A 57,671-nucleotide genomic window follows, 5' to 3' on the forward strand; every position below is an offset into this window, starting at 1 on the left:
CACGATGAGGTCCACCCGGGCGGTCTGGCCCAGCCGTACCAGGTGGTCGCCGTCGCGGCGGAACCGCAGCGGGCGTACCGCCCCGGCCAGCACCAGATCGGCGAGCACCAGCCCGGCCAGCAGCAACAGCCCCCCGGCCAGGGCGAGCGCGGGGCGGGGCGCGACCAGGACGACCACCGCCAGCAGTACGGCGAGCAGCCCGGCCCGCCCGGTCAGCGCCACGGCGTGCCCCCCTCGGAGGAAGTGTTCATCGCGGAACGGGGACCGAGGCGAGGATGCCGTCGAGCAGGCCGTCGGCGGTGGCGCCCTCCAGCTCGGCCTCCGGGCGGAGCTGGACGCGGTGCCGCAGGGTGGGCCGGGCCAGCGCCTTGACGTCGTCGGGCGTGACGTACGCCCGGCCGGACAGCCAGGCCCAGGCTCGCGCGGCCGACAGCAGGGCGGTCGCGCCGCGCGGCGAGACGCCGAGCTGGAGCGAGGGGGACTGCCGGGTGGCCCGGGCCAGGTCCACCACGTACGCGAGGACTTCCGGGGCCACGTGCACCTGGGACACCGCCGCGCGTCCGGCCGCCAGGTCCGCGGCCGAGGCGACCGGCTTGATGTCGCTCAGGTCGCGCGGGTCGAAGCCCCGCGCGTGGCGTTCCAGCACCGCGATCTCCTGGTCGCGGGGCGGGAGCGGCACGGTCAGCTTGAGCAGGAACCGGTCGAGCTGGGCCTCGGGAAGCTGGTAGGTGCCCTCGTACTCCACCGGGTTCTGGGTCGCGCACACCACGAAGGGGTCGGGCAGGGCCAGCCCCTGGCCGTCCACGCTGACCTGCCGTTCCTCCATCGCCTCCAGCAGAGCCGCCTGTGTCTTGGGCGGGGTGCGGTTGATCTCGTCGGCGAGCAGCAGGTTGGTGAACACCGGTCCCTGGCGGAACTCGAAGGCGGCCGTGCGCGCGTCATAGACCAGCGACCCCGTGACGTCGCCCGGCATCAGGTCGGGGGTGAACTGCACGCGCTTGAAGTCGAGCGACAGCGCCGCCGACAGCGCGCGTACCAGCAGCGTCTTGGCCACCCCCGGCACGCCTTCGAGGAGCACGTGCCCCCGGCAGAGCAGCGCGATGACCAGGCCGGTGACCACCGCGTCCTGGCCGACCACGGCCTTGGCCACCTCCGCGCGCAGCGCTGCGAGCGCCGACAGCGCGCCTTCCGCGGCGGTGTCTGGTGTGCTCACGTATCTCGAACCTGCCTCTCCAGAGTGTCCAGGTATGCGGCGAGTGCGACGAGCCCCGCGTCGTCGGCGGGCGGCGGCCCGTACAGGGCGCTTCTCACCTGATGGGCATCCTGCCCGGTCCGCCCGGCCAGCGCGGCCGCGATGACCTCGGGGCCCGCGTCGGCGGTGAGCCCGAGCCGGGCGACCAGCCGGTGCAGCGTGCCCGCGCGCAGCGCCGCCGACGCCCTGTCACGCGCCCTGCGAGCCCTGTAGAGGCGGCCACGGCCCTCAACGGTCTCGGCGGCCCGTATGGCCACGGGCAGCCGCTCGACGACCACGGGGCCGATCCTGCGCGCCCGCCAGGCCGCGACCAGCGCGACCGCGATGACCAGTTGCAGCAGCGCCCAGTACACCCCGGCGGGCACGAGTTCGTAGATGGTCCTGCCGCCCGCCCACACGAGCGCTTCGCGTTCGTCGGGGTCGTCGGGCGGGACCATCCAGATGAGCGTGCGGTGCGATCCGGCCAGGTTCATCGCGAGCGCGGCGTTGCCGTCCTCGCCGAGCCGCAGGTTGGTCATGAACCCGCCGTCGCCGGCGACCGTGATCGTGCGTCCGGCGGAGGTGTAGGAGACGAGCGTGTGCCCGCCGCCGGCGGGGTAGCAGCCGGTCGCCCCGGCGGGCGCGGTCATCGCGAAGCCACCGGTGTAGGCGCTGCCCGCCCGGGCCGCCGCGGCCAGCGCGCAGTGCGGGTCGCGGGAGCGGGTCCGCGCGTCGGCGGTCCACCGCACGCCGGGGGCCAGCGCGGACCGGGTGTAGGTCGCGGGGGCGATCAGCAGCCGGTCGGACGGCAGCGCCGCCAGCCGTTCGAACTGCCCGGGGGGCAGCCTGACCGTGTGCGGCACCAGGAGCAGGGAGTCGTCGTCGGCGACGGCCTCGGCGGCGGTCGCGTCGGAGACGCGTACCACCTCGACGCCCGCCTCGCGCAGCAGCTCGGCCAGCCCCTTCGAGCCGGTCAGCGTGGTGTCGCCGGGGTCGAGTTCGCGGCCCTGGCGGGACTCTCCCGAGATCAGCAGCGCGATCGCGGCGGTCCCGGCGATCAGCAGCGCCACGACCAGCACGCCGCGCCAGCGTCGCCACAGGGCGGCGGGAGACGGGGAGGTGGTCGACGTGCCGGTCACCGGGGCGGCTCCAGCGAGCCGGAGGCCGAGGCCATCGCCGCGGGCCTGGCCTTGCCGATGCGTTCGTCGAGGTCGCGCAGGCCGGCGTAGCCCTCAGCGGTGCCGGGGAGCTGCCCGTACGTCACGTCGTCGAAGACGCGGGCGGCGGAACGCAGGCCGGTGGCGAAGGCGGGCAGCGCGCGCCCGGCCTCCTCCGCCAGCTCGGCCGCCGTACGGCCGGGCCCCGGGTCGAGCACCGCCCGCTCCTCCAGGTCCCTGGCGATGGCCCGCAGGCGCTCGCGGACGGCTTCGGCGTAGCGGCCGTCGGCGGCGTGCCGTTCGGCCGCCGCGCGGTGCTCGGCCGCGGTCAGCACCCGCTCGCCGAAGATGCCCTCAGGGGCCGCGGCGGCCCGCGCCCGCGTCGCCCGCCTGGAACTCCACACCAGCAGCCCGGCCAGCGCGGCCAGGATCAGGACCAGGCCGATCGCGGACAGCGGGACGGTGTCGCCGTCGCCGCCCAGCGAGTCGGCCAGGTCGCCGAGGAACTGCCGGACGTGCCGCACGATCATGTCGATGAACGGCTCGCGCTGGTATCCGTCGGAGACCAGCTCGCGCGCAGCGCGCTCGGCGGCCTCCTCGCGGGCGACGTCGACGGGGCTCACGGCTGCCCGTAAGAAGGCGGCCCGCCCGCCGGCCCGTTCCCGCGCCCGTCCTGTCCGTAGCCGGGGACCCACAGGTCGTCCGCCGAGGCGGGCACCTGGCCCTGGCGCTGCTGTTCGATGGCCGCCGTCTGAAGCACCAGGTCGAACGCCTCGGTGCGCATCCGCCGGTCGGCGTACAGGAGGCCCGCGACGCCCGCCTGGATCGGATAGGAGATCATCGCGGCGATCGTGCCGCCGATGGTGAAGAGCAGGGTGGCGAGGAGGATCGATCCGGATGACCCCCCGCCGGTGGAGCCGACGATGGCACCGATGGTGGCGAAGGGGATGTTCAGGACATAGCTGATGATCAGCACGATGAGGTACGCGAGCAGCAGGATGCCGAGCGTCCGCCAGAACCCGCCGCTGACCAGCCGCCACGAGCGCCGCATGGAGTCGACCGGGCCGCGCCGTTCGAGCACGACCGCCGGTGCGGCGAACGCGAGACGCACGTAGATGAAGATCGCCCACACGATGTACAGCAGCATGAAGAGCACCATGGCCAGCAGGAACGTCGCGTAGTCGCTGGTCCCCCCGGCCATCGCGAACATCAGCGGCACGATGAGGACGAGCGGCGCGAGCATGATCAGGCCGGAGAGGACGGTCATGCCGAACAGCGCGGGCAGCCGCGGGAGGACCGACCGCCACGCCTCACCCGCCGTGATCTTCCCGCCGAAGACCGCGCGGCCGAGGATGCGCGTCAGGATGCCGGTGAGCACGGTGGTCACGACGAACGAGATGACCGTGGCCAGCAGGGTCGCGCCGTACTGTCCGAGGATGCCGCCCGTCTGCGCCGCCGTGCCCGTGTTCAGCAGCGTTTCGAGGCCGCGGGCGAAGAACGCCTGGCCGATGGCCGCGGGGATGCTGGCGATCGCGGCGGCGATCGCCGACAGGCCCAGCACCGCCTTGGGGTTGGAGCGGACCAGCTTGATCGTGCCGTCCAGGATCTCGCCGAGGCCGAGCGGGCGCAGCGGGATGATCCCTGGCCGGGGCGCGTAGGTCTGCTGGTAGCCGTAGGGACCCGGAGGGTACGGCGGCGGCGGGGCGCCGTGACCAGGGGGCGGGCCCGGCATGCCGGGCGGCGGCGGGGGAGGTTGGGGTGCACCCGGGACGGTCCAGGGCGTCGCGCCTGGCCCGCGGTAAGGGGCGGGCTGATCCGCCGCCCAGTTGGGTGGCGGCTCGGGCGGGTTACCGTGACCGTCAGACATATCCCAATCCTGGCACGGTGACCCACGTCATGTGATGATCGTGGAGTGATCGCGCGTGAGGGATGGCCGAAAGGCGCTTTCTTAACGCAGACTGGGTGTGGCAAGGGCCGTCCGGCCCCCACTGGGCGGCTTCAAGGGCGCTCGGGGGCGGAATCCAGGCACGTTCACGTCGCATGCGCCTAAAATTCGGCTTCCGGTGGCTATGGCTTCCGACCCTGTACCGCTGGGCCGCTGGACAAGGGTACCCTTCGACGGATCGTCGGGGTTCGCCCGAATACTCCCAAACTGCGTAGAACAAAGAGGGGCCATGAAAGGACGCGTGCTGGTCGTCGATGACGACGCCGCTCTTGCCGAGATGCTCGGCATCGTGTTGCGCGGAGAGGGGTTCGAGCCTTCTTTCGTCTCTGACGGGGACAAGGCGCTTGACGCCTTCCGCGACACCCGGCCCGATCTGGTCCTGCTCGATCTGATGCTGCCGGGCGCCGACGGCATCGACGTTTGCAGGCGGATCCGCGCCGAGTCCGGTGTCCCGATCGTGATGCTCACCGCCAAGAGCGACACCATCGACGTCGTGCTCGGGCTGGAGTCCGGCGCCGACGACTACATCGTCAAGCCGTTCAAGCCGAAGGAACTGGTCGCGCGGGTGCGGGCCAGGCTCCGGCGTACCGACGAGCCGACGCCGGAGATCCTGCAGATCGGCGACATCACGATCGACGTGGCCGGGCACTCCGTGAAGCGGGGCGAGGAGACCATCAACCTCACGCCGCTGGAGTTCGACCTGCTGGTCGCGCTGGCCCGTAAGCCGCGTCAGGTGTTCACCCGCGAGGTGCTGCTCGAACAGGTCTGGGGCTACCGGCACGCCGCCGACACCCGGCTGGTCAATGTGCACGTCCAGCGGCTACGCGCGAAAATCGAGAAAGACCCCGAGCACCCTGAGATCGTGGTGACGGTGCGCGGGGTGGGTTACAAGGCCGGACCGGCCTGACGGCCGCCCCGCCGACCGCTTGCAACGTTCCCCCGACGACGGATCCGAGATGCCCCCGCGGAAAGGTAAGCCCAAGCGCAGGACACTGATGCAGATCCTGCGCGGCGTGCGCAGGAGGGCGCGTCGCCTCGCAGGGCGGGTCCGCCGCGCCCAGCAGCGGTCGCTGCAGCTCCGGGTGGTCACCAGCACCCTCGTCATCTCGGTGACGGTGGTGGCGGTCCTCGGGTTCTTCCTGATGCAGCAGTTCACCACCACGGTGGTGCAGGGCCGGGTCGCCGCGGCGGGCAAGGACGCCCTCGCCGACCGCACCGCGATCGTCGGCCAGCTCAACGAGCAGATCTCGGACCCCGACGAACAGGGCGCGGGCGGTTCCGGAGACCCGCCGCAGAGCGCCGACGACCCTCCCATCGACCGGGCGGCCCTCGCGCTGGCCAACCGCGCGGGCGAGTCCAGCCGGTACACGGTGATCATCCGGAACCTCACCATTCCGGGCGCCTACCGCGCGACGAACGAGATCGATCCGCGCAGCATCCCCGCCAAGCTCGAACACGACCTGCGCGACGCCGAGCCCAACGAGCCGATCCCGCAGCTCACGTCCTCGCTGTACCACATCGGCGACCCAGAGCCCCAGCCCGGACTGGTGATCGGCGTCCGGGTGGACAACGGCTACGAGATCTTCCACTTCTTCCCGCTGACGGAGGAGGCCGAGCTGCTGTCGTCGGTGCGGCAGGCGCTCGTCGTGGTCGGCATCGCCCTCGTGCTGCTGCTCGCCGCCATCGCCTCCCTGGTCACCCGCCAGGTCGTCACCCCCGTCCGGCTGGCCCGCCAGGCCGCCGAACGCCTGGCCGCCGGACGCCTGGAAGAACGCCTCCAGGTCCGCGGCGAGGACGACCTGGCCCGGCTGGCCACCTCGTTCAACGAGATGGCCGCCAACCTGGCGCTCAAGATCCACCAACTGGAGGAGCTGTCGCAGGTCCAGCGGCAGTTCGTCTCCGACGTCTCGCACGAGCTGCGCACCCCGCTCACCACCGTGCGGATGGCGGCCGACCTGCTCTACGAGGCCCGCGAGGGCTTCGACGCCTCCGCCGCGCGGGCCGCCGAGCTGATGCAGGCCCAGCTCGAACGCTTCGAGTCTATGCTCGCCGACCTGCTGGAGATCAGCAGGTACGACGCGGGGGCGGCCACCCTGGACATCGACTCGGTGGACGTACGCAACGTGGTGCTGCGTGCCGTCGCCGACTCCGAGGCGCTGGGGGAGAAGCAGGGCACCCGGTTCGACCTGCGGCTGCCCAGCGAGCCGTGCATGGCCGAGATCGACAGCCGCCGGGTCGAACGCATCCTGCGCAACCTGCTGTTCAACGCCATCGAGCACGGCGAGGGCAAGGAGATCGTGGTCACCGTGGGGGCCGACCGCGACGCGGTGGCGGTGGCCGTCCGCGACCATGGCGTGGGGCTGCGTCCGGGGGAGGAGAACATGGTGTTCGACCGGTTCTGGCGGGCCGACCCCTCACGGGCGCGGACCATCGGCGGCACCGGGCTCGGGCTCGCCATCTCGCGCGAGGACGCCATGCTGCACGGCGGCTGGCTCCAGGCGTGGGGCTCGCCGGGGGAGGGGTCGCAGTTCCGGCTGTCGCTGCCCCGGGCGGCCGGCAGCGAGCTGAAGGGCTCGCCGTTGTCGCTGGTCCCGCCCGAGATCGAGATGCGGCGCACCTGGCGCGGCCACGTCACCCCGGCGCTCACCGCCGGTCCCGGCGATCGGGTCCTGGACGGGGGAGTGTCGTGACGGGCGGATGGCGCAGGAGGGTCATCGCGGGCTGCGTCGCGCTGCTGGCCGTGGCTTCCGGGGCGGGCTGCGCGACGATCCCGACCGGCAGCCCGGCGGAGTTCGAGGAGGGCGTGCTGGGCGACCCGCTGCGCAAGCCGTACGTGCGCATGATCGCCATGCCGCCGCGCCCCGAGTGGGGGCCCGGCCACGTGCTGGAGGGGTTCCTGGCGGCGATGGCCGCGGTGGACGATCCCGGCTGGAGCGTGGCCAGGCAGTACCTGACCGGCGAGGCCGCACGGGCCTGGCGGCCCGACGTCCGCGTGACCGTCTACGACAAGGGCCAGATCAAGCCGCCCGGGCACCTCCCGGAGAACGCCACGGAGGCCCGGGTCACCCTGCAGGGCACGCGGGTGGGCGCGATCAACGACGAGGGCAAGTACAGCGCGGAGCTGGAGCCGCAGAACGGGCCGATCCAGGAGTTCAAGCTGGTCAAGGAGCCCGCGGGGTGGCGGATCAGCGAAGTGCCGCACGGGCTGCTGCTCACCGAGGCCGACATCCGCCGCAGCTACCGCAAGGTCAAGCTCTACTACCTGGACAGCACCAAGCGCGGCCTGGTGGTCGACGAGGTGCGCATCCCGCTGGACCCGAAGATCGACTTCGCGGAGAGCATCGTCAAGCGGCTGCTGAAGGGGCCGACCGCGACGCTGCGCGAGGCCGTGCGCAACGCACTGCCCGCCGGCACCCGGCTGCGTGACGTGTGGACCGAGGACGACACGGTCATCGTCGATCTCAACGAGGCGGCGGCCAACGCGATCTCCTCGGGCGGCGGCGACGACGTGGACGCCATGGCGGCGCAGATCGGCTGGACGCTGAACCAGCTCACCGAGCGCTGGGAGGTCGAGATCCGGGTCAACGGCGATTCCTTCTACGCGGGTTCCGGTACACCGCTGCGCGTGGGCTATGACCGTTATGGGCACTTCGACCCGTGGCTGATCGGCGGAGCCCGTGACACCTACGTCATGGCGGACGGCGCGCTCCAGACGGTGGGGGCCGAGGGCAAGCTCACGCCCGTGGCCGGCCAGGCGGGCCAGCCCGGCGAGGCGCACATCGACCCGGCCGTCGCCGCCCAGGGCCGCACGGTCGCCGCGCTCAACGAGGGCAGCGACGCGATCGAGGTGGCCCCGCTGGTCCAGGGCGGCCAGTGGCGGCGCTGGATCACCGGAAAGAACCTCACCGCCCCGTCGTGGGACCGCTACGACACGGTCTGGACCGTGGACCGCGTCGGCGAGCGCTCCTCCCGGGTGTACCGGCACGACGGCACCCAGCAGACCCGCGTGGCCGCGGCGGGCCTGGAGACCGTCGGCGTGCAGAACCTGCGGGTGGCCAGGGACGGCGTGCGCGTCGCCGCGGTGGTCGAGGACCAGGCGGGCGTCCATGTCAAGGTCGGCATCATCATGGTGCAGGCCAGCGGCACCCAGATCGTCAACCTCCAGACGCTCGCCACCGCCGCGGACGGCCAGAAGATCGTGGACATCGCCTGGCGGGACGCGACCACGCTGCTCGTCCTGACCAGCAGCAAGTCGGGGCAGGAGATCATCGCGGTGTCGGTCACGGACGGCACAAGCGAGCCGTTCAAGGCCGACGCGCGGATCGACTCCATCACCGCCTTCGAGGACCGCATCATCGCGGGCGTGATGGACCCGGAGGAGGGCAAGAGCGAGGTCCTGTACTGGGACAGCAAGGGTGCCTGGGTGCCCCTCCTGAAGAACCCGGCGACCGCGCCCGCTCTGCCTCTCGGCTGACCCTCTCACCGAGAGTGCCCGAGCGAAAACTGTCGGTGGCGGCTGCCATTGTGGCGGCATGCTCAGAAAAACTCTCGAACTCCTGTCTCCCTCCCACTGCGCCGGCTGCGCCACCCCTGCGACCACCGGGGCGTCGGGCACTGGGGCGTCGGGCACCGGGTGGCCGTGGCCCGCGGGCGTGTGCGCGGCCGGTGGCGGAGGTGATGGGGCGGCGTGGGCCCAGGGCGTGCTGTGCGGGCGGTGTGCCGTGCTGGTGCGTGGGCGGGCGCGGCGGCGGATGCCGTCGCCGGTGCCGTCCGGGCTGCCGGAGTGCTGGTCGGCGGCCGACTACGCCGGGCCGGTGCGGCAGGCGGTCATCGCTTACAAGGAGCGCGGCCGGACGGCGCTCGCCCGGCCGCTGGCCGCCGTCGCGGCGCAGGTGCTCGGCGCGGGCCTCGACGCGGTGATCGGGCCAGGCCCGCCGGTGGTGGGCGTCGTCCCGGTGCCCAGCCTGCGGGCGGCTCGCAGGCGGCGCGGCCATGATCCGGTGGGCCGGCTGGCCGCGCTCACCGTCCGGGCTCTGGCCCGTGCGGGCCGCCGGGCCGTCCTGTCCCCACTGGTCGAGCATCGCGGCCGGGTGGCCGACCAGGCAGGGCTGAGCGCGTCCCTGCGGGCCGCCAACCTGTCGGAGGCCTTTCGCGTACATCGGGCGCGCGGCGGCGCCGTGCCCCGTGCCTGGCCGCCCTCCGGGGTCGCGGTGCTCCTCGACGACGTGGTGACCACCGGCGCCACGCTGGCCGAGGCCGCGCTCACCCTCCGGGCCGCCGGTCTGCGCGTCCCCCTCGCGGTGACCCTCGCCGCCACCCCGAGAAGGCACCCCTTACCCCGGGCCGAGGATTTCGGCCCGTCCGCAAGCCACTCGACCCACAGGAGCCCCAGGTGACGACGCCAAGCCGACACGCCGGAGAGACCGAAATTCCATGGTCACTTAGCGTGAGAAGCATCACATGCTACGCCCCTTACCTTTTAGCCACATCTCCCTATCCCCATCGCCTCACCCGCGCTGCTCAACGGATGCGAGAGGGTTTCGCGTCGCCGGGCCCGCCCACGAACATGGGCGCCTCCCGGCGTGCCCCACCCTCCCGAAACTCACGCGCAGTGATCAACCGGTAGATCCCGCGGCTGACATTCGGGCAGGTTCCGGATAGCGTTCGGAACATGGCACCCGTTCGGGTCCGTGGTTGCGCAGAGCCGGGGCTCCCGGCTCCGCTAGCCGATGCCAGCCGCAGGCTAAACGGTCCACGTAAGACGACTTTTCGTCGATCGATCACGGTGCGGCTTAGAGGTAAGTCCTGCCCTCCCGGGGGGTCCGATGCCCCCCGTCAGAGGAGAAGGGCAGTAGTGGCATGGAGCTGCGAGACCCTCAGCAGGCGGATGTGGGGACGAAGACCAGGTCGGCCGGACGGGTGCCGACCAAAATTCCGGTTAACAGGCGCGCTGCCAGGCAATGAAGCGACTGTGACGACTCCAAGGCGAGGTGAAGGAGGAGTCATCTGCGTGTCCGCCGAAAGACCACCCGGCGTTCGTCCGGGTTCGCTGTCGAGAGACGAAGGGGGGCTGTTGCATGGACGTCATCGTCAAGGGACGGCACACCGGAGTGAGTGACCGTTTCCGCGACCATGCGACCGTCAAGCTGGCCAAGATCGAGCGTTTGGACAGCAAGCTCATCCGAGTCGATGTAGAGGTGTCGAAAGAGCGCAATCCGCGCCTCAGCGACCAACGGGAGCGTGTGGAGCTCACGATCCATTCGCGCGGCCCGGCGGTGCGTGCCGAGGCGTCGGCCGACGACCGGTTCGCGGCCCTCGATCTGGCGCTCGACAAGCTGGAGAACAGGTTGCGGCGGATCGCCGACCGGCGAAAGGTCCATCACGGCAACCGAGTCCCCCCGTCCATCGCGGAGATCACCTCCGGCGCCCCGGCCTACCCGGGCGCGCCCGACCTCGCGGCCGAAATGACGCAGGCCGCACCGGCCGCGCAGGAGGCGACGGCCGCGCGACCCGGGCCGGAAGCGGCGGCGAGCACGTCCACGACCACAGCCGGCGGCTATGAGGAGCCCATCGTGCCGATCGAGATGGATGGTGACGGACCGCTGGTGGTCAGGGAGAAGTTCCACCGCGCCGATCCGATCACCATCGACCAGGCGCTGCTGGAGATGGAGCTCGTCGGGCACGACTTCTATCTGTTCCGCGACAAGGAGAGCGGCCACCCGAGCGTCGTCTACCGCCGCCGCGGATACGACTACGGCGTCCTCCGCCTGGTGGAGGCATGACAGCGGGCCGATGAAGATCCTTTCGACCATCCCGATGACCGGAACCCGTGTAATCATGGCGGATCAGAGGCTCTAACCCCACGGCGAGGAGGAGTTGTGAGCGAGCGAGCCACGAGGTGCGGCGTCCCGTGCCAGGAGAGGGACGCCGAGTGCGCGAGGCCGGTGAAGGAGGTCCTGTGACAGGGCCTGAGAGCGGGCCTGAGAGCGGGTCCGGTGAGACGGGCCGGCGTGGCGGCGGCGACGAGCCCATCCGCGTGCTGATCGTCGACGATCACGCGCTGATCCGCCGCAGCCTGGAGCTGGCCCTTTCCGCCGAGGCGGACATCGAGGTGGTCGGAGAGGCGAGCGACGGGCAGGAGGCGGTCGAGCTCGCCGACCGCCTCATGCCCGACGTGGCCCTGATGGACGTCCGGATGCCGAAGCTGAGCGGCATCGAGGCGACCAGGGGCATCAAGGAGTCGGTGCCGAGCACGCGCATCATCATGCTGACGGTGAGCGACGAGGAGGAAGACCTCTTCGAGGCCATCAAGGCGGGCGCGACCGGCTACCTGCTCAAGGACGTCCAGCTCGACGAGGTGCCCGACGCGGTGCGCGGCGTGCACGAAGGACAGTCATTGATCAACCCGGCCATGGCCGCGAAACTGATCAGCGAGTTCGCGAGCATGAGCCGCAAGGAGGCCGAACGCCCGCCCCAGCTCCCGGTGCCGAGACTCACCGACCGGGAGATGGAGGTGCTCCGGCTGGTGGCCAAGGGCATGAACAACCGGGAGATCGCCAAGCAGTTGTTCATCTCAGAGAACACGGTGAAGAACCACGTCCGCAACATCCTGGACAAGCTCCAGCTCCACTCCAGGATGGAAGCGGTGGTGTACGCCGTGCGAGAGCGCATGTTAGAGATCACCTGACCACTTCCCCACGGGAACTCACCGGTACCCCACGGAAGAACCCCAGACCGGGGCGGACGCTCCACCGTCCGCCCCGCCGCCGGTGGCAGGGCGCCGGCGTGCCTGATCCGCTGCGCACTGCCGCCGTAGTACGGATCACGCACCGCCACCGCCAAGTCCCAGTCCCTGCTTCAGAGGGGCGGCGGCCGGGAATTCGGTGGTGATCCACTACAACGCGCAAGCGGGCTACACGCCCTGCCTCCGGGCCTTGGCCGATCTCCGGCGGCGAGACGGCGTGACCGATGGTGGTCACGATCCCGGCCCGATGGGTGCGGAGCCCACCGGCCTTGCGTGGCTCGACCGAGTCGCGGGTGTGCTCGGCCTCGGCGTCACGATCCCGGCCCGAGGGGTGCGGAGCCCACCGGCTTTGTGTGGTCTGACCGGGTCGCGGGTGTGCTCGGCCTCGGTGGGACAGCGCCGAAGCGGGGGTCGGTGAGCACGGGGGATCGCGTCCCGCGGAGCGGTGGGACCGCCCCGCACCCGTAGTGGCCGACCTGTGCGATTTCCGGTTTGAACGTTCCCGTTCACGTCATTCGGCGGGATGCCATCAGCAGACGTTCGCGCAGCTCCGGCACTCGCCCGTACTCCGCCCCGCAAGGCCTACTATGGCTCCCCACTGAGCGGCGGCGGTCCCCACGGGCTCCACCTGGACTGCGTCCCGTCAGATGACCACTGAACCTTTTTCAACCTCAGGCTCCCAGGTCAGAGGCGGTATGCGAGATGCCGTATCCGCTTGACCAGGCGTCCTGCCGCGGCATCAGGCCCGGCCCGAGCCCGATGGAGACGTCCCTGACCTGGTCCAAGTGACCGGTTGAAGAAGGTTCACCTGTCTGGACACCGCCCGGGGGGCAGGGGAAGCGGATGGTGGAAGGGGTGATGCGTTCGATGTGGACGTTGGTGCAGCCGACCCATTCGGCCGCTGAGTGCAGGGCGTCCATCATGGCGTCGAGGTGGGGGCGGGCCGTGGTGGCGGGCTCGAAGGAGACGTGGCGGGCGACCAGGGTGGAGCCTTCGCGGGCGGGGTCGACGCGGCCGATGAGGCGGCCTCCGGCCAGGACCGGCATCGTGAAGTAGCCGTGCACCCGCTTGTCCTTGGGGACGTACGCCTCAAGGCGGTGGTTGAAGCCGAAGACCCGCTCGGTGCGGGCGCGGTCCCAGATCAGGGAGTCGAAGGGCGACAGCAACGTGGTGCGGTGACGCCCGCGTGGCTCGGACGCAAGGGCGGTGGGATCGGCCCAGGCGTTGGGTGCCGCTTGTCCCGTGGAGGCGGTTTGTCCCGGGGAGGCGGTGCGGCGGGCGCGGGTGGCGGGCCAGCCCGCGACGTGGACCGGGACCAGGTTGGTGGCGCCGTTGTGCAGCGCCTCGTCCAGGATGGCCGCGTGCGGGCCCCTGAGGCGCAGGAAGTCGATCAGGTCGGCGCGGGTCGCGATGCCGAGGGCCGCGCCCGCCGTACGAGCCAGTCGCGCGATGCACTCCTCGTCGGTCGGCTCGGTGGCCAGCAGCGGGGCGGGCACCGCGCGCTCGGCGACATCGTAGACCCTGCGCCAGCCCACGCGCCGGGTGCACACGACCTCGCCGATGTCCAGCAGCCACTCCACCGCGATCTTGACGTCCGACCAGTCCCACCACGGGCCGCCGTTCTTCGCGCCGCCGAGGTCGGTGGTGGTCAGCGGGCCGTCCGCGCGGACCCGGTCGAGGACCTTGTCCACGCCGGACGGCACCTTGTGCCAGCGGAACTCGCGCTCCCGGAAGGCCCGGCGGCGGAACGCGTAGAGCGGCCACTGGTCGAGGGGCAGGATGCACGCCGCGTGGCACCAGTACTCGAACGCGTCGCCGCCCCAGTAGGCCGCCTCGACCTTCTCCCTGGCGACCGGCCCGAGCCGGGCGTAGGCGATCAGCTCGTGCGAGCGGGCCAGCACCGAGATCGTGTCGAGCTGGACGGCGCCGAGCCTGCGCAGCACGGCGGGCACTCCACCGCGTCGCGCCCCGGCTCCGAGCAGCCCCTGCGCGCGGAGAATGACCCGGCGTGCCTCATCGGGGGTCAGGGAGGTCAGCATGCGGGCGATGCTAGCGCCGGCCACCGACAAAACCACTACGCCGGTGTCGGGTGCGACGTCCCGGCCGAGGGCGGTACAGGGCTATTGGCGTTCGAAGGGGGAGTGGTGTTCGGCGGCGGAGATGACGCGGGGGGCGTCGACGATCACGTCGGAGAAGATGTCGAAGGCCAGGGCCAGGATGCCGCCGACGGCGATGAGGCCCGCGCCGATCCAGAAGAAGAGCCAGTTCGGGCCGACGCACAGGGCGATGCCGCCGGTCAGGAAGCCGAGCAGCATCACCGAGACCGCCGCCCAGGACGAGGCGCGGCCGGCGTGGCTGCCGTGCTCCAGGGCCTCGGTGACCGTTCCCTCGGTGCCGTGGGTCTCGGGTACGTGGATATCGGGCTTTTGGTGTCCGGAGCGTGCCATGGTTCCCCTTCCTCGTGCTGTCCCCCCGGGCCGGTACGGCGGGCGGCGCATGGCGCGGCGGTGCGCCGTCCGCCGTACCGGATGCCGTATCCTCGCCACGAGGACACCGTGAGCGACACGATGGCCGACACATTGAAGCCGGCACGATGAGCCCGACGATGCGCGCGGAAAATGCCTTCGCTCGGAAAGCGCCCGCCGCGCGACCCCGTGGCGAAGCGCGGTCCACTTCGGCATACCCGAAGGCGCGGCCCATACGCATGGGGCGGTCCGCGCCGGATCGGGTCACCGCGCTTACGTGCCCATTCACCTGGCACGCCGGGCCGCGGAACTTTCCCGGCACACGGGGCGTTTTCGCCGTTGGCTGTGTCCAGTGGCCGAAGCGCCTACGATGGCAACGGGGAAGTATGACTCGTCAGCCCGGCCGGGGTAGACCTGCGAGGAGCTTTACACAAAGTGGCTGCTATTCTCGACAAGATCCTTCGCGCTGGCGAAGGCAAGACCCTGCGCAAGCTGAAGCGGCTCGCCGACCAGGTCAACTCGATCGAGGACGACTTCAGAAACCTGTCGGACGCCGAGCTTCGCGCGCTGACCGATGAGTACAAGCAGCGATACGCCGGCGGTGAGTCGCTCGACGACCTGCTGCCCGAGGCGTTCGCCACGGTCCGTGAGGCCGCCCGGAGGGTGCTGAGCCAGCGGCACTTCGACGTCCAGTTGATGGGCGGCGGCGCGCTGCACATGGGCAACATCTCCGAGATGCGCACCGGTGAGGGCAAGACCCTGACCTGTACGCTGCCCGCCTACCTCAACGCGCTGACCGGCGAGGGCGTGCACGTCGTCACCGTCAACGACTACCTGGCCAAGCGCGACGCCGACACCATGGGCCGGGTGCACCGCTTCCTCGGCCTCGAAGTCGGCGTGATCCTGGCGAACATGCCCCCCGACGAGCGCCGCAAGCAGTACAACGCGGACATCACCTACGGCACCAACAACGAGTTCGGCTTCGACTACCTGCGCGACAACATGGCGTGGTCGCTGGAGGAGTGCGTCCAGCGCGGCCACCACTTCGCCATCGTCGACGAGGTCGACTCCATCCTGATCGACGAGGCCCGGACCCCGCTGATCATCTCCGGCCCCGGCGAGCAGTCCGGCAAGTGGTACCAGGAGTTCGCCAAGATCGCCCCGCGGCTGCGCCGCGGCACCGAGGGCAAGGACGGCCAGGAGCAGACCGGCGACTACGTCGTCGACGAGAAGAAGCGCACGGTCGGCATCTTCGAGTCCGGCGTGGAGAAGGTCGAGGACTGGCTCGGCATCGACAACCTCTACAAGCCCGAGCACACCCACCTGGTCGGCTTCCTCAACAACGCGCTCAAGGCCAAGGAGCTGTACAAGCGCGACAAGGACTACATCGTCGTCGAGGGCGAGGTCCTGATCGTCGATGAGTTCACCGGCCGCGTCCTGCACGGCCGGCGCTACAACGAGGGCATGCACCAGGCGATCGAGGCCAAGGAAGGCGTCCGGATCAAGGACGAGAACCAGACCCTCGCCACCGTCACGCTCCAGAACTACTTCCGCCTCTACAAGAAGCTGGCCGGCATGACCGGTACCGCGGCGACCGAGGCCAACGAGTTCCACCAGACCTACAAGCTGGGCGTCGTCACGATCCCGACCAACAAGCCGATGATCCGCAAGGACCAGGCCGACGTGGTCTACAAGACCGAAGACGCCAAGTTCGACGCCGTGGTGGACGACATCAAGGAGCGCTACTCCCAGGGCCAGCCGGTCCTGGTCGGCACCACGTCGGTGGAGAAGTCCGAGCGGCTGTCGAAGGCGCTGCGCCGCCAGGGCGTACCGCACGAGGTCCTGAACGCGAAGAACCACGCCAGGGAAGCGGCGATCATCGCCGAGGCCGGGCGCAAGAGCGCCGTCACCGTGGCGACCAACATGGCCGGCCGCGGCACCGACATCATGCTCGGCGGCAACCCCGAGTTCCGCGCCGAGGAGGCGCTGCGCGACCGCGGCCTGGACCCGGTGGAGACCCGGGAAGAGTACGACAAGGCGTGGCCGGAGGAACTGGAGAAGGCCAAGGAGGCCGTGCGCGCCGAGCACGACGAGGTCACCTCGCTGGGCGGCCTGTACGTCCTCGGCACCGAGCGGCACGAGTCGCGCCGCATCGACAACCAGCTCCGTGGTCGTTCCGGCCGGCAGGGCGACCCCGGCGAGTCCCGGTTCTACCTGTCGCTGGGCGATGACCTGATGCGGCTGTTCAACGCCGCCAGGGTCGAGACGATCATGACCCGGCTCAACATCCCGGACGACGTGCCGATCGAGTCCGGCATGGTCTCCAAGGCCATCGCCTCGGCCCAGAACCAGGTCGAGCAGCAGAACTTCGAGACCCGCAAGAACGTCCTCAAGTACGACGAGGTCATGAACCGCCAGCGCAAGGTGATCTACGCCGAGCGCCGCCGGGTCCTTGAGGGCGCCGACCTGCACACGCAGGTGCACGAGTTCATCGGCGCCGTCATCGACGACTACGTCACGGCCGCCACCGGCGAGGGCTTCGCCGAGGAATGGGACCTCGACAAGCTCTGGAAGGCGTTCGGCGAGCTGTACCCGGTGTCGGTGACCATCGACTCGCTGGTCGAGGCGGCCGGCAGCCGCGAGGAGCTGACCGCCGACGACCTCAGCAAGCGGATCAAGGAAGACGCGCTGGCCGCCTACCAGCGGCGCGAGGACGAGCTGGGCTCGGAGGCCATGCGCGAGCTGGAGCGCCGGGTCGTCCTTTCGGTGCTCGACCGCAAGTGGCGCGAGCACCTCTACGAGATGGACTACCTCCAGGAGGGCATCGGCCTGCGTGCGATGGCGCAGCGCGACCCGCTGGTCGAGTACCAGCGCGAGGGCTTCGACATGTTCGCCGCGATGCTCGACGGCATCAAGGAGGAGTCGGTCGGCTACCTGTTCAACCTTGAGGTCGAGGTCCAGACCAACCCGATCGTCGAGGAGGAGCAGGACGCGGAGGAGGACGCCGCGATCAGCGAGACCCGTTCGATCATCGCCCGCGGGCTGCGCGGCCCGGACCGGCCGGCCCAGCTGGAGTACACCGCGCCGGGCGAGACCGGCGAGGTGGAGCACACCCGGGTCACCACCACGCCGGAGGAGCGCGCCGCCTACGGCGACGTCAACCGCAACGCGCCCTGCCCGTGCGGCTCGGGCAAGAAGTACAAGCGCTGCCACGGCGACCCCAAGCACGCGGACAACACGACCGTCTGACCTGTCGCTCTGAGATCCCGGTCCCCGCTTCGCGCGGGGCCGGGATCTCGCTGTTTCCTGGCGTCAGGGGGTGGTCTCGAACTCGGTGCAGCGCCAGTGGGCGCCGCGGCGTTCCAGGCGCATGGCGAGCACGCGGGAGCGGCTGCCGCAGTGCACGAGCAGGCATATCTCCAGTACCGAGGCGTTCGTGCGGGAGACGTGCGGGATCGACACGCGGACCGGGCCGTCGGCCTCGATGATCTTTCCGGCGCGGACGAGTTCGGCGTACGCCCGGTCGGTGGCGTGCTGGGCGACCGTCTTCGGTGGCCGCTGCCCGGCCAGTACCTCGGCGAACGCCAGTCCCAGCGCCCGGATGCGCTGCTCGTCGGGGTTGGCGGGCACCGGGCGGACGTACGAGTCGCGCATCGGCACCTGCCGCGCGGCGGGTTCGGGAGCCGGTGCGGGTACGGGTGCGGGTTCGGGGTCGGGAGCCGCGCTCGCGGTGGCGTCGTAAGGCGGGTCGGGCACCGGCGAGGGACTGAACGTGGGCAGGAAGGGGGCATGGATAAGGCGCTGCATAACGGACTCCGCAGGACTCTGAATCTGCGTGATGACGGGGGAGGGAAACACCGGCGGCTGCTGCGCACGAGAAGAGTTTTTGGTCGGAGCTCCAGATACCGCGGTCACCGGATATTCCATCCCGTGGCCCCTTGTGCCCGCCTTTTGCGGCAAAAGTGCAGCGAAGTTGGATCGGTGGTCAAGCGGGCTGCGCGCTGTTTCGGTGCCTCTGAGTGGCCTTATCGGTCATCCGGAACGGACTCGGGTTCCCGGCCCGGCGTGGGAATGTTCAGCTTTTTGATCAGTACGCTGAAAAGCGCGTAATAGAGCACGAAGTACACCAGTCCGGCGATCAGGATCACTCCCAGATTGCGCGTATTGGACTTGGTGGCGTTGAGCAGCATGTCGATCGCGCCCGCGGAGAAGTTGAACCCGAGCCGGGCGTCCAGGGCCGACATCAGCGCCATCGACGACCCCAGCAGCAGCGCGTGGACCACGAACAGCACCGGGGCCACGAAGATGAACGCGAACTCGATCGGCTCGGTGATCCCGGTAACGAAGGACGTGAGGCCCGCGCCCGCCATGATCCCGCCGACCGCGGCCCGGCGGCCGGGCGGGGCGGCCCGCCACATCGCCAGCGCGGCCGCGGGCAGCCCGAACATCATGATCGGGAAGAAGCCGGTCATGAAGATCCCGGCGCCCTCCTGACCGGCGAAGTAGCAGTTCAGGTCGCCTGCCGCGGTACGTGTCGCGCCCTCGACACCGGCCGTGCACTCGGGGATCGTGAACCACACGATCGTGTTCAGGAAGTGGTGCATGCCGAGCGGGATGAGCAGCCGGTTGGCGACGCCGTAGATCCCGGTGCCCTCGGTACCGTGCTCGGCGAGCCAGTCGCCCGCGCGGGTCAGGCCGTCGCCGATGGGCGGCCACAGCACGCCGAAGAGCACGCCGAGCAGGAGCGCCGCCACGGCGGTCACGATCGGCACGAACCGCCGCCCGCCGAAGAACGCCAGCCAGGCGGGCAGCTTGATCCGGTGGTAGCGCTGCCAGAGCAGGGCGGCGATGATCCCGATGAGGATCCCGCCGAGGACCCCGGTCGGGTTCTGCACGCCGAGATCGAGCCGGGCCTCGGGGTATCCGCCGGGGCCGAGCGCGTTGACCGCGACCTTGCGATAGACGGCGGTGGTGGGCGCGGCGGAGAAGAACATCACCTTGGTCACCCGGTCGAAGACCAGGTAGCCGACCAGGGCGGCGAGCGCGGTCGATCCGTCGGCGCGCCGGGCGAACCCGATCGCCACACCGATCGCGAACAGCACGGGCAGGTTGTCGAACAGCGCCCCGCCGGCCGCCGCGAAGATCGCCGCGATCCGGTCGAGCAGCGCGTTGCCGGTCCGGCCCAGCATGTCGTCCTGCCCGAACCGGAGCAGCAGCCCGGCCGCGGGCAGCACCGCGATCGGCAGCATCAACGACCGGCCGATCCGCTGCAACACCCCGAACACACCCGGCCAGCCCGAACCCCCGCGCTCCGCGACCGCCTGGCTCATCTCCACCCCCGCTCACAGACCACCACGGGGGATGCTCGCTACCTACCCGTTCTACTCCCGCACTCCCGCCCCGCCCGCCCGGCGGTGGAGGAGTTTGCGGGTGAGCCAGAAGGCGGTGGCGAGGGCGAGGAGGGCGGCGGCGATCGGGGCGGCGCGTCTGAGGAGGGGGGTGCCGGCGATTTCGAGGAGGTCGAGTTCTTCCTCCTCGGGGGTGCGGGAGGTGCGGGCCGTGCCCGTCGGGCGGATGTCGGCAGGGCGTTCGGGGACCGGGACCTCCGCCTGTGGTTCGGGCTCGGCGAGCAGGGCGGCGAGGTTGGTGGCGAAGCGGTCGATCAGTTTGGCGCCCACGTCGTTCATCACACCGCGCCCGAACTGCGCCGGGCGCCCCGTGACGTTGAACGTGGACTCCACCGCGACCGTCGTGGCGCCGTCGCCGGGAGTCAGCCGGGCGACCACCGTGGCGCTCGCCGTACCGGCCCCCTGGGACTCCTTGCCGGACGCGCGGACCGTGACCGTGCGGGAGTCCTTGTCGACCTCCGCTAGCACCGCCGTGCCCTTGTAGGCCACCGTGATCGGCCCGACCTTCACCCGCATCCGCCCGGCGAGCTCGTCGCCCTCCACCGAGTCCAGGGACGCGCCGGGCAGGCAGGTGGCCGCCCGGCGTACGTCGAGGAGCGTCTCCCAGGCGCGCTCGACCGGCACCGGAACCGTGAACTCGTGCTCGAACCGCATCGCCATCGACCCGCTCCTCGCTCTCTCCCTTCCGACACTACGGCCGGGCGCCTGCCGCGGCCAGCACCGCCCGGCGGGTGAGGACCCTGGCCAGGTGCCTGCGGTAGTCGGGCCGGGCGTGCAGGTCGGCCGGGGGAGAGGTGCCCGCGTCGGCCTCCGCGCAGGCCCCTGCCACCGCCTCGGCGTCGGCCGGTACGCCGCGCAGCGCCGCCTCCACCGCCGCCGCCCGCAGCGGCGTCGCGCCCATGTTGGTCAGCGCGATCCGCGCCTCCGCCACGCCGCCGTCCGCCCGGCGTACCGCGGCGGCCACGCCCACGATCGCCCACGCCTGCGCGGTCCGGTGGAACTTCTCGTAGTGGAAGCCCCACCCGGACCCCAGCTTGGGCACCTTGACGCCCACCAGGATCTCGTCGGGCGCGAGCGCGGTCTCCAGGTAGTCCTGGAAGAACGCGGAGGCGGGCACGGTCCGCTCGCCGCGCGCCGAGACGATCACGAACTCGCAGTCCAGGGCCAGGGCCACGGCGGGCAGGTCGCCCGCCGGGTCGGCGTGCGCGAGGGAGCCGCCGAAGGTGCCGCGGTGGCGTACCGCGGGGTCGGCGACCGTACGCGCGGCCAGCGCCACCAGCGGGACCTCCGCGTTGACCACCGCCGAGCGCACGACCTCGTCGAGCGTGGCCGTCGCGCCGACGAACACGTGGTCGTCCTCGTCGCGGATCGCCCGCGACTCGGGCAGCCTGCCGATGTCCACGAGCACGGTCGGGTAGGACAGCCGCAGCCGCAGCAGCGGGATCAGCGACTGCCCGCCGGAAAGGACCTTGGCGTCCTCACCGGCCTCGGCGAGCGCCCGGCACGCCTGCCCGAGCGAGGCCGGACGCACGTAGTCGAAAGCGGGCGGGATCACGAGGCACCTCCGTTCAGCGCGCGCCAGACGCGCTCCGGCGAGCACGGCATCCGCACGTCATCGACGCCGTACGGGCGCAGCGCGTCCACGATCGCGTTGACCACGGCGGGCGTGCTGGCGATGGTCCCGGCCTCGCCGACGCCCTTGACGCCGAGCGGGTTGCTCACGGCCGGGGTCTCGGTCCGGTCGGTGACGAAGTCGGGCAGGTCGGCCGCCGACGGCACCAGGTAGTCGGCCAGCGTCGTGGTCAGCAGGTTGCCGTCCGCGTCGTACACGGCCTCCTCGAACAGCGCCTGGCCGATGCCCTGGGCCAGCCCGCCGTGCACCTGACCTTCGACGATCAGCGGGTTGACCACCTTGCCCACGTCGTCCACGGCCACGTACGACCGGATGCGGGTCATCCCGGTCTCGGTGTCCACCTCCACCGCGCACAGGTGGGTGCCGTGCGGGAAGGAGAAGTTCTCCGGGTCGAAGGTGGCCTGGGCGTCGAGCCGCGGTTCGACGCCGTCTGGCAGGTCGTGGGCGGTGAACGCGGCCAGCGCGATCTCCTGGATGGTCCGGCCCGCGTCCGTGCCCCGTACGCGCACCGAGCCGCCGGTGTACTCCACGTCCTCGGCCGACGCCTCCAGCAGGTGCGCGGCGATCCGCCGGGCCTTGTCCTTGACCTTCTCGCAGGCCCGCAGCACGGCCATGCCGCCGATGGCCAGCGACCGCGACCCGTAGGTGTCCATGCCCTTGGGCGCGACGGCGGTGTCGCCGTGCAGTACCGAGACGTCCTCGAACGGCACGCCCAGCGAGTCGGCCACGATCTGGCTCCACGCCGTCTCGTGGCCCTGCCCGTGCGCTGAGGACCCCGTGACGACCTCCACCTTGCCCGTGGGCAGCATGCGGACCTCGGCGTGCTCCCAACCACCCGCGCCGTATCTGAGGCTGCCCAGGACGCGGCTGGGGGCCAGCCCGCACATCTCGGTGTAGGTCGAGACGCCGATGCCGAGCTGCACCGGGTCGCGGCTCTGGCGGCGGCGGGCCTGTTCCGCGCGCAGGTCCGCGTAGCCGAACAGGGCGGTCGCGCGGTCGGTGGCGGCCTCGTAATGGCCGGAGTCGTAGGTCAGCCCGGCGATCGTGGTGTAGGGGAACTCCTCGTGCGCGATCCAGTTGCGCCTGCGCACCTCGATCGGGTCGATGTCCAGCTCGGCGGCCAGTTCGTCCATCACCCGCTCGATGGCGTACGTGGCCTCCGGCCTGCCCGCGCCCCGGTAGGCGTCGGTGGGCATCTTGGTGGTGAACACGCCCGTGCAGCGGAAGTCGTAGGCGTCCATCTTGTAGATGCCGTTGTACATGAACGCGCCGAGCAGCGGGACGCCCGGCGTGACCAGCATCAGGTACGCGCCCATGTCGGCGAGCAGGTCCACCGCGAGGCCGCGGATCCGGCCGTCGCGGTCGGCGGCCAGCCTGACGTGCTGGATCTGGTCGCGGCCGTGGTGGACGGTGAGGTTGCCCTCCGAGCGGGATTCGGTCCACTTGACCGGCCGGCCGAGCCTGCGGGTCATCAGCAGGACCAGGACCTCCTCGGCGGTCACCTGGAGCTTGGAGCCGAAGCCGCCGCCGACGTCGGGGGCGATCACCCGCAGCCGGTGCTCGGGGATGCCGGTGGTCAGCGCCAGCATGACCCGCAGGATGTGCGGGATCTGGGTGGCGGAGTAGAGGGTGCAGGTGTCGCCGTCGGTGGTGGCCACGACGGCGCGGGGCTCCATGGCGCTCGGGATGAGCCGCTGCTGCACGTAGGTCCGGTCGATGACCACCGGGGCGTCGCGGAACGCCGCGTCGATGTCGCCCCCGGCGAAGGTCCAGGTGAACGCCTTGTTCCCGGCCTCGTGGACCTTGTCGGCCCCGTCGGCGAGCGCGTCGTTCATGTCCAGTACGGCGGGCAGCGGCTCGTAGTCGACCTCGATCGCGGCCAGGGCGTCGGCCGCCTTGTACCGGTCGGTGGCCACCACGCACGCGACCGCCTCCCCGACGTACCGGACCTCGCTCACCGCCATCGGCGGGTGGTCGGGCACCACCAGGTCGTCGCTGACCGGCCAGGCGCACGGCAGGCTGCCCTGCTCGCCGGCGAAGTCGGCGCCGCTGTAGACGGCGACCACGCCGGGCAGGCCGCGGGCCGGGGCGGTGTCCACCCGCAGGACGCGGGCGTGCGCCAGCGGGCTGCGCAGGAACGCGACGTGCAGCGTGCCGGGGAGCTGGATGTTGTCGGTCCACTGGGTGCGCCCGGTGACCAGCCGCGCGTCCTCCTTGCGCCGCCTGGCCCTGCCGACCTCTTCGTGCCCGGCCTCCGGCGGGGCCTTCTCGGGGGCGGTGGTCATGCCGGCACCTCCCGCGCGGCGGCCTGCTCACCGTTGACGGACACAGACGCGGACATGGCCGCGGCCGCCCGCCGTACCGCTCTCACGATGTTCTGGTAGCCCGTGCACCTGCACAGATTGCCCTCAAGGCCCTCCCGGATCGCCTCCTCGGAAGGGTGGGGGTCGGTGCGCAGCAGGTCGATGGCGGCCATGATCATTCCAGGTGTGCAGTAGCCGCACTGGAGCGCGTGCTCTTCGTGGAACGCGTCCTGCACCGGATGCCGGCGGCCCCCGTCGGCCAGGCCCTCCACGGTGCCGATGTCGCAGCCGTCGGCCTGCACGGCGAGCACCGCGCAGCTCTTGGCGGTCTTGCCGTCCAGGAGGACGGTGCACGCCCCGCAGTTGGACGTGTCGCACCCGATGGGGGTGCCGGTCCTGCCGAGACGGTCTCTCAGGAGATGGACGAGGAGGAGCCGTGGCTCGACCTCTTCCTCGAAGCGGATTCCGTCCACATTGACGGTGATTCGGGCCATACGTCCTCCCAGCACGCCGATGACGAGCCGACATCTGCGAACGTACGCCCCTGCTCCCGCCGGTCAAGCTCCCTTCGCCGGGCCGATGGCAAAATCCCGCCCGGCGGCCGGGCCTACCTGCGGCGGATCACCCGGGCGATCACGCTGACGAACCCGGCCAGGCCCAGCCCGGCCACCAGCAGCGGGACGGCCACGAACGGGTCCGTCAGCTTCCCGGAGACGAAGCCGATGCCGAGCATCAGGAAGAGCAGGCCGCTCAGCAGCGCCATCCAGTCGGTCCGGTGGCTGCGGCGCGGGCGCGGCTCCTGGCCGCCCACGGCGTCCGGACGCGTCTCAGGCCCCACGGCGCACCTCCACATCGCCCAGACCCGCCCTGATCTCCAGGTACACCGTCGCGGGCTCGCCCTCCGGCTGGATCTCCGGCTCCAGCGTCTTCTCGAACCGCACGTTGGAGCCGCCCTTCAGAGAATGGTCGATCTTGATGTCGCCCAGCTTGGCTCTCGCGTCCACCACCACGCGTACGTCGGGCGGCAGGATCACCCGCAGCTCGCCGACCGACACCTCCAGCGTGAAGCCGGTGCGCGTGCCCGCGGGGAACCGCAGGTCACGCAGGTCGAGCCGGCCCTCGCCGACATCGACCTGATAGACCCGCCCTGCCGTGCCCAGGTCCGTGGGACGCCACTGGCGCGCGCCGAACGAGCTGGGCATGTCCGTGCCGGACCCGGTGACGGCCACGGCCAGCGCCATGACCGTCCCGGCCGCGACCAGCGCCGCCCCCCGGCCGAACCACGTGGCCACCAGCAGCCCCAGGCCGACCGTGATCAGCATCGCGCCGCCGACCACGTGCATGCCGACGTACTCCCCGGGGCCTGAATGGCCCGCCATGATGATCCCCCCAACGAGTACGGACACGAAGACGGTGATGGTGCCGAGGAAGGTCCGCGGGCGGCGCGGCTTGCGCGCCTTGCGGGGGCGTTCCGGCGGCGTGGGCGGCCCCTGCGGGGCCTGGCCGGGGACCGGCGGGTAGAACGTGCCCGGGTGCTCGCCCCGCCGCCGAGGGTCCAGCGGCTGGTAGGGCGGCTGCTGGGCGTAGGGCCCGTGCGGCGCGAAGGGCGCGCCCGCCGACGGATGCGGAGGCATGGACCTGTCCGGCGCGTCCTGCGGCTCGGGCGCGCGCGGCGGCGGTTGCGGGGGCGGCGCGGGGGCCTGCCGCGGCGGGGCCGTGGCCGAGGCGGACCACAGGTAGGAGGTCTGCGGGCGGGAGGGCTCGGTGTAGGGGACGGGCGGGCCGTACACCGGAGGCCGGGCGTACGCGGACGCGTGCCGTACGCCCCGGCGGCCCGCCACCCGCTCAGGCACCGACCGCAGCAGCGCCATGATGTCGATCCCCCCGGCGTGCGCGGCCAGCAGCGCGATGGCGAACAGGGTGCCCACCACGAGCGTGCCCGGACCGATCCCGTCGGCGGCCAGGTTGACCATCAGGCCCAGAGCGAACACGCCGGTGAGCAGCGCCATCACCGTCTCGGCGTCGAAGATCCGGTTGGTCCACTGCTCGACGTATCCGGGCCCGCCGTCCGGGGCGCGCATCAGCAGGAAGGCCGCGATGTAGAGCATGATCCCGATGCCGGAGGCGATCACCAGCGCGGTGACCGCCACCCTGAACAGCACCGGGTCGATGCCCGCGCGGCGGCCCAGGCCCGCGCACACCCCCGTGATGATGCGGCCGTCCTGGCTGCGCGCTACACCGTTCCAGAATCCGTCGTCATCGGAGGACCGCGTCGTGCCCTGCTGCTGGGAACCCCCGCCGGCCGGAGTGTCCTGTTCCGGTGCATGCCGCTGATCACGGGCCTCCTCCGAAGCAGGCTCGCGCGCGTCATTCCCGGTATCGCTCATGACTCCATCGTGGTGGTTCGACGTGGCACGTCACTATCCGGGACACCCCTGAGTCATCCCCGAGGCTCGTGCGTCGCGCGGAACACGCCGATGGCCGCGATCCCCGGCACGCGGCGCTTTGGAGGTCAGGGGCGACCTCAGGGCGATGCCTGATGCGAGATGCCGCGCGACGTGTGACGATGCTGACATATGGCTGACCGAAAAACTCTCCGCGACGCGCCGCCCGTGGCGCCGCCGCCTCCCCCGGGGGAGGCCCCCGAGCACCGGATGACGCGTCCGGTGGACGGGCAGCTCGTCGCGGGCGTGGCCAAGGGCATCGCCCAGCAGCTCAACCTCGATCCGGTGGTCATCCGGCTGGCCTTCGTGCTGCTCACGGTGGTCAACGGCATCGGCATCGTGGCCTACGCCGCGCTGTGGCTGTTCACGCCGCGCCGGCCGTACGAGGGGGTGCCCCCGCAGCGCGACTGGAGCCAGATCGCCGCCTTCACCGCGATCGGCATGGCGCTGATGGCCTTCGGCTGGCTCACCGGCGCGTCCGGCGGCGGGATCGCCACCTGGCCGATCGCCGTGGTCGGGATCGGCGCGCTGATCCTGTGGCAGCAGGCCGACCCCGACCGGCGCAGACGGTGGATGAGCGGCGCGGTCAAGGGCGTGCGCCACAATCACATCCGCAGCCTCATCGGCATGGCCCTGGTGGTGATCGGGGCCAGCGGCTTCCTGTACGTCCAGGGCGAGTTCGCCGAGATGCGGCCCGGCCTGCTGTTCACCGCCGTGGTGGTCGGCGGGCTCGCGGTGATCGCCGCGCCCTGGCTGGCCGGCCTGTGGAAGGAGCTCCAGCTCGAACGCCGCGAGCGGATCAGGCAGGAGGAGCGCGCCGAGTTCGCCGCGCACGTCCACGACTCGGTGCTGCACACCCTGACCCTGATCCAGCGCAACGCGCACGACTCCCGCGAGGTCCAGCGCCTGGCCCGCTCCCAGGAGCGCGAGCTGCGCAACTGGCTCTACCAGCCCAAACAGGACGCCGATGCGACGATCGCCGCCGCCGTCCGCCGGGTCGCGGCCGAGGAGGAGGACGCGCACGGCGTACCGATCGAGATCGTCTGCGTCGGTGACCGCGACCTCGACGCCCGCTTCTCGGCCATGGTCCAGGCCGCCCGGCAGGCTATGGTCAACGCGGCGAAATACTCTGGATCGGCGGTGGTGTCCGTGTACGCCGAGGTGGAGCCGGAAGAGGTGACGATCTTCGTGCGCGACCGGGGCAAGGGCTTCGACATGGACGCGGTGCCCGAGGACCGGATGGGCATCCGGCAGTCGATCATCGGCCGGATGGAGCGCAACGGCGGGTCCGCGCGCATACGCACCGCGCCCGGGGAAGGCACAGAAGTCATGCTGACCATGAAGGTGGAGAACTCGTGAGTACCAGGGTCCTGATCGTGGACGACCACCGGCTCTTCCGGTCGGGGGTACGTGCGGAGCTGGGTGACGGCATCGAGGTCGTCGGAGAGGCCGAGGACGTCGACACCGCGGTGGCCAGGATCGCCGAGCTGGAGCCCGACGTCGTGCTGCTGGACGTCCACATGCCGGGCGGCGGCGGGCAGGAGGTGCTGCGCCGGGTCCTCGGCTCGGGCTCCTCGGTGCGCTTCCTGGCCCTGTCGGTCTCCGACGCGGCCGAAGACGTCATCGGGGTCATCAGGGGCGGCGCGCGCGGCTATGTCACCAAGACCATCAGCGGCCGGGAGCTGACCGACGCCATCAAGCGCGTGGCCGAGGGCGACGCGGTCTTCTCGCCCCGGCTGGCGGGTTTCGTCCTGGACGCGTTCGCCTCCAGCGAGGCCCCCTCGATCGACCCCGAACTCGACTCGCTGACCCAGCGCGAGCGCGAGGTGCTGCGGCTGATCGCGCGCGGCTACGCCTACAAGGAGATCGCCAAGGAGCTGTTCATCTCGGTCAAGACGGTCGAGACGCACGTCTCCTCGGTGCTGCGCAAGCTCCAGCTCTCCAACCGGCACGAGCTGTCCCGCTGGGCCACCGCACGCCGTCTCGTCTGACGGGGCGCGATGGGTCACGATGGGGCCGTGCGAAGCAGACTCCTCCCGGCCGTGGCGGCGCTGGTCGTGTTGATGGCGGGGTGCGGCGGCGGCCCGTCACGCGACCCCGCGGCCGAAGGGACGGACGGGCGCTCGCAGAGCGCCACACCGGCCGCGTCGCAGAGCGACGTGGGCGGCGAGACCTTCGAGAGCGATGTCGAGCTGGCCAGGAGCCTGGGCGAGGACTTCTGGCGGCGGCGGTTCGAGTCCGGCGGCCTGCGCTATGAGCCGCTGCGCGACTTCATCGCCTACCAGCCGCTGAAAGGCCCGGCGTGCGGGGGCGAGCCCGCGCTGCCCAACAACGCCTTCTACTGCCCCCAGGGCCATTTCGTGGCCTTCGACGAGCGGTGGATGCGGGAGATGAACGACCGGCTCGGCGACGCCTCGATCTACCTGATCATCCTGCACGAGATCGGGCACGCCGTTCAGGCCCAGACGATGAACGACTTCCGGCTCAACGTCGAACGCGAGCTACAGGCCGACTGCTACGCCGGCGGCGCGCTCGGCACGCTGGTCTCGGCGGGCGCCCTCAACGCCGAGGAGGGCGACGAGGAGGAACTGCTGATCAACCTGGCCAACGCGGGCGATCCGTCCGACGCCTGGTGGCGTCCCGACGCGCACGGTACGGCGGGGCAGCGCCAGCAGGCGTTCACCGGCGGCTACAACCAGGGTGTCGATTCCTGCTGACCGCGGCCCCCTGCGTACATCCGGACGCTGACACCCGGCTCCGCCTTTCGGGGGATGTGACCCGCCCGCGCGCGGGCCTAGGGTCGAAACGTGACGCTGGAGACATCGGGGAGGCGTTATGCGGGAGGCGTCCGCGGAGATCGGCTGGGCGCGGCGCGGGGCGTGCCGGTCGAGCGACCCTGAGCTGTTCTTCCCACCCGTGCCGTCCCCCGACCAGGAGACGCGGGCCAAGGCGGTGTGCGGACGCTGCCCGGTGATGGCCGAGTGCCGCGCCTATGCGCTGCGCGCGGGTGAGCGCGAGGGCATCTGGGGCGGGATGACGCCGCAGGAACGGCGCCGTTCGCGCTTCCCGGCGAACTGGCGGCGGCCCGCGGCCAGTTGAGCCGTTAGGGGTGTTTGTGCCGTAGCGTGCCACGTGTGACATTGCCAAAGCAGGTCGCCGTCCTGGTGGCCGCCAACGTGCTGAACAACCGGATCGCGCCCCGCCTGGGGCCGCTCACCTCGGCCGCGGCCACCGCCCTGCTCGTCGCTATGGCCAGAAGATCCGGGGCGAGCTGGGAGGATCTGGGCTTTCACCGCGGCAGGCGCGGGGCCGCCGTCGGTGGCGCGCTGGCGGCAGGTGTCGTCGTGGCGTACACGGCGGGGGTGGCCCTGCCCGCGACCCGCAGGTTCTTCCGCGACGACCGGGCGCTCGGCCTGACCAGGGCGCGGGCGCTGGAGGAGGCCCTGCTCCAGGTGCCGGTGGGCACGGTGCTGCTGGAGGAGGTCGGGTTCCGCGGCGTCGTGTACGGCACGCTCGCCCGCACCCGCGGGGCCGCGACCGCCACCGCCGTGTCCTCCGCCCTGTTCGGCCTGTGGCACATCCTGCCCGCGATCGACATGGCCGAGGCCAACCCGGCGCTGGGCCGCCTGGCCTCCGGCGAGGGCATCGAGGAGACGATCGAGGAGATCGTCGAGGAGATCCGCCACCCGGAGGAGGCCCCGCCGCCGCGGCCGTGGAAGAAGCACCTGGACACCGCCCGCGTGGTCGTCGGCAGCGTGGTCGCCACCGGCGTCGCCGGGGTGGTCTACTGCGAGCTGCGCCGCAGGAACGGCCTGCTGGCCCCCTCCCTGTTCCACACCGCCACCAACTCGCTCGGCTACGCCTTCGCCAGGCTGGCCGCCAACCTGCCCGATAACGATTCTCAACCCCGCGGTTGAGGTTCCCCCCTCCGGCAGGGTGGATTCTTGTCACCTGGATCGGCGGCGGGCGCGGGCCGTCCCCGGACCGCCCTCGTTGTCGTTACCTTCTCCGCGTGGAGGCCGGGGGGTGGCAGGGGGAGGGTCGGGAGGTGGGGGTCAACGTGCGTACCGTCATCGACGTGGACAAGGAACTACTGGAGTCGGCGCAGCGCCAGCTCGGCACACGGACCATGAAGGAGACCGTGGAGGCGGCGCTGCGGCTGGTGGCCGAACGCGCCGGCCAGCCGGTGGACGTACGCCGCCGCCCGATCGACGGCAGGCGCCGTCCGGCCGAGCCGGGCACGGCGTGCGCCGGGCGTCAGTCGGTGGAGACCCGCTGGAACGCCTCGGCGTAGGCGCCGGGGCCCAGTCCCGCGCGCTCGGCCGTCTCGGCGAAGCGCTGCCGCACGAAGTCGGCGAAGGTGTCCAGGTGGGAGACCTGGCTCGCGTGCGCCTGAAGGGCGGCGAGCTTGCGGTCGATCGTGGCGGTGATGTCCACGAAGTGGTCGGGGGTGGGCCCCCCGACCAGCCACACCTCGCGGACCGTCCAGGCGGAAAGGCCTTCTTCGGACAGCAGCTCGGGGAATGTGTAGGGGTTGCGCGCGTCCGGGTAGACCGCGTCGAGCGCGGACGAGCCGACCGCCCGGTGGTCGGGGTGGCTGGGCGCGATGGCGACGTAGTTGCGCTCGGGGCTGTGGGTGATGACGAGGTCGGGCCGCACCTGGCGGATCACCCGGGCGATGTCGCGGCGCAGGCCCAGACCGGCCTCGACCGTGCCGTCCGAGTAGCCGAGGAAGCGCAGGTCGGTCACCCCGACGGCCTTGGCCGCGGCGGTCTGCTCGGCCCGGCGCAGCGCCCCCATGCCGCCGTTGTCCAGCTCCCGGTCGAAGCCGCCCGCGTCGCCGTCGGTGGCCAGGCAGTAGATCACCTCGACCCCGCGGTCCACCAGCGTGGCGATCGTCCCTGCCGCGGAGAAGTCGATGTCGTCGGGGTGGGCCATCACGGTGAGCACCCTGGTGATCTCATCGTCGCGCAGCACTGAGCGGCCTCCAGCGGTCGGCTTCCCCCGTTGATCCTCTGCCCGGCGCAACGCCGTGAAAGTGGACGCTATTCCGGCTTCGTGGCCGTACTTGTCGGTGCCCGGTCATAACCTAGGGGGGTGTCCACCCGAGTCTCTGCCGATCACCCGTTGCTCGACGGCCTCAACCCGCAGCAGCGGGAGGCCGTCATCCACCACGGCGCCCCGCTGCTCATCGTGGCCGGCGCCGGCTCGGGGAAGACCAGGGTGCTCACGCACCGCATCGCCTATCTGCTGGCCGAGCGCGACGCCCGGCCGTCGGAGATCCTCGCGATCACCTTCACCAACAAGGCCGCGCGCGAGATGAAGGAGCGGGTCGACAAGCTGGTCGGCCCGCGTTCGGCCGCGATGTGGGTGATGACCTTCCACAGCGCTTGCGTCCGCATCCTGCGCCGCGAGGCCAAGCGGCTCGGCTTCCCCAGCGGCTTTTCCATCTACGACCAGGCCGACTCCCAGCGCCTGATGGCGATGGTCTGCCGGGAGATGGACCTCGATCCCAAGCGCTACCCGCCCCGGTCGTTCTCCGCCCAGGTCAGCAACCTGAAGAACGAGCTGATCGACTATGAGTCGGCCGCCGACCGGGCCGGTTCGCACCTGGAGAAGACCCTCGCCGAGGCGTACCGCGCCTACCAGCGGCGGCTCACCGAGGCCGGCGCGATGGACTTCGACGACCTGATCATGCTGACGGTCAACCTGTTCCAGGCGTTCCCCGACGTCGCCGAGCACTACCGGCGGCGGTTCCGGCACGTCATGGTCGACGAGTACCAGGACACCAACCACGCCCAGTACACGCTGGTCAGGGAGCTGGTCGGGCACACGGCGGTGACGACCGCCGACGGCGAGGTGGTCCGCGAGGGCGACGACCGGTCCGAGCTGTGCGTGGTCGGCGACGCCGACCAGTCGATCTACGCGTTCCGCGGCGCGACCATCCGCAACATCATGGAGTTCGAGCGCGACTACCCCGACGCCCGGACGATCATGCTGGAACAGAACTACCGCTCGACCCAGAACATCCTGACCGCCGCCAACGCCGTCATCTCCCGCAACGAGAGCCGCAAGCCGAAGAACCTCTGGTCCGACCAGGGCGCCGGGCCCAAGATCGTCGGCTATGTCGCCGACAACGAGCACGACGAGGCCATGTTCGTCGCCCAGGAGGTCGACAAGCTGGCCGACGACGAGGGCGTCGCGCCCGGCCAGGTGGCGGTCTTCTACCGCACCAACGCTGCCTCCCGGGTCTTCGAGGAGATCTTCATCCGCACCGGCCTGCCGTACAAGGTGGTCGGCGGGGTGCGCTTCTACGAGCGCAAGGAGGTCCGCGACCTGCTGGCCTATCTGCGGGTGCTGGCCAACCCCGGCGACGTGGTGTCGCTGCGCCGGATCATCAACGTGCCCAAGCGCGGCATCGGCGATCGGGCCGAGGCGATGGTGGAGGCGTTCGCCTCCCGGGAGCGGATCTCGTTCTGGGAGGGGCTGCTGCGGGCCGAGGAGGCCCCTGGCCTCGCCACCCGGTCGCTCAACGCGATCAAGGAGTTCACCGCGCTGCTGACCGAGCTGCAGGAGAAGGCCGAGGGCGTGCCGCCCGCCGCGCTGGCCGAAGACGTGCTGGTCAGCACCGGCTACCGGGCCGAGCTGGAAAACTCAGAAGACCCGCAGGACGAAAGCCGCCTGGAAAACCTGGACGAGCTGATCGCGGTGGCCGCCGAGTTCGAGGAGGCCGACCCGGAGGGCACGCTGGTCCAGTTCCTTGAGCAGGTCTCGCTGGTGGCCGACGCCGACCAGATCCCCGGCGGCGGCGCGGGCGTGGTGCCCCCGGGCGAGCGCGCTCCGGAGTCCGCCTCGGGCGGTGTGGTGACGCTGATGACCCTGCACACGGCCAAGGGGCTGGAGTTCCCCGTGGTCTTCCTGACCGGCCTGGAAGACGGCGTGTTCCCGCACTCCCGCTCGCTCGGCGAGCCCAAGGAGCTGGAGGAGGAGCGCCGGCTGGCCTACGTCGGCATCACCCGCGCCCAGCAGCGGCTCTACCTCACCAGGGCGGCGGTGCGCAGTTCGTGGGGCGCGCCCTCGTTCAACCCGGCCTCGCGGTTCGTGGCCGAGGTGCCGCGCGACCTGATCGACTGGCGTACCGACCCGGAGAAGTCCGCCTGGTCGGCGGCGACCACCCGGCGCGAGCCCGCGGCCCGCTCCCGCGACACCGGCGGCCGGCCGGTCGCCAGTTACGCGCCCGGCGATCGGGTCACCCACGACAAGTTCGGCCTGGGCACGGTGGTCTCGGTGGACGGCATGGCGGAGAAGGCCAAGGTCAAGGTGGACTTCGGGGCCTCGGGCGAAAAGACGCTGATGGCGGCCTACGCCCCGATGGAAAAGCTCTGAGCTACGCGAAACACCCCGGACCGGGCCACGGTCGGCCCTGTCCGGGGTGCGCGGTGCGGTCAGCGGAAGAGACCGGAGAGAAAGTCCGGCAGCCCCTGCAGCTTGACGGCCACCGAGCCGAGGTCGAGCCCCGTCCGGCGCGGCTCGTTCGCGGCCCGCTCGGCGCGCCTGCCCCACTCGGTGAACCGCGAGTCGTTGATCGTCGTGGTCCTGGAGCGCGAGTTGTCCTGCCTGGTCCAGGTGGTGGTGAGCCGCCGGGGCAGGTCGTCCTGGCCGAGCCAGAGCCGCCAGCTCACCGCCGTGTCCGGGTCGTGGTTGGCGTGGGTGCTGCGGAATCCCGGAGAGACCCGGCCCAGCTCGCCCATGCTGATCGTGCCGGACATCACCGTGGTGGGCGTGCCGTCCAGGATCTCTGACGGCTGCCTGCCGGTGTAGGCGCTGAGCAGTACGGCCCGCAGTGTCTCGGGCTCCAGCAGGTGCACCGGCCCCGCGGAGGTGGGGGTCCCGGCGGCCAGGCGCGGCGCGACGGGGCCCGGGTAGGCCGGGTAGGCCGGGTTGCCGGTGTAGCCCGGGTAGTAGGCGTCGTCGGTGATGAGCGGCCAGGCCGACTCCGGTTCCATGCGCACGCTCGCACCCGAGGTGTTCGCGGTGATGGACACCCTCGTCGCGACCGGCCCGGACTCCTCGAAGTCCACGGCGGTGTCGGTGCGCACCCGCGCCACCGGCTCCCCGTTGACCGCGCTGGTGATGACCTCGGCGACGCGTACCCCGCGGCGTTGGTCGAACTGCCTGCGCAGCGCGGCCACCGGGGCCGTGGGATCCACGGCCCAGCCGGGCAGGATGTGATCGCCCGGCGTCACCGTGTCCTTCGCCGTCGCCGGGCCCGCGGCACTCGTCATCGCCGCCGCGGTGGCGGTGCATATCGTGGCTACGGCCAGGGCGGCCTTCCAGCGCACGTTCATCTGATTCCCCCGAACTTCAAGATCTCGGTTCGGTCACGGTATCGACCGGGAGCGCCGGGTTCCGACGAATAAAGTTCGTGTACGAACTAATTTCGGTAAAAGGCAGGGATGCCAGAAGCCGCGGACACGACGAAACGGCCCCGCACTCCCAGGGAGCGCGGGGCCGTCGCGGTACGGCTCAGCTACCGGTCGCGGGTCACTTCCGGCCGACGATGCTGCCCAGCGTGCCGTCCGGGATCAGCTCCAGCGGGCTCTCGCCGCCGAAGTCGAGGTCCTCGGGGTTGGCGATCTGGTCGGCCGGCGGGGCCTTGATCGTCACCTTGGCGCCCCAGGAGGTGTACCGGCTGTCGGTGGCGACGCGGTACGGCGTCTTCATCAGCTCCTGCTCGATGGAGGTGGTCAGCCGCCTCGGCAGGTTCTTGGCGTCCAGCCACAGCTTCCAGTCGATCGCGACCTTGGCCTGCTTGCCCTTGGGCTTGTCCACGACCTGCGCGCGGTAGGCCGGCGAGAGCTTGTACAGCTCGCCCGCGGTGATCGTGCCGCGGTAGACGGTGGTGCTCGCCCCGTCCACTTTGCCGCCGTTGCCCTTGGCTTTGGCGCTCGCCGCGATCGTGGTGAGCGTCTTGGGCTCGAAGACGTTGATCGCCTGCGTGCTGAGATCGGCCGGCTTGACGGCCTCCTTGCCCTTCATCGGCACCCACGTCTTGCCCTGGGGCAGGAAATCGGTGATGGCCGGGTGGGAGAGGTAGGACACCTTGGGCAGGGCGATCACCCGGTACGGCGCGGTCAGCAGCTTGACGAAGTCGATCTCCTGCTCGCCGCTGTAATCGTGCTCGGCGTCCTTTTTGAAGGAGTCGAGCAGTTTCTTGTCCCAGATCTGACGGAACGTGGCGTCGCTGGCGACGATGCCCGAAGCGCCGAACTGATAGGTCGCCTTGGCCTTGGTGCCGATGAGCCGCTTCCCGTCGAGAGTGGTCTGGGAGCTCTCGGTGTAGGAAACGCCCTGGTTGTTCCGGAACTGCTGCTTCAAGGCGTCGCCCGGCGTGGCGGGGGCCGTCGCCGCCTGCGCGCTCGCGGGGGTCGCCATGGCCAGAGCGGGCGCGACGAGCGCTGCGGCCGCGATGGCGATGAGTCGCCTCATAGGGATTCGATCCTCCAGTAAGTCGTCTCTGCGGAATCGCGAGACGGTGCCGGAACATACTGGCAGGCCATGATCACGGAAATGTCACGAATCCCGGAAATGTAGAAGTTAATGATGATGAATGGCGGCGACGAGTATCGGGGACATCGCTTTCCGTAAATCTTGTGTGTTTCTTGTGAAGAAATGCGTCGTTTCCCACTCGTCGTCAAGAGGGGTGTGGTAGGCGGCTCGCCGGGGCGCCGGTTACGCTGCGGGAGACGGCAACGCCCTCTGGGAGGTCTGGATGGAAGTCACCGAACGGATCCGCGTCGTGATCGCCAAGCCCGGGTTGGACGGTCACGACCGGGGCGTCAAGATCGTGGCGCGGGCGCTGCGGGACGCGGGCATGGAGGTCGTCTACATGGGCCTGCACCAGACACCCGAGCAGATCGTGCACGGCGCGATCCAGGAGGACGCCCAGGCGATCGGCCTGTCCATCCTGTCCGGCGCGCACATGACGCTCTTCGCGCGGGTCCTCGAACTCCTCCGCGAACAGGACGCCGCCGACATCAAGGTCTTCGGCGGCGGCATCATCCCTGAAGAGGACATTCCCGAGCTGGACCGCCTGGGTGTGGCCAAGGTCTTCACCCCCGGCGCGACCACTCAGGAGATCGTGGAGTGGGTCCGTAGCGCGATCCCCGCACGCGTTTAGTGGGGTTTGTGGTGCTTTGCCGCTTCTATGGGGTTGTCTGATGGGGCTAAAACCGACCCCGTGACCTGCGCGGGTCTTTCGGGGGGCTAGGCTTCACTGGCGAAAACGCCGGGCAGTCGGCGGATCTTGTAGCGGCCCGATCCGGGCCCCGCATGCCTTCCCGCGCACCCGAAGACAACAAGTAGCAAAGAAGCCGGAAAAGCAAGGACGGACCCTCGTGGACCTGTTCGAACATCAGGCGAAGGACCTCTTCGCGGCCTACGGCATCCCGGTGCCGCGCGGCATCGTCGCGCACACCCCCGAGGAGGCGCGCGGCGCGGCGGAGCAGTTGACCGGCCGGGTCGTCGTGAAAGCCCAGGTGAAGACCGGGGGCCGCGGCAAGGCGGGAGGCGTGAAGCTCGCCGACGACGCCGCCGACGCGGCCAAGAAGGCCACCGAGATCCTTGGCATGGACATCAAGGGCCACACGGTCCACAAGGTCCTCGTCGAGGAGGCCAGCGCGATCGCCGAGGAGTACTACTTCTCCTTCCTCCTCGACCGCGCCAACCGCGACTTCCTGGCCATCTGCTCCGCCTCCGGCGGCATGGACATCGAAGAGGTCGCGCACACCGCGCCGGATAAGGTGGCCAAGGTCGCGATCTCCCCGCTGACGGGCGTGGACCGCGCCAAGGCCAGGGAGATCGCCCAGGCCGGCGGGCTGCCCGAGCGCGCGGTCGAGGGCGCCGCCGAGCTGATCGAGAAGCTCTGGTGCGCCTTCGTGGACGAGGACGCCACCCTCGTCGAGGTCAACCCCATGATCCTGGCCGCCGACGGCCAGGTGAAGGCCCTCGACGGGAAGGTCACCCTCGACGACAACGCCGCCTTCCGCCAGCCCGACCACGAAGCGCTCGCCGACAAGAGCGCCGAGGACCCGCTGGAGGCCGCGGCCAAGGCCCGTGATCTCAACTACGTGAAGCTGGACGGCAGCGTCGGGATCATCGGCAACGGCGCCGGGCTGGTGATGTCCACGCTCGACGTCGTCGCCTACGCCGGAGAGGCGTTCGGCGGGCAGCGTCCGGCCAACTTCCTGGACATCGGCGGCGGCGCGTCCGCCGAGGTGATGGCGGCCGGTCTGGAGATCATCCTGTCCGACCCGTCGGTGCGCTCGATCTTCGTGAACGTGTTCGGCGGCATCACCGCCTGCGACGCGGTGGCCAACGGCGTCGTCGCGGCGTTCCGGCTGCTGGAGGAGCGCGGCGAGGCGGTGTCGCGGCCGCTGGTCGTACGGCTGGACGGCAACAACGCCGCGCTCGGGCGGCAGATCCTGGCCGACGCCGGCCTTGCCGGGGTCGAGCTGGTGGACACCATGGACGATGCGGCTCGGCGCGCGGCCGAACTCGCCGCGGTGGGGGTGAGCTGAAGATGGCGATCTGGCTGACCGAGCGGTCGCGGATCATCGTGCAGGGCATGACCGGGTCGGAGGGCACCAAGCACACCCGGCGCATGCTGGCCTCCGGCGCCAACGTCGTCGGCGGCGTCAACGCCCGTAAGGCGGGCACGGTGCACGAGGACCTGCCGGTCTTCGGCTCCGTGGCCGAGGCGATGGACAAGACCGGGGCCGACGTGTCCGTCGTGTTCGTGCCCCCGGCGTTCACCAAGGACGCCGTCAAGGAGGCGATCGACGCCGAGATCCCGCTCTGCGTGGTGATCACCGAGGGCGTGCCGGTGCACGACTCCACCGAAGCCTGGGCGTACGCCGTCGCCAAGGGCAACGTGACCCGGATCATCGGCCCGAACTGCCCCGGCATCGCCTCGCCCGGCGCCTCCAACGCGGGCATCATCCCCGCCGACATCACCCGCCCCGGCCCGGTCGGGCTGGTGTCCAAGTCCGGCACGCTGACCTACCAGCTCATGTACGAGCTGGCCGACGTGGGCTTCTCCACGGCGGTGGGCATCGGCGGCGACCCGGTGATCGGCACCACGCACATCGACGCCCTGGCCGCCTTCGAGGCCGACCCGGCGACCGAGGCCATCGTGATGATCGGTGAGATCGGCGGCGACGCCGAGGAGCGGGCCGCGGCGTTCATCGAGCGGTCGGTGACCAAGCCGGTGGTCGCGTACGTGGCCGGGTTCACCGCCCCCGAGGGCAAGACGATGGGCCACGCCGGCGCGATCGTGTCCGGTTCCTCCGGCACCGCGCAGGCCAAGAAGGAAGCGCTGGAGAAGGTCGGCGTGCGGGTGGGCAAGACGCCCAGCGAGACCGCCGCGCTGATGCGCGAGATCATGCGCTCGCGCGCGTAACACGCGCGAACCGAGGGTGCCGGGTGCCGAACCCGACACCCTCGGTCGTTCCCGGGGGAAGTCTCCTGAAATGGGACCCCCAACCGGGCGACACGCGGGCCGGGCAACGCGGCGCGAGCCGTCCATGCTGAGAACATCGACTACTGTGACGGCCCTCTTCGACCAGCTACGGACCGCCCCCCGGACCGTTCTCGGGAAAATCCCCCGCCCCGGCGTCACGGGTGACGATGACGACACGCGCCGGCCGCTGCCCGTCTCCGGCATGATCGCCGCCGCCTGCACCCTCGGCGTCGGCCTCGCCGTGCTCACCACGCTCACCCTGGTCGGCTGGATCGCCGCCCCGCGCGGCGCGTTCGGCCCCGGGCTGCCGGGGGTCTTCCGCACGGCGGCGCAGCTCTGGCTCGCCGCCCACCACGCGGGGTTCTCCATCCCCAGCGGCCGGATCGGGCTGCTGCCGCTCGGCCTGGTCGTCCTGCCCGCCTTCCTGCTCTACCGCGCCGGCCTGTGGATGGCCAGGGACGCCGACCTGCGGGTGCGGATGCCCGCCCGGCTGCCCAAGGGCAGCTCCAAGGACCTCGCGAGCGCCCGCCGCCGCGCCCAGCTCGTGCTGGTGGCCCAGGCGGGCGTCTCGCTCGCCGCGCCGTACGCGCTGCTGGCCGGGGTCATCGCGCTCATCGCGCGCAACGACCTCACCCAGCCGCACCTCGCCGAGGTGCTGGTCAGCCACCTGCTGCTGGCCTTCGCCGCGGGCTGCCTGGCCACCGCCAGGACCATCGGGCCGTGGCGGATCATGCTGCGGCTGCTGCCCGAGCGGGCCAGGGCCCTCACGCTGGGCACCGCGACCGCGCTGGCCATCATGCTGGCCGCCGGGTTCGTGCTGGTCCTCGGGGCCGTCGTGCTCAACTTCGGCGCGGTGCGCGAGCTGACGGACGCGCTGTCGCCCGGGGTCGTCGGCGGCGCGCTGCTGGTCCTGATCCAGCTCCTCTACCTGCTCAACTGCGTGATCTGGGGGCTGGCCTACATCGCCGGGCCCGGGTTCGCGATCGGCAGCGGCACCCTGGTCGCGCCGACCGGCGTACGCCTGGGCGAGGTGCCCAGCCTGCCGATCTTCGCCGCGCTGCCCGACGCCGGGACGGCCTCGCCGTGGCTGATGGCCATGCCCGCGCTGCCGTTCGCGGCGGGCGCGGTGGCCGGGCTGGTCCTGGTGCGCGTCGCCCCGTCGGCCTCCTACGAGGTCGCGCCGCTGTGGGGGTTCCTGTGCGGGCTGACCTCGGGCGCGGTGGCGGGCCTGCTGGCCGCGCTGTCCGGCGGGCCGCTCGGCTACGGCCGGCTGGCCGCCGTCGGGCCCTCCGCGTGGGAGGTCATGCTGTCGGTCACCCTGGAGGTCGGCGTGGCCGCCGGGGCGGCGGCGGGCGTGTCCAACTGGTGGCTGGTGTTCCGGGCCGCCCGCGGGCACGCCGGGGCGCTGGCCAGGCTCGGCACGGCGGCGGCCCCGGTACGCAAGGCGGGCGCGGCGCTGGCCAAGGCCGCCGGCCGGGTGGGCCTGGCCGAACCACGCCAGGACGTCGTCCACCGGCTGCCCGGACACTGGCTGGACGCCGCCGAGGACGACACCCAGGAGATCCCCGCCGTCAGGGACGACTGGATGGACGAGCACGCCTCGGACGAGGCGGGCGCCGAGCCGTCCGCCCGGCGTCCGGGCACGCCCCGCAAGGACATCGTCGACGAGAGCGACGACCGCGGGGGCCACGTGATCTACGTCGATCCGTACGCCTGGGACCGCGACTAGCGCCCCGGCTCAGTGGTCCGGCTCAGTGGCCCGGCTCAGGGCGCGAACGGGAACTGCAGGTCGCCCGGCTTCAGGAAGGGCATCTTGCTCTCCATGCCGCGCTCCAGGAGGTCCACGCACTCCTCCAGGCCCGCCACCGTGCCCGCGCCGATCTTGCACTCGGTGTAGGCGGTCAGCTCCTGGCCGAAATAGACCTGACCGGCGAGCACGACCAGCGACCACAGCAGCGACAGCGCCGAGACGACGACGCCTGTCACGACCAGGGCGGTCGGTTTGGCCGCCCGGCGCAGCGCGCCCACCGCGCGGATGCCGGCCACCAGGGCGATCACGCACAGCACGACACCGGCGATCGGCAACAGCAGGGTCATCGCCACCGCCGCCAGCGCCAGCCATACCGCCCGGCGGCCCGCCGCCTCGGGGGTCTGCTGCCCGATGGGGGTCTGGACGGGTGTCGTCACCAGGGCCTCCTCTGCCTTGCTCTCCTCGGAGGGTACCCTGGCTGCGGCGCGCGGGATCCCGCCGTCTCGGTGACCTCTGCCCGAATGGAGTCCCTCCGTGTCCGACCAGGCCGCCCTCCGGCTCGTGGTGCTCGTCTCCGGCTCAGGGACCAACCTCCAGGCCCTGCTGGACGCCTCGCGGGAGAGCGGCTACGGGGCCGAGGTCGTCGCCGTGGGGGCCGACCGCACCGGCATCGAGGGGCTGGCCAGGGCCGAGCGCGCCGGCGTGCCGACGTTCGTGGAACGGCTGGCCGACCACCCGCACCGCGCCGAGTGGGACACCGCCCTGGCTCGGCGCATCGGCGCCTGGAAGCCGGACCTCGTGGTCTGCGCTGGTTTCATGAAGATCCTCGGGCCGCCCACCATCGAGGCGTTCCCGGTGGTCAACACGCATCCGGCACTGCTGCCGGCCTTTCCCGGCGCGCACGGCGTGCGCGACGCCCTGGCGTACGGCGTGCGGGTGACCGGCTGTACGGTCATGTTCGCCGACGCGGGCGTGGACACCGGCCCGATCATCGCCCAGGAGACCGTGCCCGTGTACGACGGGGACGACGAGCAGCTGCTGCACGAGCGGATCAAGGCCGTGGAGCGGGTGCTGCTGGTCGAGACGATCGGCCGGATGGCCCGGGAGGGCTGGTCCGTCTCGGGCCGGAGAGTACGCCTGGGCGGGTGACCGCCGGGCTTTCGTAGTTCCGCCAGGAAGGATGAGAAGTGACCCGCATCGCCGTCAGGCGCGCGTTGATCGCCGTGTACGACAAATCCGGGCTTGAGGAGCTGGCCCGCGGCCTCGACGCGGCAGGCGTCGAGATCGTCTCGACCGGGGGCACGGCGGCGCGGATCGCGTCGTACGGCGTGCGGGTGACCCCGGTGGAGTCGCTGACCGGGTTCCCCGAGTGCCTGGACGGCAGGGTGAAGACCCTGCACCCGAGGGTTCATGCCGGGCTGCTGGCCGACATGCGCAACGCCGACCACGTGACCCAGCTCGACGAGCTGGAGATCGAGCCGTTCGAGCTGGTCGTGGTCAACCTCTATCCGTTCAGCGAGACGGTCGCCTCCGGGGCGTCCGACGCCGAGTGCGTCGAGCAGATCGACATCGGCGGCCCCGCCATGATCCGCGCCGCCGCGAAGAACCACTCCACGGTCGCCGTCGTCGTGGACCCGGCCTCCTACGGCGACGTGCTGGCCGCGGTCGCCGAGGGCGGCTTCACCGAGGCGGCCCGCCGCCGGCTGGCCGCGGGCGCCTACGCCCACACCGCCGCCTACGACGTGGCCGTGGCCTCGTGGTTCGCCACCCGCGAGGAGGTGGCCGACGACGAGTGGCCCGGCTTCATGGGCGCGACCTGGCAGCGGGCGTCGGTGCTGCGGTACGGCGAGAACCCGCACCAGCGGGCCGCCCTCTACACCGGCACCGGGCAGACCGGCGGGCTGGCCGGGGCCGAGCAGCTGCACGGCAAGGAGATGTCCTACAACAACTACGTCGACGCCGACGCCGCCTGGCGGGCCGCCTGGGACTTCGCCGACCCGTGCGTGGCGATCATCAAGCATGCCAACCCGTGCGGCATCGCGGTCGGCGCGGACGTCGCCGAGGCCCACCGCAAGGCCCACGCCTGCGACCCGGTGTCCGCCTACGGCGGCGTGATCGCGGTCAACGGGGAGGTCACGGCCGCGCTGGCGGAGCAGATCGCGGAGATCTTCACCGAGGTCGTGGTGGCCACCGGGTTCGACGAGCAGGCCCTGGCCGTGCTGCGCGGCAAGAAGAACATCCGCCTGCTGCGCTGCCCGGCCGGACCGGCCGACGCGAGCGAGTTCCGCAGGATCGACGGCGGGCTGCTGGTACAGGGCGTGGACCGCCTCGACGCCCCCGGTGACACGCCGTCGTCGTGGGAGCTGAAGGCGGGCCCGGCGGTCTCCGCCGAGGTACTGGCCGACCTGGCCTTCGCCTGGCGGGCCTGCCGCTCGGTGAAGTCGAACGCCATCCTGCTCGCCGCCGACCGCGCCACGGTCGGCGTCGGCATGGGCCAGGTCAACCGCGTCGACTCCGCCCGCCTCGCGGTCACCCGTGCGGGCGAACGCGCCACCGGCTCCGTCGCCGCCTCCGACGCCTACTTCCCCTTCCCCGACGGCCTGATGGTCCTCGCCGACGCGGGCGTCCGTGCAGTGGTCGAGCCGGGCGGCTCCATCCGCGACCCCGAGGTCATCGAGGCGGCCCAGAAGGCCGGAATCTCCCTGTACTTCACGGGCACCCGCCACTTCTTCCACTGACCCGAGGGCGGGCCCCGCCGGGGCCCGCCCTCACACTCGAACACAGATTCCCTCAATTCGCTGCCACTGAGGGTGACGTAGGCGATACTTAGTGTGTCATTCTGTAAATGCCTCGTCCCCCCAGGAGCGAAGGGTGATCGACCCATGGCGACTACCGCCACACCTTCCAGGAAGCGCACCGCGACGCGCGGCGATCACGGCAGTCGCGAAGGCGGTGACGAGATGCCCGAACGCTTCACGGTGGACCGCGCCGTCGAGCCCGTCGCATTGGCCGACGAGCCTCACATCGAGCCCGCTTCCCAGCCACCACGTCTGGCGACGGCGCGAGACGTCTACCGCTGGCTGCCACGTATTCCTGGCTGGAGCGTCGCTGCGATCGACGGGCGGATCACGATGAGCTCCGCCGGTGGCGTCCCACACGCTCGCGGTATGACCTCGTTGGGCATCGCCTGGGGGGCGCTCTGCCGGGAGCGCGGCCTGGATCTCTTCACGGGGTCGATCGACGTCTGTCTCTTTCCGCGGCGTGATGTCTACGTGCCCGATCTCGTCATCGCACCTCGGGAGTGCAAGCGCTGGGGAGACGACCTTCATTCCGAGGGAATTCTGCTGGTCGGTGAGATCGTCTCGCCGGGCACGATCCACACCGACCGCAGCGAGAAGCCCGACGCGGCCGCTCGCGCGGGCGTACCGTTCATGCTTCTGGTCGATCCGCTCGCCGAGCCTGCGCGGGTGACCCTCTACAGTGATCCCGACGGGTCCATTTACCGTAAATCCGACAGCGTCTCTCTTGGGGAGATGATCCACATCCCTAGCCCGGTCGACCTGGATCTGGACACGTCGATCTTCATCGACGCTGAGTATGCGTAGCGGATCTCCCGGGAGTTGGTTGATTCGGGACAAAGTGGGCTGTTCGGGCGGTTAATCTGAAGCATCCCCTTACACGGACTTGCCCCGGAGTTTGCCCATGGCCTGGATCGACCCTGTCATGCACGCCTTCGTCGTGATGAACGGTTTCAGTACCACCCCGTACGGTCTGATCATCCTCGCGTTCTTCGCGGCCTACCTGGGCGGGTTGGCCATGGAGCGGATTCCGTTCACCAGGCGGATCATCGAGCGGCGCGAGGCCGCCGCCCGCGAGGGAAGCCGCTGACGGCACCCATAGGATTACTGCCATGAGCGCGCAACGACTGGACGGCAAGGCAACCGCGGCGAAGATCAAGGCCGACCTGGCGGTCCGGGTGGCCGCGCTGAAGGAGCGGGGGATCACCCCCGGGCTCGGCACGGTGCTGGTCGGCGACGACCCGGGCAGCCAGATCTACGTGGCGGGCAAGCACCGCGACTGCAACGAGGTGGGCATCGCCTCCATCCGCAGGGACCTGCCCGCGGACGCCACCCAGGCCGACGTCGAGGCCGTCATCGACGAGTTGAACGCCATGCCGGAGTGCACCGGCTACCTGGTCCAGCTTCCGCTGCCCGGGCACCTGGACACGATGCCGCTGATCGAGCGGATCGACCCGGCCAAGGACGCCGACGGGCTGCACCCGGTCAACCTCGGCCGCCTGGTCCACATGGTGGACGCGCCGCTGCCGTGCACCCCGCGGGGGATCGTCGCGCTGCTGCACGAGTTCGGGGTGCCGACCAAGGGCGCGGAGGCGGTGGTGGTCGGGCGCGGCATCACGGTCGGCCGGTCGCTCGGGCTGCTGCTGACCCGCCGCAGTGAAAATGCCACGGTCACTCTGTGCCACACCGGCACCCAGGACCTCGCCGCCCACGTCCGCCGCGCCGACATCGTGATCGCGGCGGCCGGAGTGCCGGGCCTGATCTCCGCCGACATGGTCAAGCCGGGCGCGGCCGTCCTCGACGTCGGCGTGTCCCGGGTGGACGGCAAGATCGCCGGCGATGTCGCCCTCGGCGTCGCCGAGGTGGCCGGCTTCATGGCCCCCAACCCCGGCGGCGTCGGCCCCATGACCCGCGCCATGCTCCTCACCAACGTCGTCGAAGCCGCCGAACGCCAGCCCCACTGACCCCGGCGACCGGTGGAGTGCCTGCCGTAACAGGCAGGAGCCTGCCGCCCCGGACCCACGCATCCACACAATCGGCGAGAAGATCTCCTAGCCGAGTCGCGATCATCTGGGAACGTGTCGGCGAGACATCCAATTCGAACTGAACGAAGTCGCCTTCTGCGCCGCGAAGACCTGCAGGTCAACAAGTACGCTCCCCGCACGCGCGGGGGTGGTCCGCGTCGGACACTTGACCGGGTTGCCGCAATAGCACGCTCCCCGCACGCGCGGGGGTGGTCCTTTCTCGCGCTCGCCGTGGTCCTCGGGTCGCTGACACTCCGCATGCGCGGGGGTGGTCCGGACGGCGCGGATGGGCCACCGCGTTACCCCTCATGCTTCCCATGCGCGGGGTGGTCCGGCGGTCGCCCTTTGGATGGGGCAGGGTGATGGATGCTTCCCGCATGCGCGGGGGTGGTCCGGGCGACGTCGGAAGCCGGGGCCGAGGGCGGTGGTCGGCCTGCCAGTGGCACCGATCACTTCGTGCCCGGGGCGGCGGCCTGTACCGGCAGACCGCCGTCGGCGGCCTGCGGAGCAGATCTGTTGATGTGGCCTTCGCCCCTGGCGATGTGCGGCCGCCCCGCCCGGGATATGGGCGGGGCGGATTGGCACGTTCCTGTGCGGGCCGGTCAGGAAGCCCGGCGGCCCGCGGTGGTGGGGGCGGTGCTGGTGGTGTGGTTGCCGCCTTCGGGTTGGGGGGCGGGGGCGCGCTGCGGTGGGACCACCGGGGTGGGGCGGACCAGGCCGAGGGCGACGACCTCGTTGGCCAGCCGGGTGCGCCGGTTGGTGCCCTCCGGGATGCGGAACTTCTGGTACAGCCGGAGCAGGTGCTGTTTCACCGCCGCCTCGGTGACCACGAGATCGTCGGCGATCTCGCGGGCCGTCGCGGGGGCGACGAAAGCCTCGTCCGACAGGGCCGGACGGCAGAGCGAGGTGAGCACGTCCACCTCGCGCCTGGTCAGCTCGGGCGCGGCGGCCCGGCGTAGCTCCACCTCGGGCGTGAAGTCCTCCCGGGGGATGCCGCCGATCCGCGCCCGGGCCGCGCCGAAGGAGACGACGTCGCCGTCGTCGAGCACCCTCCTGGCGATCGGCCTGCCGTTGACCCGCGTGCCGTTGCGGGACAGGCCGAGATCGACCACATAGAGATAAGGTCCGCGCCGGACGAACTCGGCGTGCAGGCGTGACACGCTCGGGTCCGTCAGCCGGACGTCCACACCACGGCCTCGGCCGACCGTGGTGATCTCGGGGCGCAACGGGACCACCTCGCCAGTGTCCTCGATGCGTATGAACGGCCCCTCCACGGCAGTTCCTCCCCAGGTAGCCCGCCGTATCTTCTGCTATAGCTCCGGCTTACCCAAACGAGGGGATGGGGAATCGCCTTTGCCGTAAGGAGAATCCGGCTCGAATTTGGCCTTGACCCCCAACCGAGGTTTTGCCAGCTCACGGGTAGACTTCGGGCGACGATACGCGGAGGAAACACACAATGAACGCAACTTCCCCCGAGGGGGCCGCCGGAGGCGGAGCCTCGCGGGCGACAGCGGACAAACCCACCAAAGGTCTCGCTGATGTCGTCGCCGCGTCAACAGCGCTGAGCGACATCGACGGCCGGGAAGGCCGCCTGTTCTATCGCGGCTACGACATCCACGACCTCGCCGGCCGTACGACCTTCGAAGAGACCGCGCACCTGCTCCAGTGCGGCACCCTCCCCAACCGGCAGCAGCTCGCCGCGTACGGCGCCGGCCTGGTCGAAGGTCGCGCGCTCGGGGCGCTGGTCGAGGCGAACATCCCCGAGATCGCCGAGAAGATGGAACCGATGGAGGCGCTGCGCACGCTGGTGTCGCTGGCCGGCGCGGAGGACCCTGACAAGTCCTCCAACTCCGGCGACGCCAACCTGCGCAAGGCCGCCCGCCTCACCGCCCAGCAGCCGATCCTGGTCGCCCGCTACCACGCCGCACGCACCGGCAAGAGCGTCCCCGACCCCGACCCGCAGCTGAGCATCGCGGCCAACTTCCTGCTCCAGATCACCGGGTCCACACCCGACCCGCGGGCGGTCGAGATCTTCGACGCCTGTCTGGTGCTGCACGCCGACCACACGATGAACGCCTCGACGTTCGCGGCCAGAGTGTGCGCGGCGACGCTCTCCGACATGCACTCGGCCATCGTCGCGGCCATCGGCACGCTCAAGGGCCCGCTGCACGGCGGGGCCAACGAGCAGGTCATGCGCACCCTCCAGAGCATCGAGCCCGGCAAGGTCGCGCAGACCGTCAAGGACATGCTGGCCGCCCACAAGAAGATCATGGGCTTCGGTCACCGTGTCTACAAGACCGAGGACCCCCGCGCCACGCACCTGCGCAAGATGTCGCAGGAGCTGGCCGAGGCCCACGGCGACGACACCTACTTCCGGATGTCCCGGGAGATGGAGCAGGTCGTGCTGGAGGAGAAGGGACTGTTCCCGAACGTCGACTTCTACGCGGCCACGGTCTACCACTATCTTGGGATACCTACCGACCTCTTCACGCCGGTGTTCTCGGTGAGCCGTATGTCGGGGTGGACCGCACATGTCATCGAGCAGCACGCCGACAACCGGCTGATCCGTCCGGACAGCGAGTACATCGGCGAGCGGGACCAGAAGTGGGAACCGATCGACGCGAGGTGACCGGACAGCAGCGGACCGGCTGGGGAGCGTACGCCGTCGTACTGACGGGTACGCTCTTCGGCCTGGCCGCTGTCCTGTTCGGTGCTCCCACCGAGGTCGCGGTGCCTGTGATCGGCGTGTTCTTCCTGATCGGGGCGCTGTTCCGCGGCGTTCTTCCCGAGGCGCGGGCGAGCCGGCTCGCCGTACGCGCCAAGGTGACCGACGTCGTGACCCTCGGGCTGCTCGGCCTTCTGCTGGTGTTCGGTGGTCTGATGCTTCTTGTGCCCAGGAACTGGATCATCGGATGACCGGCCGGCCGGCGGCACCTTCGCGCCTGTCCGATAGCCTCAACGGCCAGCGAGCCTCATAAGGGACCGTACTGGCCAGTGTCAGTTCAGAAGGGGAACCACACGCATGCCCAAGATCAAGGTAGCGGCGCCCGTCGTCGAGCTTGACGGCGACGAGATGACGCGGATCATCTGGCAGTTCATCAAGGACCAGTTGATCCTTCCCTACCTCGACGTCGATCTCAAGTACTACGACCTCGGCATCGAGCACCGCGACGCGACCGATGACCAGGTCACCATCGACGCCGCCAACGCGATCAAGCAGTATGGGGTCGGCGTGAAGTGCGCCACGATCACCCCTGACGAGGCCCGGGTCGAGGAGTTCGGCCTGAAGAAGATGTGGAAGTCCCCGAACGGGACGATTCGTAACATCCTCGGTGGCGTGATCTTCCGCGAGCCGATCATCATGTCCAACGTGCCGAGGCTCGTTCCCGGCTGGACCAAGCCGATCGTCGTCGGCCGTCACGCCTTCGGCGACCAGTACCGCGCCACCGACATCAAGGTGCCGGGCGAGGGCACGCTGACCCTCACCTACACGCCCAAGGACGGCTCGGAGCCGATCGAGCTGGACGTGTACGACTTCCCCGGCGGCGGCGTCGCGATGGCGATGTACAACCTGGACGAGTCGATCCGCGACTTCGCCCGCGCGTCCATGCGGTACGGGCTGACCCGGGGTTACCCGGTCTACCTGTCCACCAAGAACACGATCCTCAAGGCGTACGACGGCCGCTTCAAGGACATCTTCGCCGAGGTGTTCGAGAGCGAGTTCAAGGCCGACTTCGAGGCCGCCGGGATCACCTACGAGCACCGGCTGATCGACGACATGGTCGCCGCCGCGCTCAAGTGGGAGGGCGGGTACGTCTGGGCGTGCAAGAACTACGACGGCGACGTGCAGTCCGACACGGTGGCCCAGGGCTTCGGCTCACTCGGCCTGATGACCTCCGTGCTGATGACCCCCGACGGCAGCACCGTCGAGGCCGAGGCCGCGCACGGCACCGTCACCCGGCACTACCGCCAGCACCAGCAGGGCAAGCCCACCTCCACCAACCCGATCGCCTCGATCTTCGCGTGGACCCGTGGCCTGGCCCACCGCGGCAAGGTGGACAACACCCCCGCGGTGAGCGAGTTCGCCGAGAAGCTGGAGCAGGTCTGCGTCGAGACCGTCGAGGGCGGTCAGATGACCAAGGACCTCGCGCTGCTCGTCGGCGGTGACGCCCAGTGGCTGACCACCCAGGACTTCCTGGCGGCGCTGGACGAGAACCTGAAGAAGAAGATGGCGGTCTGAGACCTGCCGGACGCACGAGGGCCGTCGGTATGGCGGCCCTTTCGTGCTTTTTCCGGTCTTGCCGTAACCATGACATGAGGTAACGGCCGGGTAACTCGTTTCGGCGCGACAGTTCCCAGTGCCACAGGACCCGTAAAGTTTCCCTGGTCGGGACTTTGCGAAACCTCCATGGGGACATATAAATGCCGCAGATCGAGCCGCTCATCACGGGTGACCCGAGCAGGCTGGGGTCGTACCGGCTGGCCGGCAGGGTCGGCGAAGGCGGCCAGGGGGTCGTCTACCTGGGCGTGGCCGAGGACGGCGAGCAGGCGGCGATCAAGTTGCTGCACGTCAGGTTCAGCGGCGACACCAGCGCCCGGTCCCGGTTCGCCCGCGAGCTGCGCGCGGCCCAGCGGGTCGCCTCGTTCTGCACGGCCCGCGTCCTTGAGGCCGATCTTGAGGGCGACGTGCCGTACATCGCCAGCGAGTACATCGAGGGCCGCTCGCTGCGCGAACGGATCGACACCGAGGGCCCGATACGCGGCTCGGCCCTGGAACGCCTGGCGGTCGGCACCGCGACCGCGCTGACCGCGATCCACCACGCGGCGATCGTCCACCGCGACTTCAAGCCGGACAACGTGCTGCTGGCCGCCGACGGCCCCCGGGTGGTCGACTTCGGCATCGCCCGGATCATCGACTCCACCGGCACGATCACCAGCAAGGCCATCGGCACCCCGGCCTACATGGCCCCCGAGCAGATCTCCGGCGACGACGTCGGCCCCTACACGGACGTGTTCGCCTGGGGGGCGACGATCGCGTTCGCGGCCACCGGGGTCACGGTCTTCGAGGGCAGTTCGATCGCGGTCGTGCTGAACCGGGTGCTCAACCACGAGGTGGACCTCGGGGTCATGGACGAGCCGCTGCGCGGCGTGGTGCGCTCGGCGCTGGACAAGTCCCCGCGCAACCGGCCCACGTCCGATCAGCTCCTGCTGCGCCTGCTGGGGCGTCCGGAGAGCGGCGACGCGTCGCCCGCGGTGCTGGACCAGGGCGTACGACGGGCGGCCCCCGGTGCCGGCAGCACCCAGGAGGCCGCCGACTCCGAGACCACCCGCCAAAGACGCCTCCCCGGCGCCCCCCAGAACCGCCCTACGGGCCCGGGCCCAAGCCCCACGCCCGCCCGTACCGACACGAACCACCCCCTCTCCGGCCGGCCCCGGCCCCCCTCCGGGCCCACACCGCCGCCCTTCGACCGGCCCGCCGCCCAGCCCAGCGGCGCCGGACACCCCCCGCCGCCGTGGTCGCGGCACACGCCCGTACCGCCCCCCGGGCAGACCGGCCCCGGCGGGCCGATGCCCGCGCCGCCGCTCATGGGATCGCCCATCCCCACACCGCCCGCCGTCCACGACGGCCGGACCCGCCCCGTGCACAACCGGCGCTTCCCCGCCAAGGCCACGGTGGTCACGCTCGCCGCCGTCCTGTTCATCGCCCTGCTCGGATTACTGGCGTGGATGGGCCTGTTGCCGTCCTTCTTCGGCTCGCCGGCGGAGAGCGGCGAGTCCACCGGGGGCGTCCGAAAGGCCGAGACGGCCGCCGACTCGGTGCTGAACTGGGCGGAGGGGACGGAGCCGTTCACCGTCGGCGTGCGCGACGGACTGCCCGGCATCGCCCTGAACTCCGGCAAAGGCGGCAAACCCATCTGGGCGGGCTTCGAGGTGGACCTGGCCCGCGAGATCGCCCGTGCTCTCGGCGTGTCGTCGCGACGTCTCACCTTCCAGGCGACCGACCGGGCCCAGCGCCCCGCGCTGCTCGCCGAGGGCGACGTGGACATGGTGCTCTCGACCTACGCGATCAACAAGGTGGACGAGGTCACCTTCGCCGGACCGTACTACCTCGCCCATATCGACGTGCTGGTCAAGGACGGCTCGTCCATCAGCACGGTCGCGGACCTTGAGGGCAAACGGCTGTGCCAGCCGGGGGCCGGTTTCGCGGTCAAGGCGGTCCAGCGCGTGGTGGACCGCATCAAGTTGGTGCCGGTGGCCGACTACTCTCAGTGCATGGACCGTTTGAGGGCCGGGCGCGTCGATGCCGTACCCGGCGACGACCTGCTGCTCGCCGGTTTCGCCAACCGCGAGAAGCTCCGGTACAAGGTCGTCGGCCTCAAGCTGTCCACCGAGCGGTACGGCGTCGCGCTGCGCGCGGGTGACGTGCGCGGGTGCCAGGCCGTCCAGAAGGCCATCACCGCCCTCTACCGCGACGGAACGGTCAAGGCCCTGCTGACCCGGCATTTCGGCAATGTGGAGTTCGCTGCGGAGACCGCGATCCCCAGGATGCAACCCTGCCGATGAAGGTCCGAGTGAGGGACCGGTAACATCCGAGCGTCACCACATCGACCCGCGAGTTGGGGGAAGGCAATGCCGCAGACTCCCGTCAAGGTAACCGTCACAGGCGCGGCCGGCCAGATCGGCTACGCGCTGCTGTTCCGCATCGCCTCGGGCCAGTTGCTGGGCCAGGGGGTCCCGGTACGGCTGAGCCTCCTGGAGATCCCGCAGGCGGTGAAGGCGGCGGAAGGCACTGCGATGGAGCTGGACGACTGCGCGTTCCCGCTGCTCGCCGGGATCGACATCAGCGACGACCCCAATGTCGCCTTCGACGGCGCCAACGTCGGGCTGCTGGTCGGCGCCCGCCCGCGTACCAAGGGCATGGAGCGCGGTGACCTGCTGGAGGCCAACGGCGGCATCTTCGGCCCGCAGGGCAAGGCGATCAACGACCACGCCGCCGACGACGTGCGGGTCCTGGTGGTCGGCAACCCGGCCAACACCAACGCGCTGATCGCCCAGGCGCACGCGCCCGACGTGCCCGCCGACCGGTTCACCGCGATGACCAGGCTCGACCACAACCGCGCGCTGTCCCAGCTCGCGGGCAAGCTCCAGGTCGCGGTCGCCGACGTCAAGAAGATGACCATCTGGGGCAACCACTCCGCCACCCAGTACCCCGACCTGTACCACGCCGAGGTCGGCGGCAAGATCGCCGCCGAGCAGGTGGACGACTCCTGGCTGCGGGACACCTTCATCCCGACCGTGGCCAAGCGGGGCGCGGCCATCATCGAGGCCAGGGGCGCCTCCAGCGCGGCCTCCGCCGCCAACGCGGCCATCGACCACGTGTACGACTGGATCAACGGCACCCCCCAGGGCGACTGGACCTCCGCCGCGATCCCCTCCGACGGCTCCTACGGCGTGCCCGAGGGCCTGATCTCGTCCTTCCCGGTGGTCTCCAACGGCGGGGCCTGGGAGATCGTCCAGGGCCTGGACATCGACCCCTTCTCCCGCGAGCGCATCGACGCCTCCGTGGCCGAGCTCGCCGAAGAGCGCGAGGCCGTCTCCCGTCTCGGCCTGCTGTAAATCCGCGAACGCGCGGGGTGCGGGGCGTCGAATCCGTTCCGCACCCGCGTGGAAAGCCCCATGTTCGCCGCCGTACTTTATCGCCGGTAATTGCCGTCAAATGGTGTACGGCACCGGTGAGCGGTGAAATGGCTTGCGATTACCGCATATTATCGACCGCCCGCGGAAGCGCGCCCGGCCTGCCCGGCTACAGATACGCATGGTGATGGAGATGACACCCGGCGTGTCGGCGGGGGTGGAGGTGGCGGGACCCCCAGAATGATCGCTGGGAGATTACCGGGGGTGGGGTTTCATGCGACGTCTCGCGGCGGGCGTTGTGGCTGGGGTGGTGGGCGCGGGCGCCTGGGTGGGGACGGGCGTGGGCGCGGCGAGCGTGCCGTACGACCCGGTGCCCGGGGAGACCTGGTCCGAACCATGGCCGCCCGCCGAGCCGTCCAATGGGCCGTCCACCGAGCCGTCCAATGGGCCGCCCGCCGAGCCGTCCAATGGGCCGTTCATCGAGCCGCCCGCCACACCACCGCCCCCCGCTGAAGCGCCCGCCGTGCCGCAGCCCGCAGGGGCGGATCTCTCCGTGCGGATCACCTCCTACCCGAAGGTCGCCCAGCCCGGCAGGCCGCTCGGCTACCGGATCGACGTCGGCAACGCGGGCCCCGGCCCCGCCGTACGCCCGGAGCTGCGGGTCCGGCTGCCCGAAGGCGTCAAGGTGCTCAGCGTGGACGTCGCCGAGTGCAAGCCCGGTACGACAGCCCGCCTGAGCGAGATCGTCTGCTCCTCCGGGGCCGACGTGCTGAAGGGCGGCCACGGCACGCTCAGCGTGGTCGGCCAGGTCCCCGCGGACGCCAGGGGCGCGCTGCGCGCGGTGGCCACCATCAAGTCCCAGGCCGCGGACGGCGACGCCACCGACAACACCGCCGAGGCGGTCAACCGGGTCGGTGAGGGCGCCGACCTCGCGGTGCGCCTGACCCGGCTGGGCGGCGGCCCGGCGCAGGGGTCGGCCCGCGGATCACGCCGCGCGGCGGTCGCCGCGCCGGGGCGGCGGGCGCCCGGGGCCAGGGTGCGCGCGGTGGTGATGAACCACGGGCCGCAGGCGGTACGCGACGGGCAGCTCTTCGTCCGGGTGCGCGGGGCCCGGCTGGTCGCCTCAGAAGGGGCCAGGTGCGGGGCGCACGCCGGATACGTGGGCTGCCGGCTGCACGCCGTGCCGGTGGGCGGCGGCACGCGGGTGCTCATGGTCTTCGCGCCCGCCGCGAACGCCCGGCACGCCAGGCCGATGACCGCCGCCGCGATGGTCTACTCCGCCGTGCTCGGCGACCGCAGACCCGACAACGGCAAGGCCCGCCTGCGCGTCCCGCTCAGGCCGAGTTAGTTCACGCGAGTCAGTTCACGCGGCCGGCTCAGGAGGTCAGCGCGGACCAGGCGTCGGCGACCATCGTGTGCAGGTCGGGGCGGTCCGGCTTCCAGCCGAGTTCGTCCTGGATGCGCTCGGCGGAGGCGACGAGCACGGCCGGGTCGCCGGGGCGGCGCGGGGCCAGGGTGACCGGGATGGGATGGCCGGTGACCTCGCGGCAGGCGGCGATGACCTCCTGGTTGGAGAAACCGGTGCCGCTGCCCAGGTTGTAGATGGCGTGCCTGCCCTCCTGGCAGGCGTCCAGCGCGAGCAGGTGGGCGCGGGCCAGGTCGGCGATGTGGATGTAGTCGCGGATGCACGTGCCGTCCGGCGTCGGGTAGTCGTCCCCGAACAGGCTGAGTGAGTCGCGCGTGCCGAGGGCGACGGCCAGGACGTTGGGGATGAGATGCGTTTCGGGGGAGTGGCGTTCGCGGTAGACGCGGCCGTCCGGGGCGGTGTAGGCGCCGGCGACGTTGAAGTATCGCAGGCTGGTCGCGCCGAGGCCGTGCAGTCGCGCGTAGACCGTGAGGGTGGTGTCCACGGCCAGCTTGGTGGCGCCGTAGGGGCTGGTCGGGCGGGTGGGGTCGGTCTCGCGCATCGGGGTGCGCTCGGGCTCGCCGTACGTCGCGGCGGTTGAGGAGAACACGATGCGCCGGACGCCGGCCAGCCGCATGGCCTCAAGCAGCGCGAGCGTGCCGCCGAGGTTGGACTCCCAGTACAGCCCGGGGTTCGCCACCGACTCCCCGACCAGCGACTTGGCCGCGAAGTGGACGACGCCGTCGAACCCGGCCCCGCGCAGCACGGCCCCCGCGTCGGTGATCGACCCCTCGACGAACCCGGCCCCCGTGGGCACGGCGTCGGCGTGGCCGGTGGACAGGTCGTCGAGCACGACCACCTCGTGGCCCGCCTCCAGGAACTGGGCGGCGACGACGCTCCCGATGTATCCCGCTCCGCCGGTGACCAGCAGCTTCACTACGCGCTCCCCTATGTCGGATTGTGGTGGAATCTGTTTGATTTTGTACGGTCGGTGTGCCCAGCATACGCGCTTTCGTTCTCGGCCTGGCCCGAAGCGGCCGGGTACGCTGACACCTCACTGCCACTGTCGGCCCGTGCGGAACCGGATACCCGCGTGAACAATGTCGTCGCCAACATCGCGTTGGTTCTGCTCTTCATCCTCATCGGCGGCTTCTTCGCCGCCGCGGAGATCGCGCTCGTCTCCCTCCGGGAGAGCCAGATCGGCAAGATCAGTGAGAAGGGCCGGCGCGGCGCGACGGTCGCCAGGCTGGCCAACGACCCCAACCGGTTCCTGTCCGCCGTGCAGATCGGCGTGACCGTGGCCACCATGCTGTCGGCCGCGTTCGGGGCCGACACGCTGGCCTCGGAGCTGGTGCCGGTGGTCACCCGGTGGGGGGTGCCCGGCGGGATCGCCCCGCCGCTCGCGCTCGTCCTGGTCACGCTGGCCATCTCGTACGTGTCCCTGGTGCTCGGCGAGCTGGCCCCCAAAAGGCTCGCGCTGCAACGCGCCGAGGGCCTGTCGCTGCTGGTGGCCCCGGTGCTGGACCGGCTGGCGGCGCTGTCCCGGCCGGTGATCTGGCTGCTGTCGAAGTCCACGGACCTGGTGGTCCGGCTGCTCGGCGGCAACCCCGAGACCGACCGGGAGGCGATGAGCACCGAGGAGCTGCGCGACATCGTGGCCGGTCATCAGGAGCTGCCGCAGGACGAGCGGCAGCTCATCGTGGAGGTCTTCGCGGCGGGCAAGCGGCAGCTCCGCGAGGTGATGCGGCCGCGCACCGAGGTGGAGTTCATGTCGGCGGACACCACGCTGGCCGAGGCCGCCGTGCTGGCCGCGACGATGCCGCACTCCCGCTTCCCGGTCTTCCGCGAGTCCTACGACAACGTGCTGGGGTTCGTCCATGTCAGGGACCTGCTCGACCCGGTGCTGACCGGCCGTACCGAGCCGATCAGCGAGCTGGTGGCGATCCGGCCGGTCAAGATGGTCCCGGCCACCAAGCGGGTGCTGCCCACGCTGTCGGAGATGCGCGACGAGGGCCACCACCTGGCCATGGTCGTGGACGAGTACGGCGGCACGGCCGGCATCGTCACCCTGGAGGACCTGGTCGAGGAGCTGATCGGCGACATCAGGGACGAGTACGACGTCGAGGACGACCAGGCCGTCCGGCTGCCCGCGGGGGAGATCGAGATGGACGGCCTGGCCAACCTGGACGACGTGGCCGAGGAGACCGGCATCCGGCTGCCGCGCGGGCCGTACGAGACGCTGGGCGGGTTCATGATGGCGGCGCTCGGGCACGTCCCCGGGCACGGCGACGTGGTCGACTTCCTGGGGTTCCAGCTCGCCGTCACCGAGATGGACGGCAGGCGGGTGGCGAGGGTCCGCATCACCCGCCGCCCGATGGCCGGTCCGGAGCCGCCGCCGCCTGCGCAGGAGGGGCAGGCGGGGCCTGTCGAGTCGCAGGAAGGCTCGGAGAACTGACACAATCGGGGGCTATGGCACGTCCTCGCGTACTCTCCGGCATCCAGCCCACGGCAGACTCCTTCCACCTGGGCAACTACCTGGGTGCGGTCCGTCAGTGGGTGACCATGCAGGAGACCTATGACGCGTTCTACTGCGTCGTGGACCTGCACGCGATCACCGTCCCGCACGACCCGGCCGAGCTGCGCCGCCGTTCGCGCGTGGCCGCCGCCCAGCTGCTGGCCGCCGGGCTCGACCCGGAGCGCTGCACGGTGTTCGTGCAGAGCCACGTCCCCGAGCACGCCGAGCTGGCCTGGGTGCTCAACTGCCTGACCGGCATGGGCGAGGCCGGGCGGATGACCCAGTTCAAGGACAAGTCGGCCAAACAGGGCGAGAGTGCGGCCAGCGTCGGGCTGTTCACCTACCCGATCCTCCAGGCCGCCGACATCCTGCTCTACCAGGCCGACCGCGTTCCGGTGGGGGCCGACCAGAAGCAGCACCTGGAGCTGACCCGCGACCTCGGGCAGCGGTTCAACCACCGGTTCGGCGAGACGTTCACGCTGCCCCAGCCGCACATCCTCAAGGAGGTCGAGAAGATCACCGACCTCCAGGACCCGACGGCCAAGATGTCCAAGTCCTCCTCCAGCCCGCAGGGCATCCTCGACGTGCTGGAGGCCCCGGGCACGCTGCGCAAGAAGGTCATGCGGGCGGTGACCGACACCGGCACCGAGGTGCTGGCCGACGACGAGAACAAGCCGGGCGTCACCAACCTGCT

At 71.0% G+C, this 57,671-nt stretch carries 52 protein-coding genes (2 of these 52 running past the window's edge); 31 read left to right on the forward strand and 21 right to left on the reverse strand.

Translation table 11 applies throughout. The features are described from left to right. The 5 genes in view from DP939_RS29840 to DP939_RS29860 are tightly spaced (at most 25 nt apart) and all read right to left on the reverse strand, a layout consistent with a single transcriptional unit that may run on beyond the window. Nucleotides 1–222: the beginning of a DUF58 domain-containing protein gene (locus DP939_RS29840; protein ID WP_113984154.1), read on the reverse strand. The gene continues 1,155 nt to the left of window position 1, outside the view; only the first 222 of its 1,377 coding nucleotides appear in the window; its start codon is at nt 220–222; its stop codon lies off the left edge, out of view. Nucleotides 223–247: 25 nt separating this feature from the next. After that, complete coding sequence (locus DP939_RS29845; protein ID WP_113984155.1) at nt 248–1,213, reverse strand: AAA family ATPase; 966 nt, start codon at nt 1,211–1,213, stop codon at nt 248–250. Then, a complete protein-coding gene (locus DP939_RS29850) occupies nt 1,210–2,370 on the reverse strand; it encodes a DUF4350 domain-containing protein (protein WP_113984156.1) in 1,161 nt (386 codons plus the stop codon). The genes DP939_RS29845 and DP939_RS29850 overlap by 4 nt, the downstream gene beginning before the upstream one ends. After that, entirely contained in the window at nt 2,367–3,011 is a 645-nt protein-coding gene (locus tag DP939_RS29855) for a DUF4129 domain-containing protein (RefSeq protein ID WP_199565505.1), read from the reverse strand. The genes DP939_RS29850 and DP939_RS29855 overlap by 4 nt, the downstream gene beginning before the upstream one ends. After that, complete coding sequence (locus tag DP939_RS29860; protein ID WP_113984157.1) at nt 3,008–4,255, reverse strand: glycerophosphoryl diester phosphodiesterase membrane domain-containing protein; 1,248 nt, start codon at nt 4,253–4,255, stop codon at nt 3,008–3,010. Before DP939_RS29860 ends, DP939_RS29855 begins: the two co-directional genes overlap by 4 nt. Before the next feature lie 307 nt (nt 4,256–4,562). On the opposite strand from DP939_RS29860, the gene mtrA reads away from it, so the two are divergent. From mtrA to DP939_RS29890, 6 genes are all read left to right on the forward strand, one after another. Continuing rightward, nucleotides 4,563–5,240, forward strand: coding sequence for an MtrAB system response regulator MtrA (mtrA, locus tag DP939_RS29865; protein ID WP_030509347.1), 678 nt, complete (start codon nt 4,563–4,565; stop codon nt 5,238–5,240). A gap of 49 nt (nt 5,241–5,289) precedes the next feature. Next, nucleotides 5,290–7,023, forward strand: coding sequence for an MtrAB system histidine kinase MtrB (mtrB, locus tag DP939_RS29870; protein WP_113984158.1), 1,734 nt, complete (start codon nt 5,290–5,292; stop codon nt 7,021–7,023). Next, the gene (locus DP939_RS29875; protein WP_113984159.1) at nt 7,020–8,807 is read left to right on the forward strand and encodes an LpqB family beta-propeller domain-containing protein; all 1,788 of its coding nucleotides are present in this window, start codon (nt 7,020–7,022) and stop codon (nt 8,805–8,807) included. The genes mtrB and DP939_RS29875 overlap by 4 nt, the downstream gene beginning before the upstream one ends. 58 nt (nt 8,808–8,865) lie before the next feature. Beyond that, nucleotides 8,866–9,729 (forward strand): ComF family protein, encoded by an 864-nt coding sequence (locus DP939_RS29880; RefSeq protein WP_147268194.1) that lies wholly within the window; start codon nt 8,866–8,868, stop codon nt 9,727–9,729. 681 nt (nt 9,730–10,410) lie between these two features. Further along, the gene (hpf, locus tag DP939_RS29885; protein WP_113984161.1) at nt 10,411–11,115 is read left to right on the forward strand and encodes a ribosome hibernation-promoting factor, HPF/YfiA family; all 705 of its coding nucleotides are present in this window, start codon (nt 10,411–10,413) and stop codon (nt 11,113–11,115) included. Between the two features lie 254 nt (nt 11,116–11,369). Beyond that, entirely contained in the window at nt 11,370–12,020 is a 651-nt protein-coding gene (locus tag DP939_RS29890) for a response regulator (protein WP_450097546.1), read from the forward strand. Between the two features lie 728 nt (nt 12,021–12,748). Here DP939_RS29890 and DP939_RS29895 read toward each other — a convergent pair. Together DP939_RS29895 and DP939_RS29900 are read right to left on the reverse strand one after the other, a co-directional pair. Then, the gene (locus DP939_RS29895; protein WP_113984162.1) at nt 12,749–14,116 is read right to left on the reverse strand and encodes a winged helix-turn-helix domain-containing protein; all 1,368 of its coding nucleotides are present in this window, start codon (nt 14,114–14,116) and stop codon (nt 12,749–12,751) included. 81 nt (nt 14,117–14,197) lie between these two features. Continuing rightward, entirely contained in the window at nt 14,198–14,524 is a 327-nt protein-coding gene (locus tag DP939_RS29900) for an HGxxPAAW family protein (protein ID WP_225878583.1), read from the reverse strand. 453 nt (nt 14,525–14,977) lie between these two features. On the opposite strand from DP939_RS29900, the gene secA reads away from it, so the two are divergent. Next, nucleotides 14,978–17,791 (forward strand): preprotein translocase subunit SecA, encoded by a 2,814-nt coding sequence (gene secA, locus DP939_RS29910; protein ID WP_113984164.1) that lies wholly within the window; start codon nt 14,978–14,980, stop codon nt 17,789–17,791. A gap of 63 nt (nt 17,792–17,854) precedes the next feature. Here the strand turns inward: secA and DP939_RS29915 are convergent, their stop codons facing one another. The 8 genes from DP939_RS29915 to DP939_RS48875 form a co-directional block, all read right to left on the reverse strand. Then, nucleotides 17,855–18,349 (reverse strand): Rv3235 family protein, encoded by a 495-nt coding sequence (locus DP939_RS29915; protein WP_113984165.1) that lies wholly within the window; start codon nt 18,347–18,349, stop codon nt 17,855–17,857. A 218-nt stretch (nt 18,350–18,567) separates the two neighbouring features. After that, on the reverse strand, nt 18,568–19,872 hold the full coding sequence (locus DP939_RS29920; protein ID WP_113984231.1) for a PTS transporter subunit EIIC: 1,305 nt from the start codon (nt 19,870–19,872) through the stop codon (nt 18,568–18,570). 51 nt (nt 19,873–19,923) lie between these two features. Then, nucleotides 19,924–20,610 carry an SRPBCC family protein gene (locus DP939_RS29925; RefSeq protein WP_113984166.1) on the reverse strand — a complete coding sequence of 229 codons (687 nt, stop codon included), beginning with the start codon at nt 20,608–20,610 and terminating at the stop codon, nt 19,924–19,926. A gap of 31 nt (nt 20,611–20,641) precedes the next feature. Continuing rightward, nucleotides 20,642–21,505, reverse strand: a complete 864-nt coding sequence (locus tag DP939_RS29930) for an FAD binding domain-containing protein (RefSeq protein WP_113984167.1) — start codon at nt 21,503–21,505, stop codon at nt 20,642–20,644. Next, nucleotides 21,502–23,868: a xanthine dehydrogenase family protein molybdopterin-binding subunit gene (locus DP939_RS29935; RefSeq protein WP_113984168.1), complete on the reverse strand. Its 2,367-nt coding sequence runs from the start codon at nt 23,866–23,868 to the stop codon at nt 21,502–21,504. The genes DP939_RS29930 and DP939_RS29935 overlap by 4 nt, the downstream gene beginning before the upstream one ends. After that, nucleotides 23,865–24,380, reverse strand: a complete 516-nt coding sequence (locus DP939_RS29940) for a (2Fe-2S)-binding protein (protein ID WP_113984169.1) — start codon at nt 24,378–24,380, stop codon at nt 23,865–23,867. The genes DP939_RS29935 and DP939_RS29940 overlap by 4 nt, the downstream gene beginning before the upstream one ends. A gap of 113 nt (nt 24,381–24,493) precedes the next feature. Next, nucleotides 24,494–24,724: a hypothetical protein gene (locus DP939_RS29945; protein WP_113984170.1), complete on the reverse strand. Its 231-nt coding sequence runs from the start codon at nt 24,722–24,724 to the stop codon at nt 24,494–24,496. After that, nucleotides 24,714–26,273 (reverse strand): PspC domain-containing protein, encoded by a 1,560-nt coding sequence (locus tag DP939_RS48875; RefSeq protein ID WP_113984171.1) that lies wholly within the window; start codon nt 26,271–26,273, stop codon nt 24,714–24,716. Before DP939_RS48875 ends, DP939_RS29945 begins: the two co-directional genes overlap by 11 nt. A gap of 189 nt (nt 26,274–26,462) precedes the next feature. Here DP939_RS48875 and DP939_RS29955 point away from each other — a divergent pair, with 189 nt between their 5' ends. The 6 genes from DP939_RS29955 to DP939_RS29980 all read left to right on the forward strand — a co-directional run bounded on the left by DP939_RS29955 (nt 26,463) and on the right by DP939_RS29980 (nt 30,624). After that, nucleotides 26,463–27,689 carry an ATP-binding protein gene (locus DP939_RS29955; protein ID WP_113984172.1) on the forward strand — a complete coding sequence of 409 codons (1,227 nt, stop codon included), beginning with the start codon at nt 26,463–26,465 and terminating at the stop codon, nt 27,687–27,689. Continuing rightward, nucleotides 27,686–28,321 (forward strand): response regulator, encoded by a 636-nt coding sequence (locus DP939_RS29960; RefSeq protein WP_199537286.1) that lies wholly within the window; start codon nt 27,686–27,688, stop codon nt 28,319–28,321. The genes DP939_RS29955 and DP939_RS29960 overlap by 4 nt, the downstream gene beginning before the upstream one ends. Before the next feature lie 27 nt (nt 28,322–28,348). Beyond that, nucleotides 28,349–29,047 carry a neutral zinc metallopeptidase gene (locus tag DP939_RS29965; protein WP_225878585.1) on the forward strand — a complete coding sequence of 233 codons (699 nt, stop codon included), beginning with the start codon at nt 28,349–28,351 and terminating at the stop codon, nt 29,045–29,047. Nucleotides 29,048–29,165: 118 nt separating this feature from the next. After that, nucleotides 29,166–29,429 (forward strand): WhiB family transcriptional regulator, encoded by a 264-nt coding sequence (locus DP939_RS29970; RefSeq protein WP_113984173.1) that lies wholly within the window; start codon nt 29,166–29,168, stop codon nt 29,427–29,429. 35 nt (nt 29,430–29,464) lie between these two features. Further along, nucleotides 29,465–30,247 carry a CPBP family intramembrane glutamic endopeptidase gene (locus DP939_RS29975; RefSeq protein ID WP_225878586.1) on the forward strand — a complete coding sequence of 261 codons (783 nt, stop codon included), beginning with the start codon at nt 29,465–29,467 and terminating at the stop codon, nt 30,245–30,247. 131 nt (nt 30,248–30,378) lie between these two features. Continuing rightward, nucleotides 30,379–30,624 (forward strand): type II toxin-antitoxin system VapB family antitoxin, encoded by a 246-nt coding sequence (locus DP939_RS29980; RefSeq protein WP_199565506.1) that lies wholly within the window; start codon nt 30,379–30,381, stop codon nt 30,622–30,624. Here DP939_RS29980 and DP939_RS29985 read toward each other — a convergent pair. Beyond that, entirely contained in the window at nt 30,588–31,307 is a 720-nt protein-coding gene (locus DP939_RS29985) for a PIG-L deacetylase family protein (RefSeq protein ID WP_113984175.1), read from the reverse strand. The genes DP939_RS29980 and DP939_RS29985 overlap by 37 nt on opposite strands. Before the next feature lie 150 nt (nt 31,308–31,457). Here DP939_RS29985 and pcrA point away from each other — a divergent pair, with 150 nt between their 5' ends. Next, entirely contained in the window at nt 31,458–33,716 is a 2,259-nt protein-coding gene (gene pcrA, locus DP939_RS29990) for a DNA helicase PcrA (RefSeq protein WP_113984176.1), read from the forward strand. A gap of 59 nt (nt 33,717–33,775) precedes the next feature. Here pcrA and DP939_RS29995 read toward each other — a convergent pair whose 3' ends face one another. Together DP939_RS29995 and DP939_RS30000 are read right to left on the reverse strand one after the other, a co-directional pair. Beyond that, complete coding sequence (locus DP939_RS29995) at nt 33,776–34,678, reverse strand: hypothetical protein (RefSeq protein WP_147268195.1); 903 nt, start codon at nt 34,676–34,678, stop codon at nt 33,776–33,778. Nucleotides 34,679–34,874: 196 nt separating this feature from the next. After that, the gene (locus tag DP939_RS30000; protein WP_113984178.1) at nt 34,875–35,819 is read right to left on the reverse strand and encodes a hypothetical protein; all 945 of its coding nucleotides are present in this window, start codon (nt 35,817–35,819) and stop codon (nt 34,875–34,877) included. 283 nt (nt 35,820–36,102) lie between these two features. Between DP939_RS30000 and DP939_RS30005 the strand changes: the two genes are divergently transcribed. The 4 genes from DP939_RS30005 (at nt 36,103) to DP939_RS30020 (ending at nt 40,579) form a co-directional block, all read left to right on the forward strand. Further along, nucleotides 36,103–36,510 carry a cobalamin B12-binding domain-containing protein gene (locus DP939_RS30005; protein WP_113984179.1) on the forward strand — a complete coding sequence of 136 codons (408 nt, stop codon included), beginning with the start codon at nt 36,103–36,105 and terminating at the stop codon, nt 36,508–36,510. Between the two features lie 217 nt (nt 36,511–36,727). Further along, entirely contained in the window at nt 36,728–37,909 is a 1,182-nt protein-coding gene (sucC, locus tag DP939_RS30010) for an ADP-forming succinate--CoA ligase subunit beta (RefSeq protein WP_113984180.1), read from the forward strand. A 2-nt stretch (nt 37,910–37,911) separates the two neighbouring features. After that, a complete protein-coding gene (sucD, locus tag DP939_RS30015; RefSeq protein ID WP_113984181.1) occupies nt 37,912–38,790 on the forward strand; it encodes a succinate--CoA ligase subunit alpha in 879 nt (292 codons plus the stop codon). 145 nt (nt 38,791–38,935) lie between these two features. Further along, complete coding sequence (locus DP939_RS30020) at nt 38,936–40,579, forward strand: cell division protein PerM (protein ID WP_113984182.1); 1,644 nt, start codon at nt 38,936–38,938, stop codon at nt 40,577–40,579. A gap of 35 nt (nt 40,580–40,614) precedes the next feature. Here DP939_RS30020 and DP939_RS30025 read toward each other — a convergent pair whose 3' ends face one another. Beyond that, nucleotides 40,615–41,037 (reverse strand): hypothetical protein, encoded by a 423-nt coding sequence (locus DP939_RS30025; protein ID WP_113984183.1) that lies wholly within the window; start codon nt 41,035–41,037, stop codon nt 40,615–40,617. A gap of 97 nt (nt 41,038–41,134) precedes the next feature. On the opposite strand from DP939_RS30025, the gene purN reads away from it, so the two are divergent. The 5 genes from purN to DP939_RS30050 all read left to right on the forward strand — a co-directional run bounded on the left by purN (nt 41,135) and on the right by DP939_RS30050 (nt 45,362). Beyond that, nucleotides 41,135–41,749, forward strand: coding sequence for a phosphoribosylglycinamide formyltransferase (purN, locus tag DP939_RS30030; RefSeq protein ID WP_113984184.1), 615 nt, complete (start codon nt 41,135–41,137; stop codon nt 41,747–41,749). A 38-nt stretch (nt 41,750–41,787) separates the two neighbouring features. After that, nucleotides 41,788–43,338 (forward strand): bifunctional phosphoribosylaminoimidazolecarboxamide formyltransferase/IMP cyclohydrolase, encoded by a 1,551-nt coding sequence (gene purH / locus DP939_RS30035; RefSeq protein ID WP_113984185.1) that lies wholly within the window; start codon nt 41,788–41,790, stop codon nt 43,336–43,338. Between the two features lie 144 nt (nt 43,339–43,482). Then, a complete protein-coding gene (locus DP939_RS30040) occupies nt 43,483–44,205 on the forward strand; it encodes a Uma2 family endonuclease (RefSeq protein WP_113984186.1) in 723 nt (240 codons plus the stop codon). A 97-nt stretch (nt 44,206–44,302) separates the two neighbouring features. Further along, nucleotides 44,303–44,488, forward strand: a complete 186-nt coding sequence (locus tag DP939_RS30045) for a hypothetical protein (RefSeq protein ID WP_113984187.1) — start codon at nt 44,303–44,305, stop codon at nt 44,486–44,488. Nucleotides 44,489–44,510: 22 nt separating this feature from the next. After that, nucleotides 44,511–45,362 (forward strand): bifunctional methylenetetrahydrofolate dehydrogenase/methenyltetrahydrofolate cyclohydrolase, encoded by an 852-nt coding sequence (locus DP939_RS30050; RefSeq protein WP_113984188.1) that lies wholly within the window; start codon nt 44,511–44,513, stop codon nt 45,360–45,362. A gap of 662 nt (nt 45,363–46,024) precedes the next feature. Here the strand turns inward: DP939_RS30050 and DP939_RS30055 are convergent. Beyond that, the gene (locus tag DP939_RS30055) at nt 46,025–46,696 is read right to left on the reverse strand and encodes an FHA domain-containing protein (RefSeq protein ID WP_225878588.1); all 672 of its coding nucleotides are present in this window, start codon (nt 46,694–46,696) and stop codon (nt 46,025–46,027) included. 182 nt (nt 46,697–46,878) lie between these two features. Between DP939_RS30055 and DP939_RS30060 the strand changes: the two genes are divergently transcribed. The 6 genes from DP939_RS30060 to DP939_RS30085 all read left to right on the forward strand — a co-directional run bounded on the left by DP939_RS30060 (nt 46,879) and on the right by DP939_RS30085 (nt 54,405). Continuing rightward, the gene (locus DP939_RS30060; protein WP_113984189.1) at nt 46,879–48,051 is read left to right on the forward strand and encodes a citrate/2-methylcitrate synthase; all 1,173 of its coding nucleotides are present in this window, start codon (nt 46,879–46,881) and stop codon (nt 48,049–48,051) included. After that, nucleotides 48,027–48,338 carry a DUF3017 domain-containing protein gene (locus tag DP939_RS30065; RefSeq protein WP_158578758.1) on the forward strand — a complete coding sequence of 104 codons (312 nt, stop codon included), beginning with the start codon at nt 48,027–48,029 and terminating at the stop codon, nt 48,336–48,338. The genes DP939_RS30060 and DP939_RS30065 overlap by 25 nt, the downstream gene beginning before the upstream one ends. A gap of 106 nt (nt 48,339–48,444) precedes the next feature. Further along, the gene (locus DP939_RS30070; protein ID WP_113984191.1) at nt 48,445–49,662 is read left to right on the forward strand and encodes an NADP-dependent isocitrate dehydrogenase; all 1,218 of its coding nucleotides are present in this window, start codon (nt 48,445–48,447) and stop codon (nt 49,660–49,662) included. Nucleotides 49,663–49,844: 182 nt separating this feature from the next. After that, complete coding sequence (locus DP939_RS30075; RefSeq protein ID WP_113984192.1) at nt 49,845–51,986, forward strand: serine/threonine-protein kinase; 2,142 nt, start codon at nt 49,845–49,847, stop codon at nt 51,984–51,986. A gap of 66 nt (nt 51,987–52,052) precedes the next feature. After that, complete coding sequence (locus tag DP939_RS30080) at nt 52,053–53,039, forward strand: malate dehydrogenase (protein ID WP_113984193.1); 987 nt, start codon at nt 52,053–52,055, stop codon at nt 53,037–53,039. Between the two features lie 292 nt (nt 53,040–53,331). Further along, on the forward strand, nt 53,332–54,405 hold the full coding sequence (locus DP939_RS30085; protein ID WP_147268196.1) for a DUF11 domain-containing protein: 1,074 nt from the start codon (nt 53,332–53,334) through the stop codon (nt 54,403–54,405). Nucleotides 54,406–54,433: 28 nt separating this feature from the next. On the opposite strand, the gene galE is transcribed toward DP939_RS30085, so the two are convergent. After that, nucleotides 54,434–55,399, reverse strand: a complete 966-nt coding sequence (galE, locus tag DP939_RS30090; protein ID WP_113984195.1) for a UDP-glucose 4-epimerase GalE — start codon at nt 55,397–55,399, stop codon at nt 54,434–54,436. Nucleotides 55,400–55,555: 156 nt separating this feature from the next. Between galE and DP939_RS30095 the strand changes: the two genes are divergently transcribed. Both DP939_RS30095 and trpS read left to right on the forward strand, forming a co-directional pair. Then, nucleotides 55,556–56,917, forward strand: coding sequence for a hemolysin family protein (locus DP939_RS30095; protein WP_113984196.1), 1,362 nt, complete (start codon nt 55,556–55,558; stop codon nt 56,915–56,917). A 14-nt stretch (nt 56,918–56,931) separates the two neighbouring features. Further along, nucleotides 56,932–57,671, forward strand: partial view of a tryptophan--tRNA ligase gene (trpS, locus tag DP939_RS30100; RefSeq protein ID WP_113984197.1) — the 5' portion only. The gene runs 265 nt beyond the window's last position; the window shows 740 of its 1,005 coding nt (coding positions 1–740); the start codon lies at nt 56,932–56,934; the stop codon falls past the right edge of the window.

The sequence above is a fragment of the Spongiactinospora rosea genome (assembly GCF_003315795.1).
GTDB classification, from domain to species: domain Bacteria; phylum Actinomycetota; class Actinomycetes; order Streptosporangiales; family Streptosporangiaceae; genus Spongiactinospora; species Spongiactinospora rosea.

What these genes read in the sequence shown, in the direction of transcription:
- DP939_RS29860 (WP_113984157.1), bottom strand. Translation starts at nt 4,255, where the DNA reads ATGTCTGACGGTCACGGTAACCCGCCCGAGCCGCCACCCAACTGGGCG.
- mtrA (WP_030509347.1), top strand. Translation starts at nt 4,563, where the DNA reads ATGAAAGGACGCGTGCTGGTCGTCGATGACGACGCCGCTCTTGCCGAG.
- mtrB (WP_113984158.1), top strand. Translation starts at nt 5,290, where the DNA reads ATGCCCCCGCGGAAAGGTAAGCCCAAGCGCAGGACACTGATGCAGATC.
- DP939_RS29880 (WP_147268194.1), top strand. Translation starts at nt 8,866, where the DNA reads ATGCTCAGAAAAACTCTCGAACTCCTGTCTCCCTCCCACTGCGCCGGC.
- hpf (WP_113984161.1), top strand. Translation starts at nt 10,411, where the DNA reads ATGGACGTCATCGTCAAGGGACGGCACACCGGAGTGAGTGACCGTTTC.
- DP939_RS29895 (WP_113984162.1), bottom strand. Translation starts at nt 14,116, where the DNA reads ATGCTGACCTCCCTGACCCCCGATGAGGCACGCCGGGTCATTCTCCGC.
- DP939_RS29900 (WP_225878583.1), bottom strand. Translation starts at nt 14,524, where the DNA reads ATGGCACGCTCCGGACACCAAAAGCCCGATATCCACGTACCCGAGACC.
- DP939_RS29915 (WP_113984165.1), bottom strand. Translation starts at nt 18,349, where the DNA reads ATGCAGCGCCTTATCCATGCCCCCTTCCTGCCCACGTTCAGTCCCTCG.
- DP939_RS29920 (WP_113984231.1), bottom strand. Translation starts at nt 19,872, where the DNA reads ATGAGCCAGGCGGTCGCGGAGCGCGGGGGTTCGGGCTGGCCGGGTGTG.
- DP939_RS29925 (WP_113984166.1), bottom strand. Translation starts at nt 20,610, where the DNA reads ATGGCGATGCGGTTCGAGCACGAGTTCACGGTTCCGGTGCCGGTCGAG.
- DP939_RS29935 (WP_113984168.1), bottom strand. Translation starts at nt 23,868, where the DNA reads ATGACCACCGCCCCCGAGAAGGCCCCGCCGGAGGCCGGGCACGAAGAG.
- DP939_RS29940 (WP_113984169.1), bottom strand. Translation starts at nt 24,380, where the DNA reads ATGGCCCGAATCACCGTCAATGTGGACGGAATCCGCTTCGAGGAAGAG.
- DP939_RS48875 (WP_113984171.1), bottom strand. Translation starts at nt 26,273, where the DNA reads ATGAGCGATACCGGGAATGACGCGCGCGAGCCTGCTTCGGAGGAGGCC.
- DP939_RS29955 (WP_113984172.1), top strand. Translation starts at nt 26,463, where the DNA reads ATGGCTGACCGAAAAACTCTCCGCGACGCGCCGCCCGTGGCGCCGCCG.
- DP939_RS29970 (WP_113984173.1), top strand. Translation starts at nt 29,166, where the DNA reads ATGCGGGAGGCGTCCGCGGAGATCGGCTGGGCGCGGCGCGGGGCGTGC.
- DP939_RS29995 (WP_147268195.1), bottom strand. Translation starts at nt 34,678, where the DNA reads ATGAACGTGCGCTGGAAGGCCGCCCTGGCCGTAGCCACGATATGCACC.
- DP939_RS30000 (WP_113984178.1), bottom strand. Translation starts at nt 35,819, where the DNA reads ATGAGGCGACTCATCGCCATCGCGGCCGCAGCGCTCGTCGCGCCCGCT.
- DP939_RS30005 (WP_113984179.1), top strand. Translation starts at nt 36,103, where the DNA reads ATGGAAGTCACCGAACGGATCCGCGTCGTGATCGCCAAGCCCGGGTTG.
- sucD (WP_113984181.1), top strand. Translation starts at nt 37,912, where the DNA reads ATGGCGATCTGGCTGACCGAGCGGTCGCGGATCATCGTGCAGGGCATG.
- DP939_RS30040 (WP_113984186.1), top strand. Translation starts at nt 43,483, where the DNA reads ATGGCGACTACCGCCACACCTTCCAGGAAGCGCACCGCGACGCGCGGC.
- DP939_RS30045 (WP_113984187.1), top strand. Translation starts at nt 44,303, where the DNA reads ATGGCCTGGATCGACCCTGTCATGCACGCCTTCGTCGTGATGAACGGT.
- DP939_RS30050 (WP_113984188.1), top strand. Translation starts at nt 44,511, where the DNA reads ATGAGCGCGCAACGACTGGACGGCAAGGCAACCGCGGCGAAGATCAAG.
- DP939_RS30060 (WP_113984189.1), top strand. Translation starts at nt 46,879, where the DNA reads ATGAACGCAACTTCCCCCGAGGGGGCCGCCGGAGGCGGAGCCTCGCGG.
- DP939_RS30070 (WP_113984191.1), top strand. Translation starts at nt 48,445, where the DNA reads ATGCCCAAGATCAAGGTAGCGGCGCCCGTCGTCGAGCTTGACGGCGAC.
- DP939_RS30075 (WP_113984192.1), top strand. Translation starts at nt 49,845, where the DNA reads ATGCCGCAGATCGAGCCGCTCATCACGGGTGACCCGAGCAGGCTGGGG.
- DP939_RS30080 (WP_113984193.1), top strand. Translation starts at nt 52,053, where the DNA reads ATGCCGCAGACTCCCGTCAAGGTAACCGTCACAGGCGCGGCCGGCCAG.
- DP939_RS30085 (WP_147268196.1), top strand. Translation starts at nt 53,332, where the DNA reads ATGCGACGTCTCGCGGCGGGCGTTGTGGCTGGGGTGGTGGGCGCGGGC.